The sequence below is a fragment of the Paraburkholderia sp. Ac-20342 genome (assembly GCF_017104985.1).
GTDB lineage: Bacteria > Pseudomonadota > Gammaproteobacteria > Burkholderiales > Burkholderiaceae > Paraburkholderia.
In genome coordinates this window covers 1-54769 of the sequence record NZ_JAAGPQ010000035.1, presented here as the reverse complement: position 1 = coordinate 54769, position 54769 = coordinate 1, and the positions used below count along the sequence as shown (strand labels likewise).

Here is a 54769-nt window from a genome sequence, read left to right as displayed (position 1 = left end):
GCGGTGTCGTCGCGCGCGGCTGCGGCGGATTGTTTCGGCGACGGGACGGCGCTGCCGGTGCTTGCCGTGCCGTCGGCGGAGTCGCTCAGGGATGCGTTTGGCGCATCGGCCGAGGGCGCGGCCGTTCCGGTAGCGTCCGCATCTTGCGCGGTGTTTTGCGCCGCGCTTTGTGCCGCGTTTTGTGCCGAACCGTCGCGAAACGGATTCGGCACCTCGCCGCCGCCACCGCTTGACAACGGCGCCGTTCCGTATCCCGAATCCGCTGACGAATCCGTATCTTCGAGCGACATATAGGCCGGCAGCGGCGGCAACAATGGCGGTATCGAAGCCTGCGCGAGGTCTGCACCCACCGTGGCGTTGATGCAGAGGCCGAGGCAAAGACCGGCACTGCCGCTCCAGCCGCGCCCGATGCGCGACACGACCATGCCCCATCGCTTCACCCGATTCGTCATGACGCCTCCGTCAACGTGAGCGTGCGTGTCGCCGCGCCGTTCGCGAGCGTGATGCCGAGCGCGTCGAGCCGCGCGACACGCTCGGTGCCAAGCTGCTGCCCGGCCGTGACCGTGGTGGCGCCGTCCGGCGTATCGAGCAGTGCGAGCCCGTGCCCGCGATCGCTGAGCAGGCCGACCAGACGCAACGGTTCGGCATCGTCCGGCGCGCCGCTCGTGTACGTCGGCGGCCGCGCAAACGGATCGAAGAACACAAGCTCCTCGTCGTCTTCATCGGTCTCGTCCGGATCGAGGCTGGCATCGACGCTCACGCCATCGCGCAGCCGAGCCGCGTCGGCCGCCACGGCCGGCCGCAGCGCCTCGAACACGCGCAACGTCGCGCTCACCGCGAGCGCCGTGCTGTCCTGCTTGACGGTCACGTCGACGGGAACGATCAGCACCGGCAATTGCGCGAGCCCATGAAAGAACGCCATCAGATGAACGAAGTCGCTGCGCGCCGTGAGTTGCAAAGGGCGCATGCGTTCGGCGCCGTCGCCGCTCGCGGCACCGGGTTTCACGGAGAGCAACGCCACGCCGTTCTGCGCGGCCAGTTCGGAAACGACGCGCACGTCGTCCGCCGAACCCCATGAGGCAGCAACCGGAGAGACAACCGGCAGCGCGGCCGCCTGGCGACGCAACGACGGCAATTGCGCGAGCGCGCGCCGCGCATCGGCGAGACGCTGCGTGCTGAGCGCGAGCGTCGCTCGGCTCGCGACCAGACCACCAAGATCGGCGGCAATCCAGCCATACGCGCCGAGGCCAAACACGAGCAGCGCAAGCAGCGACGCGACCAGCCAGCGGCGACGCCGGCTCCACGCATCGAGCGGCACCCGCACACGCCTTATCCAGCGCGAAAGATCGAACGAGGCGTACGGCACGCCGCCCGCTTCGAAAAAGGTCGTGCTCATTTTTCACCTCCCGATTTTGCGGACTTCGCCCCGTGCGCCGCCGACGCCCCAGCCAGCAGCGTGTTTTTCGGCGGCGGCTCCCCCCAGCGCAAACGCGCGTCGAACTCGACTGGACCGCTTGCCGTCTTATCCGTCGCCGTATCCGCCGTCTTATTTGCCGCCTTATTTACCGTCTTATCCGTCGCCGCGCCGCCGCGCGTGGCCGGCCGATGCAGGTCGCGCATCTCCGCGCCCTGCACGCCGTGAACCGCCCCGACGCGTTTGAGCCATTCAGCCGACGCAACATGGCTGCGCGACGTCGCGAGCAACTCCGTCTCATACTCGCGCTGGCGCAACTGCCGCAGCACGACGCCGTCGCCGGGTTCGAAACTCAGCACTTCGAGCAGATCGAGCAGGTGCGCGAGCGGCACCGACAGGCTCGTTGCTCGCGCAGCGTCGTTGCGCTGCTCGTCCTGCGCTCGCCGCAGCTTCGCGTGCTCGGCGAGCGGCGCCGCGAGTTGCGCGAGCGCCTGTTCGGCCAACGCACGCCGTGCCTCGAGCCGCGTCTTTTCGACTGCCTGCCAGCCGGCAAATGCAAGTACGCCGGCCGCGCCGACGCTCGCCGCCACCGCCCAGTCGCGCAGACAGCGCCGCCGCGCCAGCCGTGCATTGCGTTGCCGGTAAGGCAGCAGATTGAAACCGCCGAGCCACGGCTTCGCGAAGCGCGTCTCACGCGACGCGACCGGCGGCGTCGGCGGCAGCGATGGGCGCGCCGCCGGCCAGAACGGCAGAAACACAAACGAAAGGCCGCGCATCATTCGATCACCCCGCGCAGCGCGAGCCCGAACGCGACCGCGCCGGCCGGCTCGTACAGCAGTCCGTCGTCGAGCGGCCGCATGCGGCTGCCGAGCAGCGCGCATTCGAATGGCAGCACCGAGCAGCCGAGCACGTCGCCGATATCGGCCATCGAAAAGCCGACGCCATCGAGCAGATCGATCTCGCCGCCGACCAGCGCGCAATCGAACACCGGCCCGCGAACGAGGTCGCGCAGCGCATCCGCGAGATCGGTGTGCTCGGGCGCCGGGTAATGCATCTCGCCCTCGATCGCGCCGTCGACGACACGCCACCCGTACACGCCGTCCGTGCCGATCCACAGCGCCGCATACGGCTCGTGCGCATCGAGTTCCTGATCCGCTGCATAGCGCAGCGCGCGCAACGCCGCATGCGGCTCGCCGTCGATCGCGGTCAGCGAAATGCCCGCGGTCGCCGCGCATTCGATGCGCGCTTCGAGATGCTGGCGAGCGGTCGCCGCGATCGTCACCGAACGCACCGGCGCCGGCGTGTCGTCGACATACCAGTCGACCGCTAGCGCATGCCGCTCGATGCCGGCGATGCGCTCCGCCTCGCCCATTACCGCGGGCGCGAGGCCGGCAAGCGCGGGACCGCCGTCCTCTTCCACGCAATGACTCTGCGCCGCGAGCTGTGCGAGCGGCACCGTGGTCGTGAGCGTCGCCGACGCGGGCACCGCCATCGAACATTGCAGCGCATGCGTCGCGCACAGCCGCGGCAGCCCCGCAAACGCATCGCGCAAGGCGCGCGCGATGGCTTGGCGGTCGGCGATCTCGGTGCCCGCCATCGCGCCAGCCGCCAGCGGCACCGTCTTCACATATTCGAGATGCAGCGCGCCATAGGCGCGCGCACGCTGACTCAGCACGACGAGCCGCACGCTTTGCGAACCGACGTCGATCCCGGCGGCGAAGCGCTGCCGCCCCGACTGCATCGCTTCAAGCCACGAATTTTTATATGCCATCAGGCCCTCCCTCTGACTCACGCGACGAACCATTCGAACGCGAGCAACGAGGGACCATTGTGGAGAGACAGGGCTCCGAGCGACATTCAGCCAAATGGCCAACGTTGCGGCGAGGACGCCCCTCGCGGGATCAAAGCGGCTACAGTGAAGTCATCTCCAGGCACGGCGCGCCGCCGGTTTTCACACTGCTTTCCGGACTATTCGTAAGCATGCCGAAAGCTGAGGAAGCGAGGCGGCTATAATCGCGGGACCGTTTTTTCGATACCCCTATGCAACCCACGTCTCCTACGTCCCCGCCGCCCGCGCCGCCCGCGCCGACAAAGCGCAAACGCCCGTTGTGGCTGAAGCTCGTCTTCGGCTTTGTGGGGCTGATCGCGGCGGGCGTCGTGTGCGTGGCGCTGGTGCTCGGCTATGCGCTCGTGGTCGCCACGCCGAACCTGCCTTCGCTCGATGCGCTGACCGACTATCGTCCGAAAGTGCCGCTGCGCATCTACACGGCCGACCACGTGCTGATCGGCGAATTCGGCGCGGAACGGCGCGACATCGTGCATATCCAGGACGTGCCCGACAGCCTGAAGAACGCGATCCTCGCGATCGAGGACGCGCGCTTCTACGACCACGGCGGCGTCGATCTGACCGGCATCGCGCGCGCGGGCTTCGTCGCGCTGACCAACGGCCACGCGACGCAAGGCGCGAGCACGATCACGATGCAGGTCGCGCGCAACTTCTTCCTCTCCAGCGAGAAAACCTATACGCGCAAGATTTACGAGATGCTGCTCGCGTACAAGATCGAGTCGAAGCTGACGAAGGATCAGATTCTCGAGGTGTACATGAATCAGATCTATCTCGGCCAGCGCGCCTATGGTTTTGCGAGCGCCGCGCGGGTGTACTTCGGCAAGGATCTCAAGGATCTGACGCTCGCCGAATCGGCGATGCTCGCGGGCTTGCCGAAGGCGCCGTCCGCGTATAACCCGGTCGTCAATCCGAAACGCGCGAAGGTGCGGCAGGAGTACATCCTGCAACGCATGTACGAGTTGCGCTACATCACCCAGCAGCAGTACGACGACGCGCGCGGCCAGCCGCTCGTCGTCAAGGGCATGGGCAAGGAGTACAGCGTGCACGCGGAGTACGTCGCGGAAATGGTGCGGCAGATGATGTACGCGCAGTATCGCGAGGAAGCCTACACGCGCGGGCTGAACGTCGTGACCACGATCGACTCGGCCGATCAGGACGTCGCCTATCGCGCGCTGCGCAAGGGGCTGATGGACTACGAACGGCGGCACGGCTATCGCGGGCCGGAGGCGTTCATCGATCTGCCGTCCGATGCGCAGGAGCGCGAACAGGCGATCGACGACGCGCTCGTCGAGCATCCGGACAACGGCGAGATCATCGCGGCCGTCGTCACGGCGGCGAGTCCGAAGCAGGTGCAGGCGACGTTCATCGACGGCAACGTCGCGACGATCCAGGGCGACGGCCTGCGCTATGCGCAGTTCGCGCTCGGCCCGCGCGCGCAGCCGAATCAGCGCATCCGGCCCGGTGCGATCGTGCGGCTCGTGAAGAACGACGACGGCGACTGGTCGATCACGCAATTGCCGCAGGTGGAAGGCGCGTTTATTTCGGTGGTCCCGCAGGACGGCGCGATTCGTGCGCTGGTCGGCGGCTTCGACTTCAACAAGAACAAGTTCAATCACGTCACGCAGGCGTGGCGTCAGCCGGGGTCGAGCTTCAAGCCGTTCATCTATTCGGCGTCGCTCGAAAAGGGACTCGGGCCGGCCACGATCATCAACGACGCGCCGCTCTTTTTCAGCGCCGCCGAAACCGGCGGCCAGGCGTGGGAGCCGAAGAACTACGGCGGCGGCTTCGACGGTCCGATGACGATGCGCACCGCGCTGCAGAAGTCGAAGAACCTCGTGTCGATCCGCATCCTGAACCAGATCGGCACGAAGTACGCGCAGCAGTACATCACGCGCTTCGGCTTCGACGCCGAGCGTCACCCCGCCTATCTGCCGATGGCGCTCGGCGCGGGTCTCGTCACGCCGTTGCAGATGGCGGGCGCGTTCTCGGTGTTCGCCAACGGCGGCTACCGCATCAACCCGTATCTGATCGCCGAAGTCACCGATCAGCGCGGTGTCGTCGTCGCCCATGCGCAGCCGCTCGTGGCCGGACAAAGCGCGCCGTTCGCGATCCAGCCGCGCAACGCCTACGTGATGAACAGTCTGCTGCAAAGCGTCGCGCAGCGCGGCACCGGCGCGAAGAGCAACGCGCTCAAGCGCACCGATCTCGGCGGCAAGACCGGCACGACCAATGATTCGCGCGACGCGTGGTTCGCCGGTTATCAGCACACGCTCACGGCCATCGCATGGATCGGCTACGACAACCCGCGCAGTCTCGGCGACAAGGAAACCGGCGGCGGCCTCGCGCTGCCGGTGTGGATCGAGTACATGGGCCACGCACTGAAGGGCGTGCCCGAGTACAAGATGGCGCGCCCCGATGATGTCAGCGAAATCGGCTCGGAGCTTTATTTCGACGACTTCACGCCGGGGCACGGTTTCGTCGCGACGGTCGGCGTGAGCCAGGCCACGCTCGACGCCGGGGCGAGCGCCGCTTCCGCGGCCTCGGCGGCGCCCGAGCAGGTCGGCGAGCAGGAGAAGCAGGACATCATGAATCTGTTCCGCGGGCATTGAGCCGCGGACACCGAGGCTGCCTCGCGAAGTTGCGTAGAACTCCCGCCGGAAAGCAAAAACCGCCGCGTTCGATAGCTCGATACGCGGCGGTTCTGTTTTGAGAGCGCCTCGGGCTTACTGCGCGGCGATCTGCACCGGCTCGCCGGCCTGCTCGGTCGCGTACTGCGAGAGCGCCGCGAAAAACTCCGCGCCGCTGCGCGTGTCGCGCCATTGCCCATCGACGAAACGGAAGTGAAAACCGCCCGCCTTCGCGGCGATCCAGATCTCGCTCATCGGCGGCTGAAGGTTGACGATGATCTTCGTGCGGTTCTCGAATTCGAGCGTCAGAACGTTGCCGCTGCGCTCGGCTTCGATGTCGGCGCCGATGTCGTCGAGCGCGCTCTCGATGGCGGCCAGCACGGCTTCCGCACGGGTCAGGTAATCACTATCGGACATGCTAAACTCCATCGATTATTCATTCAGGGACAGTCATGCGAGTCGTATCTCGGATGCGCGCGGCGGCACCCGGCCGCGCGATTGTAGCGGTTTTAGCCATTTTCGCAGGTTGCGTGCTCGCCGGTTGCGGTCAACGCGGCTCGCTCTATCTGCCAACCGTGCCGCCCATGCCTGCCCCGCCGGCTCATCGCACGCAAACGCCGGCGCCGGATCAAACGCAACCGGCTAGCGGCAGCGCGGCCGACATGGGCTCGATCCCGGACACCTCGGGCACGCCGCTCACGCTGGCCCCCGAAGATCAGCTTGCCACGCCGCCCGCTTCGGCGGCTTCCGCTCCCGCCGTGCCGCTGCCCGCCTCTGCCGCTCCTTCCGTTCAATAAGACTTTCGCATGACTCGATCCGCATTTGACTACGTCGACGGCATATTGCACGCCGAAGACGTGTCCGCCGTTTCCCTCGCCGAGCAGTTCGGCACGCCGCTCTACGTTTATTCACGCGCCGCGCTCACCGCCACATGGAACGCCTACGCAGGCGCCTGCGCCGGACGCCGCGCGAGCGTGCACGTGGCCGTCAAGGCCAACAGCAATCTCGCGGTGCTGAACGTGTTCGCGCGCCTCGGCGCGGGCTTCGACATCGTCTCGGGCGGCGAACTGGCGCGCGTGCTGGCGGCGGGCGGCAAAGCGGAAAACACCGTGTTTTCGGGCGTCGGCAAGCAGGCGGGCGAAATGCGCGACGCGCTCGCGGCCGGCGTCAAATGCTTCAACGTCGAATCGATTCCCGAGCTCGACCGCCTCAACACGGTGGCCGGCGAAATGGGCAAGAAAGCGCCGGTGTCGCTGCGCGTGAATCCCGACGTCGACGCGAAAACGCATCCGTATATTTCCACCGGACTCAAGAGCAACAAGTTCGGCGTCGCCTTCGAAGACGCGCGCGCCACGTACCGGGCGGCCGCGGCGATGGCGAACCTCGAGGTGGTCGGCATCGACTGCCATATCGGCTCGCAGATCACCGAAGTCGCGCCGTATCTCGACGCGATCGACAAACTGCTGGACCTCGTCGAGCAGATCGAGCAGGACGGCGTGACGATTCGCCATATCGACGTGGGCGGCGGTCTCGGCATCACCTACGACGACGAAACGCCGCCGGAAATCGGCATGTTCGTGCGCACGGTGCTCGATCGCATCGAAGCACGCGGCCACGGCCATCGCGAAGTGTATTTCGAGCCGGGCCGCTCGCTGGTCGGTAATGCGGGCGTGCTGCTCACGCGTCTCGAATTCCTGAAGCCGGGCGCGGACAAGAACTTCGCGATCGTCGACGCGGCGATGACCGATCTCGCGCGCCCCGCGATGTACGAGGCGTATCACGCGATCGACCCCGTCGTGAAGCGTGACGTGCCCGCGCAGGTGTACGACGTGGTCGGCCCGGTCTGCGAAAGCGGCGACTGGCTCGGCCGAGAACGGTTGCTCGCTGTCGAGCCGGGCGACCTGCTCGCGATCCGCTCGGCCGGCGCGTACGGCTTCGTGATGAGCTCGAACTACAACACGCGTGCACGCGCCGCCGAAGTGATGGTGGATGGTACACAGGCGCATGTGGTTCGCGCGCGTGAAGAGGTGCAGCAGCTGTTTGCGGGTGAGGCGATTTTGCCGGAGTAAACATCGATAAGCATCGGTCAGCATCGAGGAACGTCGAGCGCCGCACTGAAACCCGCGCGGGCCTCGACTCTTCGTGCAAGCAGCAAAAAGCAAAAAGGCGATGCCACTACGGTATCGCCTTTTTGCTATTGAACGCTATCGCCACCCAAGCAGCGTAAACCGAGCGCCCGCCGTCACCGTCGCCGCGTTTTCAGACTCCGCTCGCGCAGCCACACCACCAGACGCCAGCCGAGCAGCGCGATCATGATCGCGCCGTAAATCTTCGGCAGCAGCAGATCGTGCTTGCCGGCCTTCATCCACCAGAAGTGCAGGATCGCGAGCACGCCGATCGCGTAGATCGCGCGATGCAGCGTCTGCCAGCGACGCCCGAGCTTGCGCACCATCGCGCGCGGCGAGGTGGCCGCGAGCGCGATCAGCAGCACGAACGCCGCGAAGCCCACCGTGATGAACGGCCGCTTGCCGATGTCCTTCAGAATCGCCGCGAGATCGAACCACTTGTCGAACCAGAGGTAGGTGGTGAAATGCAGCGCCGCGTAGAAGAACGCATAAAGACCGAGCATGCGCCGCAAGCGCAGCAACGCGGCGACACCGGTGAGGCGGCGCAGCGGCGTCACCGCCAGCGTGATGCAGAGGAACACGAGCGTCCACAGGCCCGTCGAGCGTGTGATGAACTCGATCGGATTCGCGCCGAGCCGGTCGGTCATGCCGAACAGCACGATGCGCGCGAGCGGATACAGCGCCGCGATGAACACCGCGACCTTGGCCGGCACGATCCAGCGCGCGCCGCCCACGGGCCGCTGCGCCGCCGACGCTTTCGCTCGCGCGGCCGAGGTCGCCCCTTGCGTCGCGGGTTCGTTCCGGGTGACGGATTGCGTGTCGGAAGTCATCGTCATCGCCGTCGCCTCAGAAATTCTTCTTCAGGTCCATGCCCTGATAGAGCGATGCGACCTGATCGCCGTAGCCGTTGAACATCAGCGTCTTGCGCTTCGGCGTGAAAAAACCGTCCTCGCCGATGCGCCGTTCGGTCGCCTGGCTCCAGCGCGGATGATCGACGTTCGGATTCACGTTCGAATAAAAGCCGTATTCGTTCGACGCATACGTGTTCCAGCTGGTCGGCGGCTGCTTCTCGACGAAACGGATTTTCACGAGCGACTTCGCGCTCTTGAAGCCGTACTTCCATGGCACCACAACACGCACCGGCGCGCCGTTCTGGTTCGGCAGCACCTGGCCGTAGACGCCCATCGTCAGCAGCGTCAGCGGATGCATCGCTTCGTCCATGCGCAGGCCTTCGGAATAGGGCCAGTCGAGCACGGGTGTCGACAACCCCGGCATCTGCGACGGATCGGCGAGCGTGATGAACTGCACGTACTTCGCGTTGCCGGTCGGCTCGACGCGTTTGATCAGTTCCGACAGCGACACGCCGATCCACGGAATCACCATCGACCAGCCTTCGACGCAACGCAGCCGGTACACGCGTTCCTCGAGCGGCGCGAGCTTCAGCAATTCGTCGATGTCGTACACCTTCGGGTTCTTGATCGCCCCCTCGACGCTCACCTTCCACGGGTGCGGACGCAACGTGCCCGCGTTCTGCGCGGGATCGGATTTGTCGGTGCCGAACTCGTAGAAGTTGTTGTAGGTCGTGATGTCCTTGTACGGCGTGATCTTGTCCAGCGCGACGAACTTCGTGTTCGTTTTCGCCGCGAGTTTCTGCGCCTTCGGGTCCGGTGACGAGTACGTCGCAAGTGCCTCTCCGCTCACGCCGATCAGGCTGCCGAGCGCCATCGCGCCCGCCGCCTGCAGGATGCGCCGCCGGTTCTCGAAGACATGCCGCGGCGTGATTTCGCTGCGCGCGATGTCATCGCCGGTCAGTTGAATGCTGTCGCTTCGCTTGATCCACATGGTGCTGCTCCTTGCTGCCCCGCCGCGTCGCGCGCGTCGCAGGGCCGTATTGATGATCGCCCGTTCGGGGGCATCTGTCATCCGCGGTATTGACGCCAATCCCCGCGCCGGTACTGGCGCAGGCACTCGAACGGCAAACGTCTGGATGCAGCGGATATTCCGTCCGCCATGAAAAAACCGCCGGTGACCAGGCACTCGGCGGTTTTTAGTCGGTGCAGCGCGGCCGATCTTACAGCTTGCCGTAACTATGCAAGCCCGACAGGAACATGTTCACGCCGAGGAACGCGAACGTCGTGACCAGCAGGCCGGTCAGCGCCCACCATGCGGCCACCGCGCCGCGCAGGCCTTTCATCAGACGCATATGCAGCCACGCCGCGTAGTTCAGCCAGACGATCAGCGCCCACGTTTCCTTCGGGTCCCAGCTCCAGTAGCCGCCCCACGCTTCGGCGGCCCATAGCGCGCCGAGAATCGTCGCGATCGTGAAGAACGCGAAACCGACCGCGATCGACTTGTACATCACGTCGTCGAGCACCTCGAGCTCGGGCAGACGATCCGCGAGTATGCCGCGTTCCTTCGCCAGATACGCGACGCCGACCATCGCCGACAGCGCGAAGCTGCCGTAGCCGATGAAGTTCGCCGGCACGTGAATCTTCATCCACCAGCTTTGCAGCGCCGGCACGAGCGGCTGGATCTGCTGCGCATCGCGTGCGACCGAATACCACATCAGGAAGCCGACCGCCGCGCTGATTACGAGCAGCACGAATGCGCCGAGCGCACGCGTGTTGTAGTGCTGCTCGTAGTACAGATAGAACAGCGCCGTAATCAGGCTGAACAGCACGAACACTTCATAGAGGTTCGAGATCGGAATATGGCCGACATCCGCGCCGATCAGGTACGACTCGTACCAGCGCACCATCATGCCGACGAAGCCCATCAGCACAGCCGCCCACGTCATTTTCGAGCCGATCGCGGCGCCGGTCGGCGAGCGCGACAGCAGCGCGATCCAGTAGAACACGGTCGCAAATACGAACAGCGCGCTCATCCACAGGATCGCGGACTGGCTCGACAGGAAGTATTTGAGGAAGAACGCGTCGTCGGCGCGGCTCAGATCGCCGTGATAGATCTGGATTGCGAACAGCGACAGCGCGGCGATCCCCACCATCAGCGGACGCACCGGCTTCCAGCGCCAGCCGAGCACGACGAAAACCGGCACCGAGCACACCAGCACCAGTTTGTCGTAGTAGTTCATGAACGGGTGATAGCGCGACAGCGCGAACCCGGCGCCGCCGACGAGCACCAGCGCGAACAGCCAGTCGACGATACCGAGCCGTTTCAGGAACGGCCGTTCGTCGTAGTACGGAAGCTGTTCGGGCGTGCCGCCCGCGAACGCCTTGTCGGCACGCGCGGCGGAAGCGGGAGAAGAAGCGGATGAGGAAACGTGAGTCAAGTCCATGATCTTACCGGGTCGAATCCTGTGAGCTTGGCGCGCCGGCCTGAGCGGACGGGCCGGCGTCGGCTGCTGCGCTGAGTTTCGCGCCCAGTGCGGCGCCAACGGCGTCGCGCGTCTGGACGAACTCCTTTTCGAAGTCGAGCGTCTTGCGCGCACTCGACATCGCCATCACGACGTTCGTGCCGTGCTCGGTATCCTTGAGCCAGAACCACAGACGCCGTTCGCGGACATAGAACATCGAAAAGATGCCCAACACGAGAAGCAGGCTGCCAAGATACACGACTTTTTTGCCAGGCGCGCGCGTCAACTGAAATACCGAAGCTTGCACCTGCTTGAATGAGTCAAGCTGCAAATAGACGGGCGATCCATACAGAAAGCTGTCGGATATCGCGTTGAGCGAACTCTGGATGAAGCGGCTCGAGTCCGCGTTGGCCGGCGCGGCGGGCTCGCCGAGTTGCTGGCGCGACAGTTGCCACAAGTCCCACGTCACGCCTTCGAGCATGCGCAGCAGCAGGCCCGCAGCCTTTTCCTGCTCGCCCTTCGGCACCGAATGGTCGATAAAACCGGCGATCGCCTGGAAACCGCCGGGCGTTTCGCCATTCGGCATCTTCAGGCTGCTGTCGGCGCCCGCAAAAAGGGTCAGCACGCGCAGCGCGCTTTCCTCGAGATGTTGCTGCAGTTCGGCATTCGAGCCCGGCACCGAGCGCTGCGCGAACTGGTGCGCGGCCGTGGCGCGTTTCGCGGGGTCTTCGAGCGTCGCGCGCAGGCCCATCCACTCCTTGAGCGTGCCGCCGCTGTCGGCCGGAATGCGCAGGTAGCGGAACGGGTCGTCGGGGTTCAGGCGCATGCCGGCGAGGAACATCTTTTCGCCGTTCACGTCGACCGGCAGCATGTAATTGTTGTACTCGCGCGCCTGGCCATCCTTGCCGCGAATCTTGTACTGCACCGACGGGCCGACGTTGTGCAGATCGAGCGGCTTCGAGGTCTTCGCGCCGGAGCCGAGGCGCTCGTCGAACGCTTCCTTCAGCGAGTGATGCGCGGCGACGCCGCGCGCGTCGTTCTGGCCGCTGCCGTTCGAGATGTTTTCGACGTTGATCGCGCGGAAGTCGGTGAACTCGACGGTCTGCCCATCCGCGAGCGGCGTGGCCGTGCTCAGCGGCGCGCTGCCGCCGATCGTGCCGCCGAACGGCGCGGTCTTCGCGCTCGGACCCGACATCGGGTAGGCGGTCATCTGCATCTGCGAGCCGCCGTCCTGGAAGCTCGACTGGTAAATCGACACGCCGTCGTATTCGAACGGCTTGTTGACCTCGACGCGCGCCGGCACGCGCGCGCCGGTCTTGTGATCGATCACGACGATGTCGCTTGCGAACAGCTTCGGCATGCCGGTCGAGTAGTAATCGACGATGAACTTGTTCAGCTCGATCGAAAACGGCAGGTCCTGGATCAGCGAGCCGTTGGGCTGGTTCAGGATCGCCGTCGACACGTGCTGCCCTTCGGGGACCCACGCGTAGCCGCGGAACGTCGGGTTCGATTGCGACAGCCGATGCTCGGGCGGAATCTCGTTGATGACCGTGTTCGAGTTGATCGGCGACTTGTCGAACAGCCACATCTGCAGCTTGATCGGCAGGTTGCTGTCGAGCAGGCCGCCGAGGCAGATCACGACGATCGCGAGGTGCGCGGAAATGTAGCCGAACTTCGTCAGCGCGCCGCGCTTCGCGGCGATCAGCGTCGCGCCTTCCGACTCGCGCGTGACGAACTTGTAGCCGAGTTTCGCCGAGAGCCTGGCGAGCACCGCCGAGGTCTGCGCGCGCGTGCCGTGCACCGCGAACTCGCCCTTGTGATGAAACGCACGCAGGCTGCCTTCGCGGACCTTGTCCTTCCAGCTCTTCGCGTCGGCGAGCATCTTCGGCGCATTGCGGATCACGCACAGCGACACCGACACCATCAGGAAGCCGAGAATCAGCATGAACCACCACGAGCTGTACACCGTGTAAAGGCTCAGCGCGCGGAAGATGTCCGCCCAGAACGGGCCGAACTGGTTGACGTAGTTGGGATACGGATCGTCCTGCGTGAGGACAGTGCCGATGATGCTGGCGATCGACAGAATCACGAGCAGTGCAATGGCGAAACGCATCGAGCTCAGAAGCTCGACGGTACTGCGCAAGACGCGATTGCTCGACTTCGACTGCAGACCCGACGTGGTGACGCTCATTCAAACTCCGACTGAACAGCAAAAAAGGGTGCAGGGCTATCGTAGAGACGACACCCTCACCCTTTTCTTGTTTTTACCGGCCTCGCCGAGCCGGTTGCATTCCGCGTGCGGATTCCTAATGCAAGCCCGCGATGTAATCGGCGACGGCCTTGATCTCGTTGTCCGACAAACGCGATGCTATCGCATGCATCGCGTCGTTGTTATTACGCGCGCCCGGCCCTTGGGCAAACGCGGTCAACTGCGCCACCGAGTACTCGGCCCACTGTCCCGACAAATGCGGGAACTGCGACGGGATGCCTTGACCGGTGGGACCATGGCAGCTTGCGCAGGCCGGCACGCCCCGGTCGGCGATGCCGCCGCGATAAATCTGCTGACCGAGTGCGACAGTGTTCTTGTTATGCGCATAGCCGGGCTTCGGCGTCTGCGTCGAGAAGTAGGCCGCGACGTTGACCATGTCCTGATCGGACAGCGCCGCAGCCATGCCCGCCATGATCGCATTGTTGCGCGCGGGCTGCCTGGCGCCCGGCTGCGTCTTGAAATCTCTGAGCTGCTTGACGAGATACTCAGGATGCTGGCCCGCCAGCTTCGGATAGGCACCACCGGCGCTGTTGCCGTCTGCCCCGTGGCATGACGCGCAGACCTGCATGGCGATTGCCTGCCCCCGATTGACGTCCGGTTTCGCCGGATCTGCTGCTCGTGCCTGAATTGCCAAACCTGAAAGACCTGCCGCTACGTGAAGCACCATCAGAGTCTTGCACAGTCGATTCATTCGCACACCCTGTCTCGTCTTGTGGGATTTTAGAGGTTCTGCAAAGTACGACGACGGCGACCGAGTGACCGCCAGGAGCCCCCAAGGCACGTGGGGCGGCCCCGTCAGGTTTTCAGTAAACCATCGTATTGTACAATAACTCGCTAATCGCTTAGACGCCAGTCGGGCTTGACCCCGTTCCCGCTGCGAGTTCCGCGGCGTCTTCCATCTGGCCTCCACCATGCCCTTCCTGCTCCACGAATCCCGTTTCTTCACTACCGTCAATCATCTGCGCGATCTGCCCGCAACCGCGCAGCCCGAAATCGCTTTTGCCGGACGCTCGAACGCGGGCAAATCGACCGCGATCAATGTGCTCTGCAATCAGAAGCGGCTCGCGTTCGCGAGTAAGACGCCCGGCCGCACGCAGCACATCAACTATTTTTCGGTAGGCAAGGTGGACGAACTGACGGGCTATCTCGTCGACCTGCCCGGCTACGGCTATGCGGAAGTGCCGGGGGCGGCGAAGGCGCACTGGGAAGCGCTGCTGTCCACCTATCTGCAATCGCGCTCGCAGTTGCGCGGCATGATCCTGATGATGGACTCGCGCCGGCCGCTGACGGAGCTGGACCGGCGCATGATCGAGTGGTTCGCGCCGACCGGCAAGCCGATCCACACGCTGCTGACCAAATGCGACAAATTGACGCGCCAGGAAAGCACGAACGCGTTGCGCACCGCCCAGAAGGGATTGGCCGAATACCGCGCCGCCGGCTATCGCGGTGAACTGAGCGCGCAACTGTTCTCGGCGCTCAAGCGCACCGGGCTCGATGAGGCGCATGCGCTGATCGAAAGCTGGCTGATTCCCGAGGCGGCGGCCGATACGCAGACCGCCGAATGAATGCCAACCGGCACCGGAAACCATGAAATGGCGGCTAAGACCGCACTTTCCGGCCGCCCATAAAAAAACCCGCCGCTTGAACGGCGGGTTAAACAGCCTAATCGAAAAAACGACAGGCACCCGCTCAGGGAGGAGAAGCGGGGAGGTCAGCGCAAGGCGCCTTGCTCGATCGGTATGATATACCATTGTCTCGAAAAGTTTCCGGGAGCGGAGGCAGGCGCTACGTGTCCACTCCACCCATCCACGATCCTCGATTCGATATGAGCTTCTATCCTCACCACCGTCCGCGCCGCATGCGCCATGACGACTTCTCGCGTCGCATGATGCGCGAAAACATCCTCACCACCAACGATCTGATCTACCCCGTCTTCATCGTCGAAGGCACGAATGTGCGTCAGGCCGTGCCGTCGATGCCGGGCGTCGAGCGTGTATCGGTCGACCTGCTGATGGGCGTCGCCGAGCAATGCGTCGAGCTGGGCGTGCCGGTCCTGTCGCTGTTTCCCGCGATCGAGCCGTCGCTGAAGACGCCCGATGGCCGCGAGGCGGCCAACCCTGCCGGCCTGATTCCGCGCGCCGTCCGCGAGCTGAAAAAGAATTTCCCCGATCTCGGCGTGCTCACCGACGTCGCACTCGATCCGTACACGAGTCACGGCCAGGACGGCGTGCTCGACGAAGCCGGCTATGTGATCAACGACGATACCGTCGAGATCCTCGTCGAACAGGCGCGCGCGCAGGCTGAGGCCGGCGTCGACATCGTCGCGCCGTCGGACATGATGGACGGCCGCATCGGCGCGATCCGCGAGATGCTCGAGAGCGAGAACCACATCCACACGCGCATCATGGCTTACGCGGCGAAGTACGCTTCGGCGTTCTACGGCCCGTTCCGCGACGCCGTCGGTTCGGCGACGAACCTCGGCAAGAGCAACAAGATGACGTACCAGATGGACCCGGCCAATTCGAACGAGGCGCTGCGCGAAGTGCAGGCGGACATCAACGAAGGCGCGGATATGGTGATGGTCAAGCCGGGCATGCCGTATCTCGACATCGTGCGCCGCGTGAAGGACGAGTTCCAGTTCCCGACCTACGTGTATCAGGTAAGCGGCGAATACGCGATGCTGAAGGCCGCCGCGCAGAACGGCTGGCTCGATCACGACAAGGTGATGATGGAATCGCTGCTCGCGTTCAAGCGGGCTGGTGCGGACGGCGTGCTGACGTATTTCGCGCTCGATGCCGCGCGAATTTTGCGTTCGCAGAAGTAGGCCGCAGCGCGCAGTAGCTTGAGCGCGATTTAGCGCTCGCCTGTTGGTTGATGCAACGAAGAACGGCGGCAGACCGCGTGGTCGAGCCGCCGTTTTTTATGCAGGTCTTCTTCAGGCGATGCGGCGCAGGAGCGCCACCTGCGGCACACCCCACTACACGCCGGCCGGCTTCACCCGATCCAGCGTGCGAAGAAATTTATCCGCCGACTCGTAGCCGACAACCCGCAGTACTTCCTTGCCGCCCGGGTCGAAGAAAATGATGCCCGGCGGCCCGAACAGATCGAAGCGCTTGAGCAGCGCCTGATCGTCGGTATTGTTCGCGGTGACATCGGCGCGCAGCAGCTTCATCTGCTTCAGTTTTGCCTGGACGCGCGGGTCGCTGAAGGTGAACTTCTCCATTTCCTTGCAGCTCACACACCAGTCCGCGTAGAAATCGAGCATGGCGGGCTGTGCGGCGGTTTTGACGGCCTGGTCGAGTTGATCCGACGAACGTACCGGCGCGAACGTCAAATCGCTCTGTGGCGCCGCACCAGTGGAATCGGGCCCATTGGCGGCAGTCGCCTCGACGCCGCCGCGCGCCGCGAGGACCGCGAGCGGCCGCAGTGGGTCCGACGATCCCGCCGCCAGACCGACCAGCAATGTCGCCGCCCATACGGCCATCACCACCCCGACCGCGCGGCCGAGCCGGCGCCATACCGATCCGCCGGCGATCGGCGCTGAAAAAAGCCCGAGCGCGGCCGCCGCGATCAGCAGCCAGAGTGCGCTCAACAGCATGGTCGCGGCCGCGCCCAGCACCGGCCAAACGATCCACAGCGCGGCAGCGAGCAGCACGACGCCGAAGAACACCTTCACGCCGTCCATCCACGCACCCGCGCGCGGCAGGAACGTGCCTGCGCCGAGACCGAGGATCAGCAGCGGCACGCCGAGCCCGATACCCATCGAGAACAGCGCGGCACCGCCGAGCACGGCGTTGCCGGTATGCGCGATAAACGCGAGCACGGCAAAGAGCGGAGCAGTCATGCACGCGCCGACCACCAGCGCGGAAAGCGCACCCATCACAGCGACAGCGGTAAATTTGCCGCCCGAGCGTCCCGCCGACGCGCTCGACATGCGATCCCGCCAGCGCGCCGGCAGTTCGATGTCGACACCGGAGATCAACAGCAGCGCGAAAATCGTCAGCAACACGCCGAACGCGCCGAGCACCCACGGGTTCTGCAACCACGCGCCGAGACTCTGCCCAACGAGTGCCGCCGCGACGCCGAGCGCGGTGTACACGAGCGCCATGCCGACCACATAGGCGAGCGACAGCGCGAAACCGCGTCCACGCGTGACTCGTGCGCCTTCACCGATGATGATCGCCGACAGGATAGGGATCATCGGATACGAACACGGCAACAGGCTCAGAATCGCGCCGGCCACGAAATACAGCCCGACGATCGCGAAGAAGCCGCCGCGCTGCAGCAGCGACTGGGCATAGTCGGCGCTGGTGGCGCGCTCATACCAGGGCTCGTCATCCGCCGTGGATTGCTGGGTGGCCACGGCGGGCGCCCCGCTGCCAGCAGGCTGCAAAGCCGCGCCGCTCACGTGATACACGCGCTCCATCGGCGGATAACAAATGCCGGCGTCGGCACAACCTTGCGACGTCACCGCCAGATCGAATGGGCCCGTGGCCTGTTTGACCGGAATGCGGATCGTCAACTCGTTACGATAGGTTTCGACGTTCTTGTTGAACGTCTGATCGAACTTGACGTGACCCGCCGGCAATTGCGGCTCACCGAGCGTGACCGTGCCGTTTCGGGTCGCGAATGCAAAGCGCTCGCGGTACATGTAGTAGCCGTCCGCGATCTTGTATGTCACGTCGACTTCGCCGGGCTGCTCGGTCGCGCTGAATTTGAATGCGACGGCGGGGTCGAGAAAGTCGTCTGCGGCACAGGCAGGCGTGGCGAATTGCGCGAGCATCGCGCAGCCGAGCAGGAAGAATACGACGCGCAGGACATCTCGCGCACGTCGGTCGAGACCGTTAAACATGGAGAGTACGTTGGGTTTCAGCAGTGATCCACTGGCCGTACGCGGCCGATGCCGTCGCTTGCCAGCAAAGGATCTCCGGCGTGTCGTAGGGATGGTGAGCCTGGATGTACTGCTCGAGTTCGGGCGCGCGTGCCAGGCTGGTCTTGAACAGCAACTGGATTTCCTCGGCAGTCTCGACTGCACCCTGCCAGTGATAACTCGACTGCACGCTGCCGAGTTGCGTCACGCACGCACAAAGACGGGCGGCGAGCGCCTCCGCAGCGAGCTTCTGAGCGACGGCCGCATCCGGCACAGTCGTCAGCATCAAGGTCACATTCACACTCACAAAAAACTCCGGCGAAGCGCGATTCAGACCCATATCGTATCACCGGGTCCTTCCGCCCCGCAGATCGCTGCCCGCTGCATTTGGCCGCTGCCGAGGCGCTGTTTGCGTGTGGCGATCAGGAGTCAGGCGTGGAAAACAAAAAAGCCAGGCTAGGTGCCTGGCTTTTTCTCAAAGCTAAAAAAGCTTATTCAGCTTCTTGCACTTCAACTTCTTCAACTTCCGGACGGTCGAGCAGTTCGACCAGTGCCATCGGTGCGTTATCGCCAACGCGGAAGCCGAACTTCAGGACGCGCAGGTAGCCGCCCGGACGATTTGCGTAGCGCGGACCGAGCACGTCGAACAGCTTCGTGACCGAGTCACGATCGCGCAGGCGGTTGAACGCGAGACGACGGTTTGCCAGCGACGGCTTCTTGCCGAGCGTGATCAGCGGCTCGACGACTTTACGGAGTTCTTTTGCTTTCGGCAGCGTGGTCTTGATGACTTCGTGCTCGATCAGCGAGTTGGACATGTTACGGAGCATTGCCAGACGGTGGCTGCTCGTGCGGTTCAGTTTCCGCAGACCATGACGGTGACGCATGTTAATTCCTTCAGTTCAAAGTTTTGGTCCAGCTCTTCTATCGCGCTCGTTTCGCTGCATCGACATGCAGGCGGTGAGAGTGCACGGGCCGGTAGTGAAAAAAGACAAGACGCGGATTTTAAAGGAAAATCCGCGTCTTTGCCAGTACAGTACAGCGGAACGACTCGCGGGCTACACCCGAAATTACTTGTCGAGACCAGCCGGCGGCCAGTTTTCGAGCTTCATACCGAGCGTCAGACCACGCGACGCCAGAACTTCCTTGATTTCGTTCAGCGACTTGCGGCCAAGGTTCGGCGTCTTGAGCAGCTCGTTTTCCGTGCGCTGGATCAGGTCGCCGATATAGTAGATGTTCTCGGCCTTCAGGCAGTTCGCGGAACGAACTGTCAGTTCGAGGTCATCGACCGGACGCAGCAGGATCGGATCGATCTGCGGTGCGCGCGACGGCGCTTCAGCCGCAGCTTCCGTACCTTCCAGAGCCGCGAACACCGACAGTTGATCGACCAGAATGCGAGCCGATTGACGGATCGCTTCTTCCGGCGAAATCACACCGTTGGTTTCGATGTTCATCACGAGCTTGTCGAGGTCGGTACGCTGCTCGACGCGAGCGCTTTCGACCGCGTAGCTCACGCGGCGAACCGGCGAGAACGACGCGTCCAGCACGATACGGCCGATGATCTTGGCCGACTCTTCGCCGTAACGACGCACGTTGCCCGGCACATAGCCGCGGCCCTTTTCGACCTTGATCTGCACGTCGAGCTTGCCGCCCTTCGACAGGTGCGCAATCACGTGATCCGGGTTGATGACTTCGCAATCGTGTGCGAGTTCGATATCACCGGCAGTGACCACGCCTTCGCCTTCCTTGCGCAGCGTAACCGTCACTTCGTCACGGTTATGCAGCTTGAAGACGACACCCTTCAGGTTCAACAACAGGTTGACCACATCCTCTTGCACACCGTCGAGCGTCGAATACTCATGCACGACGCCTGCGATCGTCACTTCGGTCGGCGCGTAGCCCACCATCGACGACAGCAGTACGCGCCGAAGCGCGTTACCCAAGGTGTGGCCATAACCGCGTTCAAACGGTTCCATGACCACTTTCGCGTGGCTCTCGCCAAGCGATTCAACTGCGATGATCTTGGGCTTCAACAAACTGGTTTGCATAGGTTTTCCTTTTCAATACCCTCGGCTCGTTACACCGATAAGGCTGACCGGTAACAACCTGAAAATAAACAGCCGAGACGGCCCCTTGCACAACGCAATCGGGCCGCCCCGGCAGTCAATCCGATTACCGCGAATACAATTCGACGATCAGGCTTTCGTTGATGTCGCCAGCGATGTCGCTGCGTTCCGGCTTCTGCTTGAAGGTACCTTCGAACTTCTTCGCGTCGACCGCGACCCAGCTCGGCATACCGCCTTGCTCAGCGAGCGACAGGGCTTCGATGATACGAGCCTGCTTGCGCTTCTGTTCGCGCACGGCGACGATGTCGCCAGCCTTCACTTGCATCGACGGGATGTTCGTCACGACGCCGTTCACTGTGATCGCCTTGTGGCCCACGAGCTGACGTGCTTCAGCGCGCGTCGAGCCGAAACCCATGCGATACACGACGTTGTCCAGACGCGACTCGAGCAGTTGCAGCAGGTTTTCACCCGTGTTGCCCTTCAGGCGATCTGCTTCAGCGAAGTAGCGGCGGAACTGGCGCTCGAGCACACCGTAAATGCGCTTCACTTTTTGCTTTTCGCGAAGCTGCGTACCGTAGTCGGACGTACGTGCGCCCGAGGTGCGGCCGTGCTGACCAGGCTTGCTGTCAAGCTTGCACTTGTCGGCGAGCGAGCGGCGGGCGCTCTTCAGGAAGAGGTCGGTGCCTTCACGGCGAGACAGCTTGGCCTTAGGGCCGATATAACGTGCCACGTTGATTCCTTCTGTGAATAATCACGCGAATGTATCCACTCACGCTAGTCCGAACCCTTTGGGTCGAACGGTGGGCTTAGTCAATTCAGTAACGCGCGCAGCCCGCCGCCGCGCAAAGCGGCAACAGGCGCTCGCAAAAACCAGCGTCTTAGATACGACGACGCTTCGGCGGACGGCAGCCGTTGTGCGGGACCGGCGTCACGTCGGAGATCGCGGTGATCTTGATACCAAGACCATGCAGCGCGCGCACCGCCGATTCACGGCCAGGACCAGGGCCCTTGATCCGCACTTCGAGGTTCTTCACGCCGTATTCCATCGCCACGCGGCCAGCCGATTCAGCTGCAACCTGAGCTGCAAACGGGGTCGACTTACGCGAACCCTTGAAGCCCTGACCACCCGACGTTGCCCAAGCAAGCGCGTTGCCTTGACGGTCGGTGATCGTGATGATGGTGTTGTTGAACGACGCGTGAACGTGAACCACGCCCTCGGCGACGTTCTTCTTGACCTTCTTGCGAACGCGTTGCGCCGCGGAGTTGTTCGAAGCCTTAGCCATTACGTTTTCCTGTAACTGTCAGTTCCGCTTACTTCTTCAGCGACTGCGCTGCACGACGCGGCCCCTTGCGCGTACGGGCATTCGTACGCGTACGCTGGCCGCGCAAGGGAAGACCCTTACGATGCCGCACGCCACGATAGCAGCCGAGATCCATCAAGCGCTTGATGTTCATCGTCGTTTCACGACGCAGATCACCTTCGACGATGAACTTGCCGACTTCTTCACGCAGCTTTTCGAGGTCTGCGTCGTTCAGGTCTTTGACCTTCTTCGAAAATGCCACACCAGCAGCGACGCAAATGTCGCGCGAGCGCGTGCGGCCGATACCGTAAATAGCCGTCAGGCCGATTTCGGTATGCTGGTGATTCGGGATGTTAACCCCTGCGATACGAGCCATTGTTTTTCCTCAAACAAAAAGCGCAAGCAAAAGCGCGGCGTTCAGCCTTGACGCTGTTTGTGGCGCGGATCAGAGCTGCAAATCACGCGCACAACGCCTTTGCGCTTGATGATCTTGCAATTGCGGCAAATGCGCTTAACCGATGCCATCACTTTCATGATATTACCCTTTTTTCAAATCACTTCGCCCGGAATACGATCCGCGCACGCGACAGATCGTAAGGCGTCAATTCAACCGTCACCTTGTCGCCCGGCAGAATTCGGATGTAATGCATCCGCATCTTGCCGGATATGTGTCCCAATACGACATGGCCGTTTTCCAGCTTCACCCTGAAGGTAGCGTTAGGCAGGTTCTCGATTACTTCGCCCTGCATCTGGATAACATCGTCTTTGGCCATAAGTCCTTTCAACGCATCGGGACGCCGCCGCCTTTGAAATTAGCTTTCTTCAGCAGCGATTCATACTGTTGCGACATAACGTACGACTGCACCTGCGCCATGAAATCCATTGTGACGACGACAATGATCAGCAGCGACGTTCCACCAAAATAAAACGGCACGTTCCAGCGCAGCACCAGAAATTCGGGCAGCAGGCAAACGAACACGATGTAGATCGCACCGGCCAGCGTCAGACGCGTGAGGATGCGGTCGATATATCGCGCTGTCTGATCGCCCGGGCGGATGCCTGGGACGAAAGCGCCACTCTTTTTCAGGTTGTCGGCCGTTTCTCTGCTGTTGAACACCAGTGCGGTGTAGAAGAAACAGAAGAAGACGATCGCCAACGCGTACAGCAACACGTACACGGGTTGACCAGGCTTCAAGGCCTCGGCCACGTTGTGCAACGTGTCTGCGAACCAGCTGGTGCGCGAACCCGAACTGAACCAGTTCAGGATGGTTGCCGGGAAGAGAATGATCGACGATGCGAAGATCGGCGGAATCACACCCGACATGTTCAGCTTCAGCGGCAAATGCGAAGACTGGCCACCGTAAATCTTGTTGCCCACCTGGCGTTTCGCGTAATTCACAAGAATCTTGCGCTGGCCGCGTTCGATGAACACCACCAGATACGTCACAGCGGCAATCAGCGCGACGACGATAATCGCCGAGATGATGCTCATCGAGCCGGTTCGCACCAGTTCAAAGAGACCACCGATTGCGTTCGGGAAACCAGCCGCAATACCACCGAAAATGATGATCGAGATACCGTTGCCAAGCCCGCGCTCCGTGATCTGCTCACCCAGCCACATCAGGAACATCGTGCCGGTCACCAGCGTTACGACCGTCGTCAACCGGAACACCATCCCCGGATCGATCACGAGGCCCGGCTGATTTTCCAGCGCGACGGCAATGCCGAACGCCTGAAAGGTCGCCAGCACAACCGTGAAGACCCGCGTGTACTGCGTAATCTTCCGTTGGCCTGCCTGCCCTTCCTTTTTCAACGCCTCGAGCTGCGGCGAGACAATCGCCAGCAACTGCATGATGATCGACGCCGAAATGTACGGCATGATCCCCAGCGCGAAAATCGTGAACCGCGAAAGTGCGCCACCCGAGAACATGTTGAACATGCCAAGGATGCCGCCCGACTGGCTTTGGAACAGCTTCGCCAGTTGGTCCGGGTCGATACCCGGCACCGGAATGTGCGCGCCGATACGATAGACGACCAGCGCCAGCAGCAGGAACACTGCTCGCCGACGTAGATCGCCAAACTTCGCCGCGCTGCGACCGGGTTTTGCGAGACTCGGGCTGTTAGCCAAGTACCTTCTCCGATGCAAATGCTAGTGACGGCAAATAACTTGCGCGTTACTCGGCAAACGAGCCACCGGCTGCTTCGATAGCAGCGCGTGCGCTCTTCGTCGCACCCAGACCCTTCACAACGACCTTGCGCTTGAGCTCGCCCGTTGCAATGATCTTGGCGCTACGGATCAGCTCGCCGACCAAGCCGGCTTGCTTGAGAGCCAGCAGATCGATTTCGTCGACCGGCAGCTTCTCGATATCCGAGAGACGCACTTCACCGACGAATTCCTTCGTCAGCGAGGTGAAGCCACGCTTCGGCAGGCGACGTTGCAGCGGCATTTGACCGCCTTCGAAGCCAACCTTGTGAAAGCCGCCCGAACGCGACTTCTGACCCTTGTGACCACGGCCAGCGGTCTTGCCGAGGCCGGAGCCGATGCCGCGGCCAACGCGACGCTTTGCATGCTTCGCGCCTTCAGCCGGCTTCAGGTTATTCAATTCCATTATCAACTCCTTGAGTCCTGGTCAGCCGCTTAGCTGATGACCTTAACGAGGTACGAAACCTTGTTGATCATGCCGCGCACAGCCGGCGTATCCTGCAACTCGCTAACCGAGTTGAGTCGGCGCAGGCCCAGACCACGCACCGTTGCACGGTGCGATTCGCGGGTGCCGATCAGGCTCTTGACGAGCTGGACCTTGACAGTTTTATCAGACATGGTGTCCACCTTTAGCCCAGAATTTCTTCGACGGACTTGCCACGCTTCGCAGCGATGTCGGCCGGCGTGGACTGCTTGCGCAGGCCGTCGAGCGTCGCACGAACGAGGTTGTACGGATTCGTCGAACCGTGGCTCTTGGCCACGACGTTCTGCACGCCCATCACGTCGAACACTGCACGCATCGGACCGCCAGCGATCACACCGGTACCGTCCTTCGCCGGAGCGAGGAGGACCATCGATGCGCCGTGCTTACCGTGCACTTCGTGTTGCAGGGTACCGTTCTTCAGCGGCACCTTGAACATGTTGCGGCGGGCCTGCTCCATCGCCTTCTGGACAGCAACCGGCACTTCCTTCGCCTTGCCCTTGCCCATACCGACGCGACCATCACCGTCGCCAACCACGGTCAGTGCAGCGAAGCCGAGAATACGGCCCCCCTTCACGACCTTGGTCACGCGGTTGACCGAGATCATCTTTTCACGAAGGCCGTCGTCGCGTTCGTCAGCCTGAACTTTAGCTTGCATCTTTGCCATGACGAATTCTTCCCTTAGAACTTGAGTCCGGCTTCGCGCGCCGCATCAGCCAGCGCTTTCACGCGGCCGTGGTAACGGAAACCCGAACGGTCGAAGGCGACGGATTCGATGCCGGCAGCCTTAGCCTTTTCTGCAATGCGCTTGCCGATCAGGGTCGCAGCAGCAACGTTGCCGCCCTTGCCCGATTGATCGGCCAGTTGCGCACGCACTTCGGCTTCGAGCGTCGACGCGCTGGCGAGCACCTTGGTGCCGCACGGCGAGAACACTTGTGCGTAGATGTGCGTGTTCGTGCGATGCACGGCGAGACGCGCGACCTGCAGCTCAGCGATCTTGATACGCGTCTGACGAGCGCGGCGCAGGCGAGATTGAGTCTTATCCATGATTGCGCACCCTTACTTCTTCTTCGTTTCTTTGAGGATCACAACCTCGTCGGCGTAACGCACGCCCTTGCCCTTGTAGGGCTCCGGCGGACGGTAGCCGCGCACTTCTGCCGCGACTTGACCGACTTGTTGCTTGTTGATCCCCTTGATCACGATTTCGGTTTGCGACGGGGTTTCTGCCTTGACGCCAGCCGGCATCTGGTGCACCACCGGGTGCGAGAAACCCAGCGACAGATTCAGCTTGTCGCCTTGCGCCTGCGCGCGGTAACCAACGCCAACCAGCGTCAGCTTGCGCTCGAAACCCTTCGTCACGCCGTGCACCATGTTCGCCACCAGTGCGCGCATCGTGCCCGACATCGCATTCGCTTCGCGGCTTTCGTCGACCGGCTCGAACTTCAGCGTGCCGTTGTCGTTCACCACCTTCACGAGGCTGTTTGCAGCCTGCGAAATCGTACCCAGCGGACCCTTGACAGTGATGCTGTCGGCGCTCAGGGCCGCTTCCGCGCCTTGCAGCGCGATCGGGCTCTTACCTACTCGAGACATGTTTCTCTCCTTTCGGCCTTAAGCGACGTAGCAGATGACTTCGCCGCCAACGCCCGTTGCACGTGCCTTGCGGTCCGTCATCACGCCCTTCGGCGTCGACACGATTGCGACACCGAGACCATTCATGACCACGGGGATGTCGTTGCGGCCGCGGTACACACGCAGACCCGGCTTCGAAACGCGTTCAATGCGCTCGATGACCGGACGGCCAGCGTAATACTTCAACACGATGTTCAATTCCGACTTCGCACCTTCGGACTTCACTGCGAAATCGTCGATATAACCTTCGTCCTTCAGGACCTGCGCAATCGCAACCTTGACTTTCGACGAGGGCATAGTCACCGAAACCTTCTCGACCATCTGCGCATTGCGGATGCGAGTCAGCATATCGGCGATAGGATCACTCATGCTCATTTATGTTTCTCCTATTACCAGCTCGCCTTGGTCAGGCCAGGGATCTCGCCGCGGAACGCGATTTCACGAATCTTGTTACGCGCCAGCCCGAATTTACGGAACGTGCCGCGCGGACGACCGGTAATTGCGCAACGGTTGCGCTTACGAGTCGGATTGGAGTTACGCGGCAGTTGCTGCAGTTCCAGACGTGCTGCGTAATGCTCTTCGTCCGACTTGCTCATATCGCTAATGATCGCCTTCAACTCTGCACGCTTGGGAGCGTACTTAGCAGCGAGACGAGCACGCTTCTTTTCACGTTCGATCAGTGCCAGTTTAGCCACGGTAACCTCAGTTTCTGAACGGGAACTTGAAGCTGGCGAGCAGAGCCTTTGCTTCATCGTCAGTCTTCGCAGTCGTCGTGATGCTGATGTTCAGCCCACGCAGTGCGTCGATCTTGTCGTAGTCGATTTCGGGGAAAATAATCTGCTCTTTCACACCGATGTTGTAGTTGCCGCGACCATCGAACGCCTTGCCCGACACACCGCGGAAGTCGCGCACACGGGGGAGCGCAACCGTCACGAAACGGTCGAGGAATTCGTACATTGCTTGGCCACGCAGCGTGACCATTGCACCGATCGGATAGCCCTGACGGATCTTGAAGCCAGCGATTGCCTTACGCGCCTTCGTGATCACAGGCTTCTGACCAGCGATCTTCGTCAGATCGCCAACGGCGTTTTCGATGATCTTCTTGTCAGCGATCGCTTCGCCAAGGCCCATGTTCAGGGTGATCTTGGTGATGCGCGGCACTTCCATCACGGACTTGTAACCGAACTTCTCGATGAGGCCGGGTACAACCTTCTCTTTGTAAAACTCTTGCAAACGAGCCATTTTTTACTCCGCAGCGTCAGGCGCTCAGCACGGCACCGGTCGTCTTCAGGAAACGGACTTTCTTGTCTCCTTCGACCTTGATGCCTACACGCGATGGCTTGCCATTCGCGTCGACCAATGCGACGTTCGAAATTTGCAGCGGCATCGTCTTGGCTTCCACGCCGCCCGTCGTACCCTTCATCGGGTTCGGCTTGACGTGCTTCTTGACGAGGTTGATGCCCTCGACAGTCACGGTTTCGCCGTGAACGGCCAGCACAACGCCACGCTTGCCTTTATCTTTGCCGGTAATGACGATAACTTCGTCACCCTTGCGAATCTTGTTCATCGCGACTCCTTACAGCACTTCAGGCGCCAGCGAAACGATCTTCATGAATCGTTCGCTGCGCAACTCGCGCGTGACAGGCCCAAAAATACGGGTGCCAATAGGTTCGAGCTTGGTATTCAGCAGCACTGCGGCATTGCCGTCGAACTTGATCAGCGAGCCGTCCTGACGGCGCACGCCCTTGGCGGTGCGAACCACCACGGCGTTGTAAATTTCGCCTTTCTTCACGCGCCCGCGCGGCGTTGCCTCTTTGACAGTCACCTTGATGATGTCGCCAATACTGGCATAACGACGCTTCGAGCCGCCGAGCACCTTGATGCACATGACTTCACGTGCACCCGTGTTGTCGGCTACTTCAAGCCGAGTTTCGGTCTGGATCATGGTTTATCTTTCCCAACTTAATCCGGTTACACCACCATGGTGCTTCCCGGTCAGTCTTGGTCCCGTCAGCCAATCGGCTGCTTGGGTTAGAACAGCAGCGACGGCAAACGAAACCCGCCATCGCAATCCGGTGAATCCTTCGATACAGGCTGGCGCCCGAACCGCTTCCCCCACCAACTTCGCCCGCGACGGGGCTCCCACAAAGAGGGAAGACCGAGATTATATCAAATAATCCCGGTCTTGCAAGCGAAACTTACTGCGATTTCAACTACTTCTACAGCTTTGCGACATTAGATGACGCGAGCAGCCTCGACCAAGCGAGCCACAACCCAAGCCTTCGTCTTCGAAATCGGACGAGTTTCCTGGATTTCAACGAGGTCGCCCTCGTTGTACGTGTTCGCATCGTCATGCGCGTGGTACTTCTTCGAACGCACGACGTACTTGCCGTAGATCGGGTGCTTCACGCGGTGTTCGACCAGCACGGTAACCGTCTTGTCCATCTTGTTGCTGACGACCTTGCCGACCAGCGTCCGCTTGAGCGAGGTTTTTACGCTATCGTTCATTTCTGGTTCGCCTTCTCAGTCAGGACGGTCCGCACACGTGCGATGTCGCGACGGACCTTCTTCAGCTGGCTCGTGTTCGTGAGCTGCTGGGTCGCGAGTTGCATGCGCAGGCCGAATTGCGCCTTCAGCAGGTCCGACAGCTCCTTGTTGAGCGCGGCCTGATCTTTCTGGTGAAGTTCGGAAGCCTTCATCATTTGCTCCTTAGGCGCCGAGCTGACGCACGATAAACGTCGTCTTCAGCGGCAGCTTCGCTGCAGCCAGACGGAACGCTTCGCGCGCCAGTTCTTCGGTTACGCCGTCCATTTCGTACAGCATCTTGCCCGGTTGAATCTCAGCGACGTAGTACTCCGGGTTACCCTTACCGTTACCCATACGCACTTCAGCCGGCTTGGTCGAGATCGGCTTGTCCGGGAAAATGCGGATCCAGATGCGGCCACCGCGCTTGATGTGACGCGTCATTGCACGACGCGCCGCTTCGATCTGGCGCGCGGTCAGACGGCCACGACCGACAGCCTTCAGGCCGAATTCACCGAACGACACCGCGTTGCCGCGGGTAGCAACGCCGGTGTTACGACCTTTCTGCTCTTTGCGATACTTTCTGCGTTTCGGTTGCAGCATCGTTATTCTCCAGTCTTCCCGTCGCCGGCACCGCCAGCACGACGGGGAGCGCCACGGCGTGCACCTGCCGGGCCACCACCTTCACCATCACGACGCGGACGGCGATCGCCACCCGGACGTGCGTTGCGGCGCGGACGCTTTTCTTCGGCGACTTCTTCGACCACCGGTGCGTCGTTGCGGCCGAGCGTGTCGCCCTTGTAGACCCACACCTTCACGCCGATGATGCCGTACGTCGTCTTTGCTTCCGACGTTGCGTAGTCGATATCAGCACGCAGCGTATGAAGCGGCACGCGACCTTCGCGATACCATTCCGTACGGGCGATTTCGATACCGTTCAGACGGCCAGCGCTCATGATCTTGATGCCTTGAGCACCCAGACGCATCGCGTTCTGCATCGCACGCTTCATCGCGCGGCGGAACATGATCCGGCGCTCGAGCTGCTGCGTGATCGAATCAGCAATCAGTTGCGCGTCGGTTTCCGGCTTGCGGATTTCTTCGATGTTGACGTGAACCGGAACGCCCATGCGCTTTTGCAGCTCGGACTTCAGCAGTTCGATATCCTCGCCCTTCTTGCCGATCACGACACCCGGACGCGAGCTGAAAATCGTGATACGTGCGTTCTTTGCAGGACGCTCGATCACCACGCGGCCGACGGACGCGTTCTTCAGCTTCTTCTTCAGGTATTCACGAACACCGATGTCTTCCTGCAACATCGCCGCGAAATTGTTGTTGTTCGCGTACCAACGCGAAGCCCAATTGCGGCTGACGGCCAAACGGAAGCCAGTCGGATGAATTTTCTGTCCCATCGTATGACCCCTTAATTCCCGACCGTCACAGTGATGTGACAGGATTGCTTCTCGATGCGGTTACCGCGGCCCTTGGCGCGTGCGGTGAAACGCTTCAGCGATGCGGCCTTGTCGACGTAGATGCTCGTGATCTTGAGCTCGTCGATATCGGCACCTTCGTTGTGCTCCGCATTCGCGATCGCCGACAGCACGACCTTTTTCACGATTCCCGCAGCCTTCTTCGGCGAGAACGTCAGAACGTTCAGCGCCTTGTCGACCGGCAAACCGCGGATCTGGTCAGCCACAAGGCGCGTTTTCTGCGCCGAGATGCGGGCACCGCGATGAATTGCTTTCACTTCCATCTTGATTGCCCCTTATTTCTTGGCCTTCTTGTCGGCCGCGTGACCCTTGAACGTACGGGTCAGTGCGAACTCGCCAAGCTTGTGGCCGACCATGTTTTCCGTGACATACACCGGAACGTGTTGACGGCCGTTGTGCACGGCGATCGTCAGACCGATGAAGTCCGGCAGGATCGTCGAGCGACGCGACCAGGTCTTGATCGGTTTCTTGTCACGCGATGCTGCAGCCGCCTCAACCTTCTTCAGCAAATGGGCGTCGCAGAACGGACCTTTCTTAATAGAACGTGCCATTGCCTACTCCTTAACGCTTGTGACGGCGCTGGACGATCATGCTCGTCGTGCGCTTGTTGCTGCGGGTGCGATAGCCCTTCGCCGGCGTACCCCACGGGCTCACCGGATCCCGACCAGCCGCAGTCTTGCCTTCGCCACCACCATGCGGGTGGTCGACCGGGTTCATTGCAACGCCGCGCACCGTCGGACGGATACCGCGCCAGCGGTTTGCGCCAGCCTTACCGATTTGACGGAGGCTATGCTCTTCGTTGCCCACTTCACCGATCGTCGCGCGGCATTCAACGTGCACGCGGCGGATTTCGCCCGAACGCAGACGAACCTGCGCGTAGACGCCTTCGCGAGCCAGCAGCATTGCCGACGTACCAGCCGAACGCGCCATCTGCGCGCCCTTGCCCGGCAGCATTTCGATGCAGTGAATCGTCGTACCGACCGGAATGTTGCGGATCGGCAGTGTGTTACCTGCGCGGATCGGCGCTTCCGAACCCGACATCAGTTGCTGACCAACGGTGACACCCTTCGGAGCGATGATGTAGCGGCGCTCGCCGTCTGCGTACAGAACCAGCGCGATGTTCGCGCTACGGTTCGGGTCGTACTCGAGACGCTCGACCTTGGCCGGAATGCCATCCTTCGTGCGACGGAAGTCGATGACGCGATAGTGATGCTTGTGACCACCACCCTTGTGCCGCGTGGTGATGTGGCCGTTGTTGTTACGGCCAGCGGTCGAGGATTGCGTGTCGAGCAGCGCAGCGAACGGCTTGCCCTTGTGCAGTTCCTTGTTGACCACCTTGACCATCGCGCGGCGACCCGGCGAAGTCGGCTTAACTTTCACGATTGCCATGATTACTTGGCCTCCGCTTCAAAGTTGATTTCCTGGCCGGGCTTCAGGCAGACATACGCCTTCTTCACGTCCTTGCGCTTGCCCATGAAGCGACCAAAGCGCTTGGCTTTGCCCTTCGCGACCAGCACGTTGACGGAATCGACTTCCACCTTGAACAGCAGCTCGACTGCGGCCTTCACTTCCTGCTTCGTGGCATCCGGCGCGACTTCGAACACAACCTGCTCGTTCTTGTCGGCAACCAGCGTCGCCTTTTCGGAGACCACCGGCGCGAGCAGGACCTGCATCAAACGATGATCGTTCTTGCGAATCTCGCTCATGACAGCAACTCCTCGATCTGGGCGACCGCAGCCTTCGTGATCAGGACTTTCTTGAAGTAGATCAGCGACAGCGGGTCGGCGTAACGCGGCTCGACAACCGCCACGTGGGCGAGGTTGCGCGATGCGAGGTACAGGTTTTCGTCAACCGTGTCGGTGATCACCAGCACGGAGTCGAGACCCATCGCCTTGAATTTTTCGGCCAGCAGCTTCGTCTTCGGCGCTTCGAGCGTCAGCTCGTCGACCACCGAGATGCGGCCTTCGCGAGCCAGCTGCGAGAAGATCGAGCAGAGACCTGCGCGATGCATCTTCTTGTTGACCTTGTGCGAAAAGTTTTCTTCCGGCGAATTCGGGAAGATACGGCCACCGCCGCGCCACAGCGGGCTCGACGACATACCGGCACGGGCACGGCCCGTACCCTTCTGGCGCCACGGCTTCTTGGTCGTGTGCTTGACCTGCTCACGATCCTTCTGCGCGCGGTTGCCGCTACGGGCATTCGCCTGGTACGCAACCACAACCTGGTGAATCAGGGCTTCGTTGTAATCACGGCCGAACACGACGTCCGACGCGCTAACGCCTGCACCTTCCTGACCATTGGCATTCAGGAGCTTAAGTTCCATTATTTCGCTCCTTTCACGGCACGCGTCTTCACGGCCGGCGTAACGAATACCTTGCCACCCTTCGCACCCGGAACGGCGCCCTTGACCAGCAGCAACTTGCGGTCAGCGTCGATACGAGCGATTTCGAGGTTTTGCACCGTTACATTCTCGTCACCCATGTGACCGGTCATGCGCTTACCCGGGAAAACACGACCCGGATCCTGCGCCATACCGATCGAGCCCGGCACGTTGTGCGAGCGCGAGTTACCGTGCGATGCACGGCCGGACGAGAAGTTGTAACGCTTGATGGTACCGGCGTAGCCCTTACCGATCGACACGCCTTGCACGTCAACCTTCTGGCCCACTTCGAACAGTTCGGGACCAACCACGGTGCCGTTCGACAACTCGGCAGCCTTGGCGGCATCGATCTTGAATTCTTTGAGGATTTCACCGGCTTGAACACCGGCTTTGGCGAGATGACCTGCCAACGGCTTCGTCACGCGCGATGCACGGCGCGTACCGAATGCAACCTGCACGGCCGTGTAGCCGTCGGTTTCAACAGTCTTGATCTGCGTCACGCGGTTGTCGGACACGTCCAGCACGGTGACGGGAATCGAATCCCCTTCAGCCGTGAAGATACGGGTCATGCCAACCTTGCGACCTACGAGTCCAAGGCTCATCGTTTTCTCCATTCCCGACTGCGATTGGTCGGGGCTAATTTACAAAATGCCGGCGCCGTTTCGGGCATGAAACCATGCTGCAGCACGCCGACTTTTTTACGCAAATGCGCGAAAAGCCTAGCATTATAGCGAGGCCTTTCGTTTTTCGCAAGCAATCAATGACTTAGCGTTCTCCGATCAACCTGAGAACCGCTGGAAGCCTTACTGCAGCTTGATTTCAACGTCCACGCCGGCCGGCAGATCCAGCTTCATCAGCGCGTCGACGGTCTTGTCCGTCGGATCGACGATGTCCATCAGACGCAGGTGCGTGCGGATTTCGAGCTGATCACGCGACGTCTTGTTGACGTGCGGCGAACGCAGGATGTCGAAACGTTGAATACGGGTCGGCAGGGGCACCGGGCCACGAACGATTGCGCCAGTCCGCTTTGCCGTGTCGACGATCTCAGCTGCCGATTGATCGATCAGGCGATAGTCGAAAGCCTTCAGGCGAATGCGGATTTTCTGGTTTTGCATGACGAATTCCTTGAAAAGAGCGAGGCGATATTGCACCGCCAATTAGAAAAAGAACGTAGGCCCGGGCGCTCGCAGGAAGCGAGTGCCCGGACCCGGGCACAGCAAATACAGCAATCTTCGATTTTACTCGATGATCTTGGCGACGACACCAGCGCCGACCGTACGACCGCCTTCGCGAATTGCGAAACGCAGACCTTCTTCCATCGCGATCGGGTTGATCAGCTTCACCGTGATCGACACGTTGTCGCCCGGCATCACCATTTCCTTGTCCTTCGGCAGCTCGATCGAACCCGTCACGTCCGTCGTACGGAAGTAGAACTGCGGACGGTAGTTGTTGAAGAACGGCGTGTGGCGGCCGCCTTCATCCTTGCTCAGCACGTACACCTCTGCCGTGAAGTGCGTGTGCGGGTTGATCGAACCCGGCTTCGCCAGAACCTGACCACGCTCCACGTCTTCACGCTTCGTGCCGCGCAGCAGGATACCCACGTTGTCGCCTGCCTGCCCCTGGTCGAGCAGCTTGCGGAACATTTCCACGCCCGTGCAGGTCGTCTTGGCCGTTGCGCGGATACCGACGATCTCGATTTCCTCGCCGACCTTGATGATGCCGCGCTCGACGCGACCCGTCACCACCGTGCCGCGACCCGAGATCGAGAACACGTCTTCCACCGGCATCAGGAACGAACCGTCAACCGCGCGCTCCGGCGTCGGGATGTACGTGTCCAGCGCGTCGGCCAGGCTCATGATCGCCACTTCGCCCAGTTCGCCCTTGTCGCCTTCCAGCGCCAGCTTGGCCGAACCCTTGATGATCGGCGTGTCGTCGCCCGGGAAGTCGTACTTCGACAGAAGTTCGCGCACTTCCATCTCGACGAGCTCCAGCAGCTCAGCGTCGTCCACCATGTCGCACTTGTTCAGGAACACGATGATGTACGGAACGCCAACCTGACGCGCCAGCAGGATGTGCTCACGCGTTTGCGGCATCGGGCCGTCTGCGGCCGAGCACACCAGGATTGCGCCGTCCATCTGCGCTGCGCCCGTGATCATGTTCTTCACGTAGTCGGCGTGGCCCGGGCAGTCGACGTGTGCGTAGTGGCGGTTTGCCGTTTCGTACTCGACGTGCGCGGTGTTGATCGTAATACCACGTGCCTTTTCTTCCGGCGCTGCATCGATCTGGTCGTATGCCTTCGCTTCGCCGCCGAACTTCTGCGTCAGAACCGTCGTGATCGCCGCCGTCAGCGTGGTCTTGCCGTGGTCAACGTGACCGATCGTGCCCACGTTCACGTGCGGCTTGGTCCGTTCGAATTTACCTTTAGCCATGTTTCTCTTCTTTCAAAAAGTTAATCGTTGAATGACTTTACCGCGCGCTTACTTCGACTTCGCGTTGATGATCGCTTCGGACACGTTACGCGGAGCTTCAGCATAGTGCTTGAATTCCATCGTGTACGTTGCACGCCCCTGGGTCAGCGAACGCAGCGACGTCGAATAGCCGAACATTTCCGACAGCGGCACTTCGGCGCGAACGATCTTGCCGCCGCCAACCATGTCGTCCATGCCCTGGACGATACCGCGACGGCCCGACAGATCGCCCATCACGTTGCCCATGTAGTCTTCCGGCGTTTCGACTTCGACTGCCATCATCGGTTCGAGGATGACCGGCTGAGCCTTGCGCATCGCTTCCTTGAACGCCATCGAACCAGCCATGCGGAACGCATTTTCGTTCGAGTCGACGTCGTGGTACGAACCGAACGTCAGGTGAACCTTCACGTCAACGACCGGGAAGCCAGCCAGCACGCCGGCCTTCAGCGTTTCCTGGATACCCTTGTCGACTGCCGGGATGTATTCACGCGGAATCACGCCGCCCTTGATCTCGTCCAGGAACTCGTAGCCCTTGCCTTGCTCGTTCGGCTCGAGCGTGATGACCGCGTGACCGTACTGGCCGCGACCACCCGACTGCTTGACGAACTTGCCGTCAACGTCTTCCGCCTTGCCGCGAATAGTTTCGCGGTAAGCCACTTGCGGCTTGCCAACCGTTGCTTCGACGCCGAACTCACGCTTCATCCGGTCGACCAGAATTTCCAGGTGGAGCTCACCCATACCCGAAATAATGGTTTGACCCGATTCCTCGTCCGTTTGAACGCGGAACGACGGATCTTCCTGCGCCAGACGATTCAGCGCCAGCCCCATCTTTTCCTGGTCCGGCTTCGTCTTCGGCTCAACAGCCTGCGAAATCACCGGTTCCGGGAAAATCATGCGCTCGAGCACGATCGGGCTCGTCGGATCGCACAGTGTGTCGCCGGTGGTCGCATCCTTCAGGCCAACCGCAGCAGCGATGTCGCCTGCGCGCACTTCCTTGATTTCTTCGCGCTGATTCGCGTGCATCTGCAAAATACGGCCCAGACGTTCCTTCTTGTCCTTGGTCGCGTTCAGCAGCGTGTCGCCAGAATTCACCACGCCAGAGTACACACGGAAGAAGATCAGTTGGCCGACGAACGGGTCGGTCATGATCTTGAATGCCAGTGCCGAGAACTTTTCGTCGTCGGCTGCGCGGCGCTCGCCCCTTTCACCGTTTTCCAGCTCGCCGGTAACCGGCGGGATGTCGATCGGCGACGGCAGGAAGTCGAGCACGGCGTCCAGCATGCGCTGCACGCCCTTGTTCTTGAACGCGGTGCCGCACAGCATCGGCTGGATTTCGCAAGCGATCGTACGGTCGCGCAGACCCTTGATGATTTCTTCCTCGGTCAGCTCGCCCGACTCGAGGTACTTGTTCATCATGTCTTCGCTGGCTTCAGCCGCGGCTTCGACCATCTTTTCACGCCATTCGTTGCACGTGTCGACGAGTTCTGCCGGGATGTCTTCGTACGAGAACTTGGTACCCTGGGATGCGTCGTCCCAAATGATCGCCTTCATCTTCATCAGGTCGACGACACCCGTGAAGTTTTCTTCCGCGCCGATAGGCACGACGACCGGAACCGGATTCGCCTTCAAACGCAGCTTGAGCTGGTCGTAGACCTTGAAGAAGTTCGCGCCGGTACGGTCCATCTTGTTGATGAACGCGAGACGGGGCACCTTGTACTTGTTAGCCTGACGCCACACGGTTTCCGACTGGGGCTGCACGCCACCCACGGCGCAGTACACCATGCAGGCACCGTCGAGCACGCGCATCGAGCGCTCGACTTCAATCGTGAAGTCGACGTGGCCCGGGGTGTCGATAATGTTGATGCGGTGCTCGGCGCGGTCGCCCGCCATGCCCTTCCAGAATGCCGTGGTAGCAGCGGAAGTAATCGTGATGCCGCGTTCCTGCTCCTGCTCCATCCAGTCCATGGTGGCAGCGCCGTCGTGAACTTCACCAATCTTGTGGTTCACGCCGGTGTAGAACAGAATGCGCTCGGTCGTCGTCGTTTTGCCGGCGTCGATGTGAGCGCTGATACCGATGTTACGGTAGCGCTCGATAGGTGTCTTGCGAGCCACTTTGATCCTCTATTGGGATGACGCGATGCGAGAAATACCCATCGCGCTGTAACACAAACGGGCGAGGCGCTCTGGAAGCGCACCCGCCCGGAATTTCTTTCCGTTTTTCGCTAAACCCGGAACCGGGAAGCTTAGAAACGGAAGTGCGAGAACGCCTTGTTGGCTTCTGCCATCCGGTGAACTTCGTCGCGCTTCTTCATCGCGCCGCCGCGGCCTTCAGCCGCTTCGGAGAGTTCACCTGCCAGCCGCAGGGCCATCGACTTCTCGCTGCGCTTCTTCGCGGCTTCACGCAGCCAACGCATCGCCAATGCCATACGACGCGACGGACGCACTTCGACCGGAACCTGATAGTTCGCACCACCAACGCGGCGGCTCTTCACTTCGACCACCGGCTTGACGTTGTTGAGCGCCACCGTGAACACTTCCAGCGGGTCCTTGCCACCCTTGGTCTGGATCTGTTCGAAAGCGCCGTACACGATACGCTCGGCAACCGACTTCTTGCCGGAGAGCATCAGCACGTTCATGAATTTTGCTACATCTACGTTACCGAATTTCGGATCCGGCAACACTTCCCGCTTGGGGACTTCGCGACGACGCGGCATGTTTCTTCCTTTACCTTTTCAGTTGGAGCTATTTCAGCTCCGCGGCCACCAACTAACCCGATTCATCCCTAAGACTTACCAGCCTGGTCGGGTGACCACTTACTCGATAGCGCCGGCAATTCCGGCACCATCGCTATTACCGCCATGACAGGCGACCTGAAACTACGAGTGACCGGCTAATTACTTGCCAGCCTTGGCACGCTTCGCGCCGTACTTCGAGCGAGCCTGCTTACGATCCTTGACACCCTGGGTATCCAGCGAGCCGCGAACCATGTGGTAACGCACACCCGGCAAGTCCTTCACACGGCCGCCGCGAATCAGCACGACCGAGTGTTCCTGCAGGTTGTGGCCTTCACCACCGATGTACGAAATGACTTCGAAGCCGTTCGTCAGACGAACCTTGGCGACCTTACGGAGTGCCGAGTTCGGCTTCTTCGGCGTCGTCGTGTACACACGGGTGCACACGCCGCGACGCTGGGGGCAGTCCTGCAAGGCCGGGCTCTTGCTTTTCGTCGTTTCCGACGTGCGGCCTTTGCGAACCAGTTGATTGATGGTTGGCATTGTTTATTCCTGAAATTGAACAAAATCGACGCATCTGTTTCCGGGCAAAGCGGAAACGCCTGCGCATCGAACTTCCGGATGGCCTGACTGCGCACAAATTGAAGCCGAGCGCAGACACCCCAAGAACCGGAACCTAGCATAATATTCCGAAAATACTAAGGAAGTCAACAGCTTGCGATGTTTCGCACCCCTGTTGATCAATCCAAACGATCGCGTACCGGTCAGTCGGCGGCCACGACGTGCAGCAATTCGTGGCCGAAACGGTCGAGTTTGCGGGCACCCATGCCCGGAATACCGCGCAGGTCGTCGATGGAATCGGGGCCGATACGCGCAATTTCCGCGAGCGTCGCATCGTGGAAAATCAGATACGCCGGCACCCCATCGCTCTTCGCGGTGTCGGTACGCCATGCGCGCAGGCGTTCCCAGCGGGAACGCTCGAGCGGCCCCATGCCGATCGTCGGATCGGCCCGCTCGCTCGTGCGGCCGGACGATTGGCGCGTGCGGGTCGGCTTCACATAGCGGCGCATCGTCACCTTCTGCTCACCCTTGAGCACCGGCTTGCTCGCTTCGGTCAGCACGAGCGAGCCAAAGCCTTCGTGGTCGACCGTCAGATAGCCGAACGCCACGAGCTGGCGGAACACCGCGCGCCATTCCGGCTCACCGAGCGCCGAGCCGATACCGAAAGTGGTCAGTTTCTCGTGACCGCGTTGCAAGATTTTCTCGCTGCGATTGCCGCGCAGAATGTCGATCAGATGACCGGCACCAAAGTGGAAGCCACTCGCCCGCTGCGCCCGGAACACGCACGACAGCGCCATCTGCGCCTCGCGCGTCGCATCCCACGTGGGCGGCGGTTCGAGACAGTTGTCGCAGTTGCCGCAGGGCTGGCTCGTTTCGCCAAAGTACGCGAGCAGCCGTACCCGCCGGCAGGTTGCGGTTTCGCACAGGCCGAGCAGCGCGTCGAGCTTGCCAGTCTGGACGCGCTTGTGCGCCTCGTCGGCGTCGGACTCGTCGATCATCTTGCGCTGCTGCACGACGTCGCCAAGACCGTAGGCCATCCACGCGTTCGAGGGCATCCCGTCGCGCCCCGCGCGGCCGGTCTCCTGATAGTAGCCCTCGACGCTTTTCGGCAAATCGAGGTGCGCGACGAACCGCACGTCGGGCTTGTCGATGCCCATGCCGAAGGCGATCGTCGCGCACATCACGATGCCCTCTTCGCGCTGGAACATCTCCTGGTGCTTCTGACGCACCTCGAACTCCATGCCGGCGTGGTAAGGCAGCGCGCGCATGCCCTTTTCCTTGAGCCACTCCGCCGTTTCCTCGACCTTGCGGCGCGACAGGCAATAGACGACGCCCGCGTCGGTCGTGCCGTCCGGCTTCGTATGCTCGGCGCGGATGAAGTCGAGCAGCTGCGCACGCGCATTGTCCTTTTCGGCGATGCGATAGCGGATGTTCGGCCGGTCGAAGCTCGACACGAACACGCGCGCATCCTCAAGCGCGAGACGGTGAATGATTTCATCGCGCGTGATCGCATCCGCCGTGGCCGTGAGCGCAATGCGCGGCACATCCGGAAAGCGCTCATGCAGCACCGACAGCTGGATATATTCGGGCCGGAAATCGTGCCCCCATTGCGACACGCAGTGGGCCTCGTCGATCGCGAAGAGGCCGATGCGCGTGCGCTCCAGCAGCTCCTGGAAGCGCGGGGTCATGAGCCGTTCCGGCGCGACGTACAGCAGATCGATGTCGCCATCTCGCAGCGCACGCTCCGTGGCCATCGCCTCGGCGCTCGACAGCGTCGAGTTCAGATACGCGGCGCGCACGCCGACTTCCGTCAGCGCCGCCACCTGATCCTGCATCAGTGCGATCAACGGCGACACCACGATGCCCGTGCCGAAGCCGCGCTCGCGCCGCACGAGCGAAGGAATCTGATAGCAGAGCGATTTACCGCCACCCGTCGGCATCAGCACGAGGCAATCGCCGCCGTCGGCGACGTGCTCGACAATTTCGCCCTGCTGTCCTCTGAATGCGGGATAACCAAAGACTTCGTTGAGGATTTCGAGCGGACGGGACATGAATTTGAGAGAGGCGGCCAAAGGCAGATGACACGAATTTTACCAACGCATGCGTGCTGCGCCCGCGCTTTACGACAACCTTAGCCATCCGGCCTAGGCTCGCGCCGGCGCATGACGCCAATGGCATCCGCAAAAAACATAAAAAAAGCCACCCAGTCGAAACTGGGCGGCTTGCGTGGCTTGTCAAGCGTGGCGGCTTACGCCGCCCGCACTTACTCGCCCGTGTGCTGCTGTTCGGCAGCCGGCGCTTCCGGCGTACCGAATTCGAACGACTCTTCCGCTGCGATCTGATCGAAACGCTCGCGGTCGGCCAGTTCCTTGCTCTTGCGCGCCTTGTGGAACGCGAGACCCGTACCGGCCGGAATCAGACGGCCGACGATCACGTTTTCCTTCAGGCCACGCAGATCGTCGCGCTTGCCCATGATCGCCGCTTCGGTCAGCACGCGGGTCGTTTCCTGGAACGACGCCGCAGAGATGAACGAATCGGTCGACAGCGACGCCTTCGTGATACCGAGCAGCACGTTTTCGTACGTCGCCGGACGCTTGTCTTCCGCGATCATACGGTCGTTCTCGTCGAGCATGTCCGACCGCTCGACCTGTTCGCCCGGGATGAAACGCGTATCGCCGTTGTCGACGATCTGCACGCGGCGCAGCATCTGACGCACGATCACTTCGATGTGCTTGTCGTTAATCTTCACGCCCTGCAGACGGTACACGTCCTGCACTTCGTCCACGATGTAGCGCGACAGCGCCTCGACGCCCTGCAGACGCAGGATGTCGTGCGGATCAGCCGGTCCGTCGACGATCATTTCGCCCTTGTTGACGACCTGACCATCGTGCACCAGAACCTGCTTTTCCTTCGCGATCAGGAACTCGTGCTGGTTGCCCTCGAGGTCCGTGATAACGAGACGCTGCTTGCCCTTCGTGTCCTTACCGAACGACGTCGTACCCGTGACTTCCGCCAGGATACCCGCGTCCTTCGGCGAACGTGCTTCGAACAGTTCCGCCACACGCGGCAGACCGCCGGTAATGTCACGCGTCTTCTGCGATTCGGTCGGGATACGTGCGAGCACTTCACCGACCTGCACCTGCTGACCGTCCTTCACGGTAATCAGCGCGCCGACCTGGAAGCCGATCTGCACCGAGTGCTCGGTGTTCGGGATCTTCACTTCCTCGCCGTTCGCGTCGAGCAGCTTGACCTGCGGACGCACCGTCTTCGAGGCCTGCGAACCGCGACGCTTCACGTCGATCACGACGAGCGTGGACAGACCCGTCACGTCGTCGATCTGCTTCGCGACGGTCACGCCTTCCTCGACGTTCTCGAACTTCACCGTACCACCGTACTCGGTGATGATCGGACGCGTCATCGGATCCCACGTCGCCAGTTGCGTGCCGGCCTTGATCTGCGCGCCGTCGAGCTGCAGCAGCGTGGCGCCGTACGGCACCTTGTGACGCTCGCGCTCGCGGCCGTGATCGTCGGTGATCATCGCCTCGCCCGAACGCGAGATGACGATCTGCTCGCCCTTCGCATTCGTGACGTAACGCATCGTCGCCGTGAAACGCACCGTACCGTTCGACTTCGCTTCGACCGACGAAGCCACCGCCGCACGCGACGCCGCACCACCGATGTGGAACGTACGCATCGTGAGCTGCGTGCCCGGTTCACCGATCGACTGCGCCGCGATCACGCCGACCGCTTCGCCAACGTTGACCGACGAGCCGCGGCCGAGGTCGCGGCCGTAGCAGGCCGCGCACAGACCGTAGCGCGTTTCGCAGGTGAGCGGGGTGCGCACACGCACTTCGTCGATGCCGAGGCGTTCGATTTCCTCGACCGCGTCTTCGTCGAGCAGCGTGCCCGTTTCGAACAGCGTTTCCTGCGATTCCGGATTGACGACGTCAGCCACCGCGACGCGACCCAGAATACGGTCACGCAGCGCTTCGACCACTTCACCGCCTTCCACGAGCGCCTTCATCGCCACGCCGTTGGACGTGCCGCAATCGCTCTCGACCACGACCAGATCCTGCGTCACGTCGACCAGACGGCGCGTCAGGTAACCCGAGTTCGCGGTCTTCAGTGCCGTATCAGCCAGACCCTTACGAGCACCGTGGGTCGAGATGAAGTACTGCAACACGTTCAGACCTTCGCGGAAGTTCGCCGTAATCGGCGTCTCGATGATCGAGCCGTCCGGCTTCGCCATCAGGCCGCGCATACCGGCCAGCTGACGGATCTGAACCGCGGAACCGCGCGCGCCCGAGTCGGCCATCATGTAGATGGAGTTGAACGACTCCTGACGCGTTGCGTTGCCGTCGCGGTCCGTGACCGGTTCCGTCGACAGTTGCTCCATCATCGCCTTGCCGACCGCTTCCGACGTTGCCGACCAGATGTCGACCACGTTGTTGTAGCGTTCCTGCGCGGTGACGAGACCCGACATGTACTGACGGTCGTATTCCTTCACCTTCTTCGCAGCGTCGCCGACGATGGTTTCCTTCTGCGGCGGCACGAGCATGTCGTCGACGCAGATCGAAATACCGGCACGCGTGGCGAGGCGGAAGCCCGACTGCATCAGCTGGTCGGCGAAAATCACCGTCTCGCGCAGACCGCACTTGCGGAACGCGGTGTTGATGAGACGCGAGATTTCCTTCTTCTTCAGCGGCTTGTTCAGCACCGAAAACGGCAGACCCGGCGGCAGGATTTCCGACAGGATCGAGCGGCCGACCGTGGTCGCGTACAGCGTGACCTTCGGCACGAACGCCGGCGCGCCTTCCGACTTGTCTTCGTTGTGGACCATTTCCGTGATCCGCACGTTGACGCGCGAGGCCAGCTCGACTTCCTTGTTCTCGTAGGCGCGCAGCACTTCCGACACGCCCGTGAACGTCAGGCCTTCGCCCTTGCCGTTCACTGCTTCACGCGTCGCGTAGTACAAGCCGAGCACGATATCCTGCGACGGCACGATCGACGGATCGCCGTTGGCCGGGAACAGCACGTTGTTCGACGCCAGCATCAGCGTGCGCGCTTCCATCTGCGCTTCGAGCGACAGCGGCACGTGAACGGCCATCTGGTCACCGTCGAAGTCGGCGTTGAACGCCGCGCAAACGAGCGGGTGCAGCTGGATTGCCTTACCCTCGATCAGTACCGGCTCGAAAGCCTGGATGCCGAGACGGTGCAGCGTCGGCGCACGGTTCAGCATGACCGGATGCTCGCGGATCACCTCTTCGAGGATGTCCCACACGACCGGCGTCTGGTTCTCGACTTCCTTCTTCGCAGCCTTGATGGTGGTCGCGACACCCATCACTTCGAGCTTGTTGAAGATGAACGGCTTGAACAGTTCGAGCGCCATCAGCTTCGGCAGGCCGCACTGGTGCAGCTTCAGCGTCGGGCCGACCACGATCACCGAACGGCCCGAGTAGTCGACGCGCTTACCGAGCAGGTTCTGACGGAAACGACCGCCCTTACCCTTGATCATGTCGGCGAGCGACTTCAGCGGACGCTTGTTCGCGCCGGTCATCGCCTTGCCGCGACGGCCGTTGTCGAGCAGCGAGTCGACAGCTTCCTGCAGCATCCGCTTTTCGTTGCGGACGATGATTTCAGGCGCCTTCAGCTCAAGCAGACGCTTCAACCGGTTGTTACGGTTGATGACGCGGCGATACAGGTCGTTCAGGTCCGACGTCGCGAAACGGCCGCCGTCGAGCGGCACGAGCGGACGCAGTTCCGGCGGCAGCACCGGCAGCACTTCGAGAACCATCCAGTCCGGCTTGATGCCCGAACGCTGGAACGCCTCGAGCACCTTCAGGCGCTTCGCGTACTTCTTGATCTTCGCTTCGGAACCGGTGTTGCGCAGTTCCGTGCGCAGCAGCTCGACCTGCTCGTCGATGTTGATCGCGCGCAGCAGTTCGCGAATACCTTCCGCGCCCATTTCGGCACGGAATTCGTCGCCGTATTCCTCGACCTTGTTGTAGTAATCCTCTTCGGTCATGATCTGGCGCGCTTTGAGCGGCGTCATGCCTGGATCGATCACCACATATGCTTCGAAGTACAGCACGCGCTCGATGTCGCGCAGCGTCATGTCGAGCACCATGCCCAGACGCGACGGCAGCGACTTCAGGAACCAGATGTGCGCGACCGGCGAGGCCAGCTCAATGTGGCCCATCCGCTCGCGACGCACCTTCGCGAGCGTCACTTCGACGCCGCACTTCTCGCAGATCACGCCGCGGTGCTTCAGGCGCTTGTACTTGCCGCAAAGGCATTCGTAGTCCTTGATCGGACCGAAAATCTTCGCGCAGAACAGACCATCGCGCTCCGGCTTGAACGTGCGGTAGTTGATGGTTTCCGGCTTCTTGACTTCACCGAACGACCACGAACGGATCTTGTCCGGCGAGGCCAGACCGATCTTGATCGCGTCGAAAACTTCAGGTTGTTGGACTTGCTTGAATAGATCGAGCAAAGCTTTCATCGCTTCTCTCCAGTAGTCCGATTAGTTCCGGTCCAGGTCGATGTCGATACCCAGCGACCGGATTTCCTTCACCAACACGTTGAACGACTCAGGCATGCCGGCATCGATCACGTGATCGCCCTTGACCAGGTTTTCGTACACCTTGGTCCGGCCCGTCACGTCGTCCGACTTCACCGTCAGCATTTCCTGCAGCACGTAGGATGCGCCGTACGCTTCGAGCGCCCACACTTCCATTTCACCGAAACGCTGGCCACCGAATTGCGCCTTACCACCCAGCGGCTGCTGCGTGACGAGCGAGTACGGGCCCGTGGAACGCGCGTGCATCTTGTCGTCGACCAGGTGGTGCAGCTTCAGGTAGTGCATGTAGCCGACCGTCACCGTACGTTCGAACATCTCGCCCGTGCGGCCGTCGTACAGACGCACCTGGTTCTTCGACGGCGTCATGCCGAGGTTCTGTGCGATGTCGTCCGGGAATGCCAGATCCAGCGCGCGCGACATTTCTTCTTCCGTCGCACCGTCGAACACCGGCGTGGCGAACGGCACGCCTTCGCGCAGGTTCTTCGCCAGCTCGAGGATTTCGTCGTCGCTGAAGCTGTCCAGCTCTTCGGCGCGGCCCGACTCGTTGTAGATCTTGATCAGGAATTCGCGCAGTTCGGCAATCTTCGCCTGACGCTGCAGCATTTCGCCGATACGCCAGCCGAGACCCTTCGCGGCCCAACCCAGATGTACTTCGAGAACCTGACCCACGTTCATCCGCGACGGCACGCCGAGGGGATTCAGCACGACGTCGGCCGGACGGCCGTCGGCCATGTACGGCATGTCTTCGATCGGCACGATCTTCGACACGACACCCTTGTTACCGTGACGGCCTGCCATCTTGTCGCCAGGCTGCAGGCGGCGCTTCACCGCCAGATACACCTTGACCATCTTCAGCACGCCCGGCGGCAGTTCGTCGCCTTGCGTGAGCTTCTTGCGCTTCTCTTCGAACGCGAGGTCGAACTGGTGACGCTTCTCTTCGATCGAGTTCTTGATCGCTTCGAGCTGGGCCGCTGCTTCTTCGTCCGCGAGGCGGATGTCGAACCAGTGGTAGTGGTCCAGATCTTCGAGGTATGCGCGCTCGATCTTCGTGCCCTTCGCGAGCTTCTTCGGACCGCCGTTCGCCACCTTGCCTTCGAGCATGCGCGCGAGACGCTGGAACGCATCGCCTTCCACGATACGCAGCTGGTCGTTCAGGTCGAGGCGATAGCGCTTCAGTTCATCGTCGATGATCTGTTGCGCGCGCTTGTCGCGCTGGATGCCTTCGCGCGTGAACACCTGCACGTCGATCACGGTGCCGCTCATGCCCGACGGCACGCGCAGCGACGTGTCCTTCACGTCCGAGGCCTTCTCGCCGAAAATCGCGCGCAGCAGCTTTTCTTCCGGCGTCAGCTGGGTTTCGCCCTTCGGCGTGACCTTGCCGACCAGCACGTCGCCCGCTTCGACTTCCGCGCCGATGTACACGATGCCCGACTCGTCGAGACGGCCAAGCTGCACTTCCGCGAGGTTCGAGATGTCGCGCGTGATTTCTTCCGGTCCGAGCTTCGTGTCGCGTGCCACGACGTTCAGTTCTTCGATGTGGATCGACGTGTAACGGTCGTCGGCCACGACCTTTTCCGAGATCAGGATCGAGTCTTCGAAGTTGTAGCCGTTCCACGGCATGAACGCGATCAGCATGTTCTGGCCGAGCGCGAGCTCGCCCAGATCGGTCGATGCGCCGTCAGCCAGCACGTCGCCGCGCGCAACCTTGTCGCCCATCTTCACGATCGGACGCTGGTTGATGTTCGTGTTCTGGTTCGAACGCGTGTACTTGATCAGGTTGTAGATGTCGACACCGACTTCACCCGCAACCGCTTCGTCGTCGTTCACGCGAATCACGATACGGCCCGCGTCGACGTAATCGACCACACCGCCGCGCAGTGCCTGAACCGTCGTGCCCGAGTCGACCGCCACGGTGCGCTCGATGCCCGTACCGACGACCGGCTTCTCCGGACGCAGACACGGCACGGCTTGACGCTGCATGTTCGAGCCCATCAACGCGCGGTTCGCGTCGTCGTGCTCGAGGAACGGAATCAGCGAAGCTGCAACCGACACGATCTGCGACGGCGCCACGTCCATGTACTGGATGCGGTCCGGCGTGACCATCAGCGTTTCGCCCGCTTCACGCGACGACACGAGTTCGTCGGTCAGCGTACCGTCGTCGGCCACCGCCGCGTTCGCCTGAGCGATCACGTAACGGCCTTCTTCGATCGCCGACAGATAGTCGATCTGGTCGGTCACCTTGCCGTCCGTCACCTTGCGATACGGCGTTTCGAGGAAGCCGTATTCGTTCAGGTGCGCGTACAGAGCGAGCGAGTTGATCAGACCGATGTTCGGACCTTCCGGCGTTTCAATCGGGCACACGCGGCCGTAGTGGGTCGGATGCACGTCGCGGACTTCAAAGCCTGCGCGCTCGCGCGTCAGACCGCCCGGGCCCAGTGCGGAAACACGACGCTTGTGCGTGATTTCCGACAGCGGGTTGGTCTGATCCATAAACTGCGACAGCTGCGACGAACCGAAGAACTCGCGGATCGCCGACGAAATCGGCTTCGAGTTGATCAGATCGTGCGGCATCAGGTTTTCGCTTTCGGCCTGGCCGAGGCGTTCCTTCACGGCACGTTCGACACGCACGAGACCCGCGCGGAACTGGTTTTCCGCGAGTTCGCCGACGCAACGCACGCGACGGTTGCCGAGGTGGTCGATGTCGTCCACTTCGCCCTTGCCGTTGCGCAGCTCGACGAGGATCTTGATCGTCGCGAGGATGTCGTCGTCCTGCAGCGTCATCGGGCCGACGATTTCGTCACGGCCGACGCGGCGGTTGAACTTCATACGACCCACCTTCGACAGGTCGTACGCTTCTTCGCTGTAGAACAGACGGTTGAACAATGCCTCGACCGCTTCTTCGGTCGGCGGCTCGCCCGGGCGCATCATGCGGTAGATCGCGATGCGGGCGGCCATCTTGTCCGCCGTTTCGTCGATGCGCAGCGTCGACGAGATGTACGGACCCTGGTCCAGATCGTTCGTGTAGAGCGCCTGGATGTCCTTGATCTTCGCTTCGCGCAGCTTCTCGAGGACGGTTTCGGTGACTTCGTCGTTCGCATTCGCGATGACTTCGCCGGTGTCGCCGTCGACGACGTTCTTCGCCAGCACGCGGCCGAGCAGATAGTCTTCCGGCACCGAGATGAACTTGGTCTTCGCGTTGTCGAGATCGCGGATGTGCTTGGCGTTGATCCGCTTGTCCTTCTGGACGATCACGTTGCCATCGCGGTCCGTGATGTCGAAACGCGCAACTTCACCACGCAGACGCTCCGGTACGAACTCCATCTGCGCGCCTTCCGGCATCAGCGTGAAATTGTCGAACACGAAGAAGTTGGCGAGGATCTGTTCCGGCGTGAGGCCGATGGCCTTCAGCAGGATCGTGACCGGCATCTTGCGGCGACGGTCGACACGGAAGTACAGCACGTCCTTCGGGTCGAACTCGAAATCGAGCCACGAACCGCGGTAAGGAATGATACGTGCCGAAAACAGCAGCTTGCCCGAGCTGTGCGTCTTGCCCTTGTCGTGCTCGAAGAACACGCCCGGCGAACGATGCAGCTGCGAAACGATCACACGTTCCGTGCCGTTGATGACGAACGAACCGGTCGGCGTCATGAGCGGAATTTCGCCCATGTACACTTCCTGTTCCTTGACTTCCTTGACGACCGGCTTGCTCGGCGACTCCTTGTCGAGCAGCACCAGACGCACCTTGGCGCGCAGCGCCGAGCAGTACGTCAGACCGCGCTGCTGACATTCCTTGATGTTGAATGCCGGCGGCGACAGCATGTAGCTGACGAATTCGAGACGAGCGAAGCCGTTATGCGAAACGATCGGGAAAACGGACGTGAACGCAGCTTGCAGGCCTTCCGGCTTACGCTGCGTCGAAGACGTGTCTGCTTGCAGAAACGTGCTGAATGATTCAAGCTGGGTAGCCAGCAGGAAAGGTACTTGGTGAACGATGGGGCGTTTCGCGAAACTCTTGCGAATACGCTTCTTCTCGGTGAAGGAATATTGCATACGATCTCCGAATCACGGCGGGCATAGTTGTCGAGGCAGGATACCTTGATGAGACAACCCGAGTGTTCACCGACTGAGACCCGATGGCCGTCCAATGGCTTGAACGAGCCTAGAAGCTTGGTGGTTGGCCGCTACCAACCGCTGGCTGACGGCAGCGGATGCCTGTGTTGCCCGCTACCCGACCAAACTTGCCTTCTGCAGTCGCTTCAGAAGACAAAGAGAAACGCCGGTCAATGTTGCCGATTGGCGATTTTCTTTGGCTTCTGGGAATCACGTTCTTGCCGGAACAAACCCACAAAAACGCAAGCCCCACAAAGCACAAAAAGGCCGGCGGTGAAAAACCGCCAGCCTTCGCACAGCGCGTTGAAACTTACTTGATTTCAACCTTCGCGCCAGCTTCTTCCAGCTTCTTCTTGGCTTCTTCAGCAGCAGCCTTGGGCACCGCTTCCTTGACGGGCTTCGGTGCGCCATCGACCAGATCCTTCGCTTCCTTCAGGCCGAGACCCGTCAGTTCGCGAACAGCCTTAATGACCGAAACCTTGTTTGCGCCGGTTTCAGCCAGGATGACCGTGAATTCGGTCTGCTCTTCAGCAGCAGCAGCGCCGCCGCCTGCGCCTGCCGGGCCTGCCACTGCAACAGCAGCTGCCGACACGCCAAACTTTTCTTCGAACGCCTTAACCAGCTCGTTCAGTTCCAGAACCGACATCGAGCCTACGGCTTCGAGGATGTCTTCTTTTGCGATTGCCATTTGAAATACTCCTAAATTGAATTCGGATACAGCCAGCGATCAATTACGCTCGACTGATGTACGTTACGCAGCGGTTTCTTCGCCTTGTTTCTTCTCTGCCAGCGCGGCCAGAGCACGCGCGAAGCCAGAAACAGGAGCCTGCATGACGAACAGCAGCTTGGAGAGCAGTTCTTCGCGGCTCGGGATGTTTGCCAGCGCTTGCACGCCAGCCTTGTCCATCACCTTGCCTTCGTAGGAACCAGCCTTGATGATCAACTTGTCATTGCTCTTGCTGAAGTCATTGACGACCTTGGCAGCAGCAATTGCATCTTCGGAGATGCCGTAGATCAAGGGGCCAGTCATCTGCTCTGCCAGCGGAGCAAACGGCGTACCTTCGACAGCGCGACGCGCCAGCGTGTTCTTCAACACGCGAAGATAAACCTGTTGCTCACGCGCTTTCGCGCGCAGCTTGGTCAGATCGCCAACCGCGATTCCACGATACTCAGCCAGAACCACGGTCTGAGCTTTCGCGACTTGCGCGGCAACCTCAGCGACGACGGCCTGCTTGCTTTCTTTGTTGAGTGGCACGGTTAACCTCCAGATTCGATACACGCGGCGTGCGCCTTGTGTACCGCGTTCAATAACGGCGTCCGACCAGTCAGGAGTATTTCGACCGCCCGACACCCGCATTGCTGCGGACATCCAACGGTTTCATCACCACAAACTTTTTCGGGTTCGCCATCTGCGTTGGCTTTACATTAAGGACTCGCCTACCTGCTGCGGGCCCGCCAACGGTCTTTGACAACCGGTTGCGCGATGCAGACTGCCACCTTGCAACCGCCCAAAGCCCTTATAGACCACCCCGACTTACGTCAGGGCGATGAAATTCATTACTGCGCTGCGATCGACGCTTGATCGACGCGAACGCCCACACCCATCGTGCTCGACAGAGCGACCTTGCGCAGGTACACACCCTTGCTCGTTGCCGGCTTCGCCTTTTGCAGCGCGTCGATCAGAGCATTCAGGTTGGTACGCAGAGCAGTTGCTTCGAACGAAGCACGGCCGATCGTGGCGTGGATGATACCGGCCTTGTCGACACGGAATTGCACCTGACCAGCCTTGGCGTTTTTGACTGCGGTCGCGACATCCGGCGTGACCGTGCCGACCTTCGGGTTCGGCATCAGACCGCGCGGGCCGAGGATCTGACCGAGCGTACCGACGATACGCATCGTGTCCGGCGAGGCAATCACGATGTCGAAGTTCAGGTTGCCGGCCTTAACCTGTTCAGCCAAGTCTTCCATACCGACGACGTCCGCACCGGCTGCACGAGCCTGCTCAGCCTTTTCACCTTGCGCGAACACCGCGACGCGAACCGACTTACCCGTACCAGCGGGCAGCACGACCGAGCCACGAACCACTTGATCCGACTTCTTCGCGTCGATGCCGAGTTGCACCGCGACGTCGATCGATTCGTCGAACTTCGCGCTTGCGCACTCCTTCACGAGCGACAGAGCGTCTTCGAGCGGGTAGAGCTTCTGACGATCAACCTTTGCTGCAAATGCTTGCAGACGTTTCGAAAGCTTGGCCATTTACACGCCCTCCACGGTGATGCCCATCGAGCGGGCGCTACCAGCGATCGTGCGAACCGCTGCGTCCAGATCAGCAGCCGTCAGATCGGGCATCTTGGTCTTGGCGATATCTTCAGCTTGAGCACGGGTGATCTTGCCGACCTTGTCGGTATGCGGCTTGCTCGAACCCTTGTCGATCTTCGCTGCCTTCTTGATCAGAACCGTGGCCGGCGGCGTCTTCAGCACGAACGTGAAGCTCTTGTCCGCGAATGCCGTGATCACGACCGGAATCGGCAGGCCCGGTTCCATTGCTTGAGTCTGCGCGTTGAACGCCTTGCAGAACTCCATGATATTCAGGCCGCGCTGGCCCAGTGCCGGACCGACCGGCGGCGACGGGTTGGCTTTACCTGCAGGAATCTGCAGCTTGATAAAGCCGATGATTTTCTTTGCCATCTTGAGAACCTCTTTGGAACGCCGACGTGTATGTGGACGTTCAGTGAGTAGTAGCGCGTGTTCGCTGAAAAACTAGCTAGTTACGCTCCTCAACGACCATTACGCGGGCCGTAAGCGCGAAATACGGAACGCACCGAGCGGCGCGTTCCGTAAAATTCTGGATTACAACTTTTCGACCTGGCCGAATTCCAACTCAACCGGCGTTGCGCGGCCGAAGATCGTAACGGAAACACGGACTCGCGACTTTTCGTAGTTCACTTCTTCGACGCTGCCGTTGAAATCAGTGAATGGGCCTTCCTTCACCCGCACCATCTCGCCTACTTCAAACAGGGTCTTCGGACGCGGCTTCTCCACGCCTTCCTGCATCTGCGACATGATTTTTTCAACTTCCCGAGGAGAAATCGGGCTCGGGCGATTGCGCGCCCCACCGACAAAACCGGTCACCTTTGCCGTATTTTTTACGAGATGCCACGTTTCGTCTGTCATTTCCATTTCCACCAGCACATAGCCGGGGAAGAAACGACGCTCCGTCACTGATTTGTGACCACCTTTCACCTCGACGACTTCTTCAGTCGGAACAAGGATCTGGCCAAACTGGTCCTGCATACCGGCACGCTCGATGCGCTCCTGAAGCGCTCGTTGCACGCTCTTCTCCATGCCGGAGTAGGCGTGCACCACGTACCAACGTTTGCCGCTCGGGGATGCCGGTGTATCGCTCATATCATTTCCAACCCAGAATCACCGAGAAAATCGCCCACTCAATGGATTTATCGCAAACCCAGAGAAAAATCGCCATCACGACCACAAAGCCGAACACTACAAGCGTTGTCTGAGTAGCCTCTTTACGGGTAGGCCAAACAACCTTACGAACTTCTTTGTACGAGTCTTTGGCGAAAGCGATAAAACCCTTGCCAGGCACTGAGAGAAGACCGACTGCGACACCCGCGATCGCACCAACAGCCAAGGCGGCTCCGCGGATGTACCATTCCTGGCCACTCAGCCAGAAGAACCCCACGAACCCGGCCAAGACCAGCAATACACCCGCGATCAACATCAACTTGTCGCCAGATGTATTTACAGTTTCGACGGAAGGATTCGCCATAACACCTTAACGAAGCGCCACTACGGCGCAATAGTTGGCAGGGGCAGAGGGAATCGAACCCCCAACCTTCGGTTTTGGAGACCGACGCTCTGCCAGTTGAGCTATACCCCTAAACCATTTGGGGCTGACGACACCGCCAACCCCGATACAACCGATTATCGAGAACTATCTGGCGTTACTCGATGATCTTGGCGACGACACCAGCGCCGACCGTACGACCGCCTTCGCGAATTGCGAAACGCAGACCTTCTTCCATCGCGATCGGGTTGATCAGCTTCACCGTGATCGACACGTTGTCGCCCGGCATCACCATTTCCTTGTCCTTCGGCAGCTCGATCGAACCCGTCACGTCCGTCGTACGGAAGTAGAACTGCGGACGGTAGTTGTTGAAGAACGGCGTGTGGCGGCCGCCTTCATCCTTGCTCAGCACGTACACCTCTGCCGTGAAGTGCGTGTGCGGGTTGATCGAACCCGGCTTCGCCAGAACCTGACCACGCTCCACGTCTTCACGCTTCGTGCCGCGCAGCAGGATACCCACGTTGTCGCCTGCCTGCCCCTGGTCGAGCAGCTTGCGGAACATTTCCACGCCCGTGCAGGTCGTCTTGGCCGTTGCGCGGATACCGACGATCTCGATTTCCTCGCCGACCTTGATGATGCCGCGCTCGACGCGACCCGTCACCACCGTGCCGCGACCCGAGATCGAGAACACGTCTTCCACCGGCATCAGGAACGAACCGTCAACCGCGCGCTCCGGCGTCGGGATGTACGTGTCCAGCGCGTCGGCCAGGCTCATGATCGCCACTTCGCCCAGTTCGCCCTTGTCGCCTTCCAGCGCCAGCTTGGCCGAACCCTTGATGATCGGCGTGTCGTCGCCCGGGAAGTCGTACTTCGACAGAAGTTCGCGCACTTCCATCTCGACGAGCTCCAGCAGCTCAGCGTCGTCCACCATGTCGCACTTGTTCAGGAACACGATGATGTACGGAACGCCAACCTGACGCGCCAGCAGGATGTGCTCACGCGTTTGCGGCATCGGGCCGTCTGCGGCCGAGCACACCAGGATTGCGCCGTCCATCTGCGCTGCGCCCGTGATCATGTTCTTCACGTAGTCGGCGTGGCCCGGGCAGTCGACGTGTGCGTAGTGGCGGTTTGCCGTTTCGTACTCGACGTGCGCGGTGTTGATCGTAATACCACGTGCCTTTTCTTCCGGCGCTGCATCGATCTGGTCGTATGCCTTCGCTTCGCCGCCGAACTTCTGCGTCAGAACCGTCGTGATCGCCGCCGTCAGCGTGGTCTTGCCGTGGTCAACGTGACCGATCGTGCCCACGTTCACGTGCGGCTTGGTCCGCTCAAACTTACCCTTGGCCATTTTCGACTCCTAAGAGGATTTTCCGTACGTTGCGCTGGGCGCAAACAATCACTGAATACTTCTGGTGCCCATGGGCAGGATCGAACTGCCGACCTCTCCCTTACCAAGGGAGTGCTCTACCACTGAGCCACATGGGCGCTACTTCCGTGTCACTGGAGCGGGTGAAGGGAATCGAACCCTCGTCGTAAGCTTGGAAGGCTTCTGCTCTACCATTGAGCTACACCCGCAACGATCATGGATTCCCAACAACTGCTACAACTTGCATTCTGGTGGAGGAGGTTGGATTCGAACCAACGTAGGCGTAAGCCAACAGATTTACAGTCTGCCCCCTTTAGCCACTCGGGCACCCCTCCGCAGAGAACTGACGATTATGGGGGAACAACATCTTTTTGTCAAGGCTTGCTTGACCATTCCAAACCCACCGTTCTCACTTATATGCAGCGATTTCAGGTCTTTCGTAAACGGAAAAACCCCACCGCAATGGGTGGGGTTTTTGGCCAAGAAGGAGCCTGACGATTACCTACTTTCACACGGGCAATCCGCACTATCATCGGCGTGGAGTCGTTTCACGGTCCTGTTCGGGATGGGAAGGGGTGGGACCGACTCGCTATGGTCATCAGGCATGACGGG

61 protein-coding genes, 4 tRNA genes and 1 rRNA gene (1 of these 66 cut by a window edge) are annotated in these 54769 nt (G+C 61.2%); 6 read left to right on the top strand and 60 right to left on the bottom strand.

The features are described 5' to 3' along the window. The 4 genes in view from pilQ to pilM are tightly spaced (at most 23 nt apart) and all read right to left on the bottom strand, a layout consistent with a single transcriptional unit that may run on beyond the window. A protein-coding gene (pilQ, locus tag G3N58_RS16630) for a type IV pilus secretin PilQ (RefSeq protein ID WP_241017138.1) crosses the window boundary here: on the bottom strand, positions 1–425 show its 5' portion. It extends 1303 nt beyond the left edge of the window; 425 of the gene's 1728 nt are visible here — the first part of the coding sequence; the start codon lies at positions 423–425; the stop codon falls past the left edge of the window. Positions 426–448: 23 nt separating this feature from the next. Further along, the gene (locus tag G3N58_RS16625) at positions 449–1396 is read right to left on the bottom strand and encodes a hypothetical protein (protein WP_205999652.1); all 948 of its coding nucleotides are present in this window, start codon (positions 1394–1396) and stop codon (positions 449–451) included. Further along, positions 1393–2193: a fimbrial assembly protein gene (locus G3N58_RS16620; RefSeq protein ID WP_241017137.1), complete on the bottom strand. Its 801-nt coding sequence runs from the start codon at positions 2191–2193 to the stop codon at positions 1393–1395. The genes G3N58_RS16625 and G3N58_RS16620 overlap by 4 nt, the downstream gene beginning before the upstream one ends. Next, positions 2190–3185, bottom strand: coding sequence for a pilus assembly protein PilM (gene pilM, locus G3N58_RS16615; RefSeq protein ID WP_167045486.1), 996 nt, complete (start codon positions 3183–3185; stop codon positions 2190–2192). Before pilM ends, G3N58_RS16620 begins: the two co-directional genes overlap by 4 nt. Positions 3186–3454: 269 nt before the next feature. Between pilM and G3N58_RS16610 the strand changes: the two genes are divergently transcribed. Then, positions 3455–5869, top strand: coding sequence for a penicillin-binding protein 1A (locus tag G3N58_RS16610; protein ID WP_205999651.1), 2415 nt, complete (start codon positions 3455–3457; stop codon positions 5867–5869). Positions 5870–5983: 114 nt separating this feature from the next. Here G3N58_RS16610 and cyaY read toward each other — a convergent pair whose 3' ends face one another. Next, complete coding sequence (gene cyaY, locus G3N58_RS16605; protein WP_167045480.1) at positions 5984–6304, bottom strand: iron donor protein CyaY; 321 nt, start codon at positions 6302–6304, stop codon at positions 5984–5986. 35 nt (positions 6305–6339) lie between these two features. Between cyaY and G3N58_RS16600 the strand changes: the two genes are divergently transcribed. Both G3N58_RS16600 and lysA read left to right on the top strand, forming a co-directional pair. Then, positions 6340–6684, top strand: a complete 345-nt coding sequence (locus G3N58_RS16600) for a lipoprotein (RefSeq protein WP_167045477.1) — start codon at positions 6340–6342, stop codon at positions 6682–6684. A 9-nt stretch (positions 6685–6693) separates the two neighbouring features. Continuing rightward, complete coding sequence (lysA, locus tag G3N58_RS16595; protein WP_167284476.1) at positions 6694–7956, top strand: diaminopimelate decarboxylase; 1263 nt, start codon at positions 6694–6696, stop codon at positions 7954–7956. A gap of 173 nt (positions 7957–8129) precedes the next feature. On the opposite strand, the gene msrQ is transcribed toward lysA, so the two are convergent. The 5 genes from msrQ to G3N58_RS16570 form a co-directional block, all read right to left on the bottom strand. Next, positions 8130–8843 (bottom strand): protein-methionine-sulfoxide reductase heme-binding subunit MsrQ, encoded by a 714-nt coding sequence (gene msrQ, locus G3N58_RS16590; protein ID WP_205988804.1) that lies wholly within the window; start codon positions 8841–8843, stop codon positions 8130–8132. 16 nt (positions 8844–8859) lie between these two features. Next, positions 8860–9855, bottom strand: a complete 996-nt coding sequence (gene msrP, locus G3N58_RS16585) for a protein-methionine-sulfoxide reductase catalytic subunit MsrP (RefSeq protein ID WP_167045468.1) — start codon at positions 9853–9855, stop codon at positions 8860–8862. Positions 9856–10084: 229 nt separating this feature from the next. Beyond that, entirely contained in the window at positions 10085–11308 is a 1224-nt protein-coding gene (gene ccsB / locus G3N58_RS16580; protein ID WP_205999650.1) for a c-type cytochrome biogenesis protein CcsB, read from the bottom strand. Positions 11309–11312: 4 nt separating this feature from the next. After that, positions 11313–13517, bottom strand: coding sequence for a cytochrome c biogenesis protein ResB (locus tag G3N58_RS16575; RefSeq protein WP_167045462.1), 2205 nt, complete (start codon positions 13515–13517; stop codon positions 11313–11315). A gap of 115 nt (positions 13518–13632) precedes the next feature. Then, positions 13633–14286 (bottom strand): c-type cytochrome, encoded by a 654-nt coding sequence (locus tag G3N58_RS16570; RefSeq protein ID WP_167045459.1) that lies wholly within the window; start codon positions 14284–14286, stop codon positions 13633–13635. A 220-nt stretch (positions 14287–14506) separates the two neighbouring features. On the opposite strand from G3N58_RS16570, the gene yihA reads away from it, so the two are divergent. Together yihA and hemB are read left to right on the top strand one after the other, a co-directional pair. Beyond that, complete coding sequence (gene yihA / locus G3N58_RS16565) at positions 14507–15160, top strand: ribosome biogenesis GTP-binding protein YihA/YsxC (RefSeq protein ID WP_167045456.1); 654 nt, start codon at positions 14507–14509, stop codon at positions 15158–15160. Between the two features lie 260 nt (positions 15161–15420). Then, on the top strand, positions 15421–16419 hold the full coding sequence (gene hemB, locus G3N58_RS16560) for a porphobilinogen synthase (protein WP_167045453.1): 999 nt from the start codon (positions 15421–15423) through the stop codon (positions 16417–16419). Between the two features lie 153 nt (positions 16420–16572). On the opposite strand, the gene dsbD is transcribed toward hemB, so the two are convergent. The 38 genes from dsbD to rpoB all read right to left on the bottom strand — a co-directional run bounded on the left by dsbD (position 16573) and on the right by rpoB (position 48923). Next, the gene (gene dsbD / locus G3N58_RS16555; protein ID WP_205999649.1) at positions 16573–18447 is read right to left on the bottom strand and encodes a protein-disulfide reductase DsbD; all 1875 of its coding nucleotides are present in this window, start codon (positions 18445–18447) and stop codon (positions 16573–16575) included. Further along, complete coding sequence (gene cutA, locus G3N58_RS16550; RefSeq protein WP_205988803.1) at positions 18440–18766, bottom strand: divalent-cation tolerance protein CutA; 327 nt, start codon at positions 18764–18766, stop codon at positions 18440–18442. Before cutA ends, dsbD begins: the two co-directional genes overlap by 8 nt. A 190-nt stretch (positions 18767–18956) precedes the next feature. Beyond that, entirely contained in the window at positions 18957–19349 is a 393-nt protein-coding gene (gene rplQ, locus G3N58_RS16545; RefSeq protein ID WP_013589828.1) for a 50S ribosomal protein L17, read from the bottom strand. A 183-nt stretch (positions 19350–19532) separates the two neighbouring features. Next, entirely contained in the window at positions 19533–20510 is a 978-nt protein-coding gene (gene rpoA / locus G3N58_RS16540; protein ID WP_007730697.1) for a DNA-directed RNA polymerase subunit alpha, read from the bottom strand. 124 nt (positions 20511–20634) lie between these two features. Next, a complete protein-coding gene (rpsD, locus tag G3N58_RS16535; protein ID WP_167045447.1) occupies positions 20635–21258 on the bottom strand; it encodes a 30S ribosomal protein S4 in 624 nt (207 codons plus the stop codon). A 148-nt stretch (positions 21259–21406) separates the two neighbouring features. After that, positions 21407–21811 carry a 30S ribosomal protein S11 gene (gene rpsK / locus G3N58_RS16530; RefSeq protein ID WP_006052224.1) on the bottom strand — a complete coding sequence of 135 codons (405 nt, stop codon included), beginning with the start codon at positions 21809–21811 and terminating at the stop codon, positions 21407–21409. Positions 21812–21839: 28 nt separating this feature from the next. Further along, positions 21840–22205 (bottom strand): 30S ribosomal protein S13, encoded by a 366-nt coding sequence (gene rpsM / locus G3N58_RS16525; protein WP_006052223.1) that lies wholly within the window; start codon positions 22203–22205, stop codon positions 21840–21842. A gap of 41 nt (positions 22206–22246) precedes the next feature. Next, a complete protein-coding gene (gene rpmJ / locus G3N58_RS16520; protein ID WP_004199844.1) occupies positions 22247–22363 on the bottom strand; it encodes a 50S ribosomal protein L36 in 117 nt (38 codons plus the stop codon). Between the two features lie 20 nt (positions 22364–22383). Continuing rightward, the gene (gene infA, locus G3N58_RS16515; RefSeq protein WP_004521905.1) at positions 22384–22602 is read right to left on the bottom strand and encodes a translation initiation factor IF-1; all 219 of its coding nucleotides are present in this window, start codon (positions 22600–22602) and stop codon (positions 22384–22386) included. Between the two features lie 8 nt (positions 22603–22610). Further along, on the bottom strand, positions 22611–23957 hold the full coding sequence (secY, locus tag G3N58_RS16510; protein ID WP_008923333.1) for a preprotein translocase subunit SecY: 1347 nt from the start codon (positions 23955–23957) through the stop codon (positions 22611–22613). A 46-nt stretch (positions 23958–24003) separates the two neighbouring features. Further along, positions 24004–24438: a 50S ribosomal protein L15 gene (gene rplO / locus G3N58_RS16505; protein WP_008923334.1), complete on the bottom strand. Its 435-nt coding sequence runs from the start codon at positions 24436–24438 to the stop codon at positions 24004–24006. 29 nt (positions 24439–24467) lie between these two features. Next, positions 24468–24650, bottom strand: a complete 183-nt coding sequence (rpmD, locus tag G3N58_RS16500) for a 50S ribosomal protein L30 (protein WP_008923335.1) — start codon at positions 24648–24650, stop codon at positions 24468–24470. Between the two features lie 11 nt (positions 24651–24661). Continuing rightward, entirely contained in the window at positions 24662–25180 is a 519-nt protein-coding gene (gene rpsE / locus G3N58_RS16495; protein WP_167045433.1) for a 30S ribosomal protein S5, read from the bottom strand. Positions 25181–25194: 14 nt separating this feature from the next. Further along, a complete protein-coding gene (rplR, locus tag G3N58_RS16490) occupies positions 25195–25560 on the bottom strand; it encodes a 50S ribosomal protein L18 (protein WP_008923336.1) in 366 nt (121 codons plus the stop codon). A 12-nt stretch (positions 25561–25572) separates the two neighbouring features. Next, a complete protein-coding gene (gene rplF, locus G3N58_RS16485) occupies positions 25573–26103 on the bottom strand; it encodes a 50S ribosomal protein L6 (RefSeq protein WP_167045430.1) in 531 nt (176 codons plus the stop codon). Between the two features lie 18 nt (positions 26104–26121). After that, positions 26122–26517: a 30S ribosomal protein S8 gene (gene rpsH / locus G3N58_RS16480; protein WP_006052216.1), complete on the bottom strand. Its 396-nt coding sequence runs from the start codon at positions 26515–26517 to the stop codon at positions 26122–26124. 14 nt (positions 26518–26531) lie between these two features. Next, a complete protein-coding gene (gene rpsN, locus G3N58_RS16475; RefSeq protein ID WP_013340737.1) occupies positions 26532–26837 on the bottom strand; it encodes a 30S ribosomal protein S14 in 306 nt (101 codons plus the stop codon). Positions 26838–26844: 7 nt separating this feature from the next. Then, on the bottom strand, positions 26845–27384 hold the full coding sequence (gene rplE / locus G3N58_RS16470; protein WP_085489231.1) for a 50S ribosomal protein L5: 540 nt from the start codon (positions 27382–27384) through the stop codon (positions 26845–26847). 16 nt (positions 27385–27400) lie between these two features. Beyond that, positions 27401–27709, bottom strand: coding sequence for a 50S ribosomal protein L24 (gene rplX, locus G3N58_RS16465; RefSeq protein ID WP_008923340.1), 309 nt, complete (start codon positions 27707–27709; stop codon positions 27401–27403). A gap of 9 nt (positions 27710–27718) precedes the next feature. Then, positions 27719–28087, bottom strand: coding sequence for a 50S ribosomal protein L14 (gene rplN / locus G3N58_RS16460; protein ID WP_006998478.1), 369 nt, complete (start codon positions 28085–28087; stop codon positions 27719–27721). A 290-nt stretch (positions 28088–28377) separates the two neighbouring features. Further along, complete coding sequence (rpsQ, locus tag G3N58_RS16455) at positions 28378–28650, bottom strand: 30S ribosomal protein S17 (protein ID WP_007180129.1); 273 nt, start codon at positions 28648–28650, stop codon at positions 28378–28380. After that, on the bottom strand, positions 28647–28841 hold the full coding sequence (rpmC, locus tag G3N58_RS16450) for a 50S ribosomal protein L29 (RefSeq protein ID WP_007180130.1): 195 nt from the start codon (positions 28839–28841) through the stop codon (positions 28647–28649). The genes rpsQ and rpmC overlap by 4 nt, the downstream gene beginning before the upstream one ends. A gap of 10 nt (positions 28842–28851) precedes the next feature. Next, positions 28852–29268: a 50S ribosomal protein L16 gene (gene rplP / locus G3N58_RS16445; protein ID WP_008923342.1), complete on the bottom strand. Its 417-nt coding sequence runs from the start codon at positions 29266–29268 to the stop codon at positions 28852–28854. Positions 29269–29270: 2 nt separating this feature from the next. Beyond that, a complete protein-coding gene (gene rpsC, locus G3N58_RS16440) occupies positions 29271–30074 on the bottom strand; it encodes a 30S ribosomal protein S3 (RefSeq protein WP_167284480.1) in 804 nt (267 codons plus the stop codon). A gap of 11 nt (positions 30075–30085) precedes the next feature. After that, a complete protein-coding gene (rplV, locus tag G3N58_RS16435; RefSeq protein WP_007730533.1) occupies positions 30086–30415 on the bottom strand; it encodes a 50S ribosomal protein L22 in 330 nt (109 codons plus the stop codon). A 12-nt stretch (positions 30416–30427) separates the two neighbouring features. Beyond that, a complete protein-coding gene (gene rpsS, locus G3N58_RS16430; protein ID WP_006998484.1) occupies positions 30428–30703 on the bottom strand; it encodes a 30S ribosomal protein S19 in 276 nt (91 codons plus the stop codon). Positions 30704–30713: 10 nt separating this feature from the next. Then, positions 30714–31541: a 50S ribosomal protein L2 gene (gene rplB, locus G3N58_RS16425; protein WP_167045424.1), complete on the bottom strand. Its 828-nt coding sequence runs from the start codon at positions 31539–31541 to the stop codon at positions 30714–30716. 2 nt (positions 31542–31543) lie between these two features. Beyond that, positions 31544–31858 (bottom strand): 50S ribosomal protein L23, encoded by a 315-nt coding sequence (gene rplW / locus G3N58_RS16420; protein WP_008923345.1) that lies wholly within the window; start codon positions 31856–31858, stop codon positions 31544–31546. Continuing rightward, entirely contained in the window at positions 31855–32475 is a 621-nt protein-coding gene (gene rplD / locus G3N58_RS16415) for a 50S ribosomal protein L4 (RefSeq protein WP_008923346.1), read from the bottom strand. Before rplD ends, rplW begins: the two co-directional genes overlap by 4 nt. Beyond that, on the bottom strand, positions 32475–33134 hold the full coding sequence (rplC, locus tag G3N58_RS16410; RefSeq protein ID WP_167045421.1) for a 50S ribosomal protein L3: 660 nt from the start codon (positions 33132–33134) through the stop codon (positions 32475–32477). Before rplC ends, rplD begins: the two co-directional genes overlap by 1 nt. A gap of 201 nt (positions 33135–33335) precedes the next feature. Beyond that, on the bottom strand, positions 33336–33647 hold the full coding sequence (gene rpsJ / locus G3N58_RS16405) for a 30S ribosomal protein S10 (RefSeq protein WP_017777154.1): 312 nt from the start codon (positions 33645–33647) through the stop codon (positions 33336–33338). Between the two features lie 123 nt (positions 33648–33770). Beyond that, on the bottom strand, positions 33771–34961 hold the full coding sequence (gene tuf, locus G3N58_RS16400; protein WP_167045394.1) for an elongation factor Tu: 1191 nt from the start codon (positions 34959–34961) through the stop codon (positions 33771–33773). A gap of 48 nt (positions 34962–35009) precedes the next feature. Next, positions 35010–37112, bottom strand: a complete 2103-nt coding sequence (gene fusA, locus G3N58_RS16395) for an elongation factor G (RefSeq protein ID WP_167045418.1) — start codon at positions 37110–37112, stop codon at positions 35010–35012. Between the two features lie 131 nt (positions 37113–37243). Further along, positions 37244–37714 (bottom strand): 30S ribosomal protein S7, encoded by a 471-nt coding sequence (gene rpsG, locus G3N58_RS16390; RefSeq protein WP_006053291.1) that lies wholly within the window; start codon positions 37712–37714, stop codon positions 37244–37246. Between the two features lie 180 nt (positions 37715–37894). Then, on the bottom strand, positions 37895–38275 hold the full coding sequence (rpsL, locus tag G3N58_RS16385) for a 30S ribosomal protein S12 (RefSeq protein WP_006053290.1): 381 nt from the start codon (positions 38273–38275) through the stop codon (positions 37895–37897). 221 nt (positions 38276–38496) lie between these two features. Further along, a complete protein-coding gene (gene recQ, locus G3N58_RS16380; protein ID WP_167045414.1) occupies positions 38497–40344 on the bottom strand; it encodes a DNA helicase RecQ in 1848 nt (615 codons plus the stop codon). A gap of 212 nt (positions 40345–40556) precedes the next feature. Next, the gene (gene rpoC, locus G3N58_RS16375) at positions 40557–44795 is read right to left on the bottom strand and encodes a DNA-directed RNA polymerase subunit beta' (RefSeq protein ID WP_167045411.1); all 4239 of its coding nucleotides are present in this window, start codon (positions 44793–44795) and stop codon (positions 40557–40559) included. A 21-nt stretch (positions 44796–44816) separates the two neighbouring features. Continuing rightward, positions 44817–48923: a DNA-directed RNA polymerase subunit beta gene (gene rpoB, locus G3N58_RS16370; RefSeq protein ID WP_167045408.1), complete on the bottom strand. Its 4107-nt coding sequence runs from the start codon at positions 48921–48923 to the stop codon at positions 44817–44819. A 124-nt stretch (positions 48924–49047) separates the two neighbouring features. Between rpoB and G3N58_RS16365 the strand changes: the two genes are divergently transcribed. Next, positions 49048–49260 (top strand): hypothetical protein, encoded by a 213-nt coding sequence (locus G3N58_RS16365; protein ID WP_167045405.1) that lies wholly within the window; start codon positions 49048–49050, stop codon positions 49258–49260. 33 nt (positions 49261–49293) lie between these two features. On the opposite strand, the gene rplL is transcribed toward G3N58_RS16365, so the two are convergent. From rplL to rrf, 12 genes are all read right to left on the bottom strand, one after another. Beyond that, positions 49294–49671 carry a 50S ribosomal protein L7/L12 gene (rplL, locus tag G3N58_RS16360; RefSeq protein ID WP_167045402.1) on the bottom strand — a complete coding sequence of 126 codons (378 nt, stop codon included), beginning with the start codon at positions 49669–49671 and terminating at the stop codon, positions 49294–49296. Between the two features lie 63 nt (positions 49672–49734). Then, the gene (rplJ, locus tag G3N58_RS16355; protein ID WP_167045857.1) at positions 49735–50238 is read right to left on the bottom strand and encodes a 50S ribosomal protein L10; all 504 of its coding nucleotides are present in this window, start codon (positions 50236–50238) and stop codon (positions 49735–49737) included. A gap of 302 nt (positions 50239–50540) precedes the next feature. Continuing rightward, a complete protein-coding gene (gene rplA, locus G3N58_RS16350; protein ID WP_167045400.1) occupies positions 50541–51239 on the bottom strand; it encodes a 50S ribosomal protein L1 in 699 nt (232 codons plus the stop codon). Beyond that, positions 51240–51671, bottom strand: a complete 432-nt coding sequence (gene rplK, locus G3N58_RS16345) for a 50S ribosomal protein L11 (RefSeq protein ID WP_042329781.1) — start codon at positions 51669–51671, stop codon at positions 51240–51242. It lies immediately after the preceding gene. Between the two features lie 162 nt (positions 51672–51833). Beyond that, positions 51834–52391 carry a transcription termination/antitermination protein NusG gene (gene nusG / locus G3N58_RS16340; protein ID WP_075303275.1) on the bottom strand — a complete coding sequence of 186 codons (558 nt, stop codon included), beginning with the start codon at positions 52389–52391 and terminating at the stop codon, positions 51834–51836. Between the two features lies 1 nt (position 52392). Next, positions 52393–52773, bottom strand: a complete 381-nt coding sequence (secE, locus tag G3N58_RS16335; protein ID WP_167045397.1) for a preprotein translocase subunit SecE — start codon at positions 52771–52773, stop codon at positions 52393–52395. A 35-nt stretch (positions 52774–52808) separates the two neighbouring features. After that, positions 52809–52884, bottom strand: a tRNA-Trp gene (locus tag G3N58_RS16330). Between the two features lie 64 nt (positions 52885–52948). Then, positions 52949–54139 (bottom strand): elongation factor Tu, encoded by a 1191-nt coding sequence (gene tuf, locus G3N58_RS16325; protein WP_167045394.1) that lies wholly within the window; start codon positions 54137–54139, stop codon positions 52949–52951. A gap of 62 nt (positions 54140–54201) precedes the next feature. Beyond that, positions 54202–54276, bottom strand: a tRNA-Thr gene (locus G3N58_RS16320). Between the two features lie 16 nt (positions 54277–54292). Further along, positions 54293–54366 (bottom strand) — tRNA-Gly (locus tag G3N58_RS16315). A gap of 40 nt (positions 54367–54406) precedes the next feature. After that, positions 54407–54492: transfer RNA gene (locus G3N58_RS16310), tRNA-Tyr, on the bottom strand. Between the two features lie 154 nt (positions 54493–54646). Further along, positions 54647–54760 (bottom strand): 5S ribosomal RNA (gene rrf, locus G3N58_RS16305). Between the last annotated feature and the right edge of the window lie 9 nt (positions 54761–54769).

What these genes read in the sequence shown, in the direction of transcription:
- ccsB (WP_205999650.1), bottom strand. Translation starts at nt 11,308, where the DNA reads ATGGACTTGACTCACGTTTCCTCATCCGCTTCTTCTCCCGCTTCCGCC.
- rpsS (WP_006998484.1), bottom strand. Translation starts at nt 30,703, where the DNA reads ATGGCACGTTCTATTAAGAAAGGTCCGTTCTGCGACGCCCATTTGCTG.
- rplF (WP_167045430.1), bottom strand. Translation starts at nt 26,103, where the DNA reads ATGTCTCGAGTAGGTAAGAGCCCGATCGCGCTGCAAGGCGCGGAAGCG.
- rpoC (WP_167045411.1), bottom strand. Translation starts at nt 44,795, where the DNA reads ATGAAAGCTTTGCTCGATCTATTCAAGCAAGTCCAACAACCTGAAGTT.
- msrP (WP_167045468.1), bottom strand. Translation starts at nt 9,855, where the DNA reads ATGTGGATCAAGCGAAGCGACAGCATTCAACTGACCGGCGATGACATC.
- rplP (WP_008923342.1), bottom strand. Translation starts at nt 29,268, where the DNA reads ATGCTGCAACCGAAACGCAGAAAGTATCGCAAAGAGCAGAAAGGTCGT.
- G3N58_RS16570 (WP_167045459.1), bottom strand. Translation starts at nt 14,286, where the DNA reads ATGAATCGACTGTGCAAGACTCTGATGGTGCTTCACGTAGCGGCAGGT.
- G3N58_RS16625 (WP_205999652.1), bottom strand. Translation starts at nt 1,396, where the DNA reads ATGAGCACGACCTTTTTCGAAGCGGGCGGCGTGCCGTACGCCTCGTTC.
- G3N58_RS16600 (WP_167045477.1), top strand. Translation starts at nt 6,340, where the DNA reads ATGCGAGTCGTATCTCGGATGCGCGCGGCGGCACCCGGCCGCGCGATT.
- rpsQ (WP_007180129.1), bottom strand. Translation starts at nt 28,650, where the DNA reads ATGAACGATAGCGTAAAAACCTCGCTCAAGCGGACGCTGGTCGGCAAG.
- G3N58_RS16610 (WP_205999651.1), top strand. Translation starts at nt 3,455, where the DNA reads ATGCAACCCACGTCTCCTACGTCCCCGCCGCCCGCGCCGCCCGCGCCG.
- yihA (WP_167045456.1), top strand. Translation starts at nt 14,507, where the DNA reads ATGCCCTTCCTGCTCCACGAATCCCGTTTCTTCACTACCGTCAATCAT.
- rplX (WP_008923340.1), bottom strand. Translation starts at nt 27,709, where the DNA reads ATGAACAAGATTCGCAAGGGTGACGAAGTTATCGTCATTACCGGCAAA.
- rpmD (WP_008923335.1), bottom strand. Translation starts at nt 24,650, where the DNA reads ATGTCTGATAAAACTGTCAAGGTCCAGCTCGTCAAGAGCCTGATCGGC.
- infA (WP_004521905.1), bottom strand. Translation starts at nt 22,602, where the DNA reads ATGGCCAAAGACGATGTTATCCAGATGCAGGGCGAAGTAATCGAGAAC.
- rpmC (WP_007180130.1), bottom strand. Translation starts at nt 28,841, where the DNA reads ATGAAGGCTTCCGAACTTCACCAGAAAGATCAGGCCGCGCTCAACAAG.
- rplE (WP_085489231.1), bottom strand. Translation starts at nt 27,384, where the DNA reads ATGGCTCGTTTGCAAGAGTTTTACAAAGAGAAGGTTGTACCCGGCCTC.
- G3N58_RS16620 (WP_241017137.1), bottom strand. Translation starts at nt 2,193, where the DNA reads ATGATGCGCGGCCTTTCGTTTGTGTTTCTGCCGTTCTGGCCGGCGGCG.
- rpsL (WP_006053290.1), bottom strand. Translation starts at nt 38,275, where the DNA reads ATGCCAACCATCAATCAACTGGTTCGCAAAGGCCGCACGTCGGAAACG.
- rpmJ (WP_004199844.1), bottom strand. Translation starts at nt 22,363, where the DNA reads ATGAAAGTGATGGCATCGGTTAAGCGCATTTGCCGCAATTGCAAGATC.
- rplC (WP_167045421.1), bottom strand. Translation starts at nt 33,134, where the DNA reads ATGAGCCTTGGACTCGTAGGTCGCAAGGTTGGCATGACCCGTATCTTC.
- G3N58_RS16575 (WP_167045462.1), bottom strand. Translation starts at nt 13,517, where the DNA reads ATGAGCGTCACCACGTCGGGTCTGCAGTCGAAGTCGAGCAATCGCGTC.
- rplD (WP_008923346.1), bottom strand. Translation starts at nt 32,475, where the DNA reads ATGGAACTTAAGCTCCTGAATGCCAATGGTCAGGAAGGTGCAGGCGTT.
- rplR (WP_008923336.1), bottom strand. Translation starts at nt 25,560, where the DNA reads ATGGATAAGACTCAATCTCGCCTGCGCCGCGCTCGTCAGACGCGTATC.
- rplQ (WP_013589828.1), bottom strand. Translation starts at nt 19,349, where the DNA reads ATGCGTCACCGTCATGGTCTGCGGAAACTGAACCGCACGAGCAGCCAC.
- rpoA (WP_007730697.1), bottom strand. Translation starts at nt 20,510, where the DNA reads ATGCAAACCAGTTTGTTGAAGCCCAAGATCATCGCAGTTGAATCGCTT.
- rplA (WP_167045400.1), bottom strand. Translation starts at nt 51,239, where the DNA reads ATGGCCAAGCTTTCGAAACGTCTGCAAGCATTTGCAGCAAAGGTTGAT.
- cyaY (WP_167045480.1), bottom strand. Translation starts at nt 6,304, where the DNA reads ATGTCCGATAGTGATTACCTGACCCGTGCGGAAGCCGTGCTGGCCGCC.
- rpsH (WP_006052216.1), bottom strand. Translation starts at nt 26,517, where the DNA reads ATGAGCATGAGTGATCCTATCGCCGATATGCTGACTCGCATCCGCAAT.
- rplV (WP_007730533.1), bottom strand. Translation starts at nt 30,415, where the DNA reads ATGGAAGTGAAAGCAATTCATCGCGGTGCCCGCATCTCGGCGCAGAAA.
- hemB (WP_167045453.1), top strand. Translation starts at nt 15,421, where the DNA reads ATGAGCTTCTATCCTCACCACCGTCCGCGCCGCATGCGCCATGACGAC.
- rpsM (WP_006052223.1), bottom strand. Translation starts at nt 22,205, where the DNA reads ATGGCTCGTATCGCAGGGGTTAACATCCCGAATCACCAGCATACCGAA.
- rplK (WP_042329781.1), bottom strand. Translation starts at nt 51,671, where the DNA reads ATGGCAAAGAAAATCATCGGCTTTATCAAGCTGCAGATTCCTGCAGGT.
- pilM (WP_167045486.1), bottom strand. Translation starts at nt 3,185, where the DNA reads ATGGCATATAAAAATTCGTGGCTTGAAGCGATGCAGTCGGGGCGGCAG.
- nusG (WP_075303275.1), bottom strand. Translation starts at nt 52,391, where the DNA reads ATGAGCGATACACCGGCATCCCCGAGCGGCAAACGTTGGTACGTGGTG.
- secE (WP_167045397.1), bottom strand. Translation starts at nt 52,773, where the DNA reads ATGGCGAATCCTTCCGTCGAAACTGTAAATACATCTGGCGACAAGTTG.
- lysA (WP_167284476.1), top strand. Translation starts at nt 6,694, where the DNA reads ATGACTCGATCCGCATTTGACTACGTCGACGGCATATTGCACGCCGAA.
- tuf (WP_167045394.1), bottom strand. Translation starts at nt 34,961, where the DNA reads ATGGCTAAAGGTAAATTCGAACGGACCAAGCCGCACGTGAACGTGGGC.
- rpsK (WP_006052224.1), bottom strand. Translation starts at nt 21,811, where the DNA reads ATGGCTAAGGCTTCGAACAACTCCGCGGCGCAACGCGTTCGCAAGAAG.
- rpsE (WP_167045433.1), bottom strand. Translation starts at nt 25,180, where the DNA reads ATGGCAAAGATGCAAGCTAAAGTTCAGGCTGACGAACGCGACGACGGC.
- rplB (WP_167045424.1), bottom strand. Translation starts at nt 31,541, where the DNA reads ATGGCAATCGTGAAAGTTAAGCCGACTTCGCCGGGTCGCCGCGCGATG.
- rplL (WP_167045402.1), bottom strand. Translation starts at nt 49,671, where the DNA reads ATGGCAATCGCAAAAGAAGACATCCTCGAAGCCGTAGGCTCGATGTCG.
- rpsJ (WP_017777154.1), bottom strand. Translation starts at nt 33,647, where the DNA reads ATGCAAAACCAGAAAATCCGCATTCGCCTGAAGGCTTTCGACTATCGC.
- rplW (WP_008923345.1), bottom strand. Translation starts at nt 31,858, where the DNA reads ATGAGCGAGATTCGCAAGAACGATCATCGTTTGATGCAGGTCCTGCTC.
- tuf (WP_167045394.1), bottom strand. Translation starts at nt 54,139, where the DNA reads ATGGCCAAGGGTAAGTTTGAGCGGACCAAGCCGCACGTGAACGTGGGC.
- msrQ (WP_205988804.1), bottom strand. Translation starts at nt 8,843, where the DNA reads ATGACTTCCGACACGCAATCCGTCACCCGGAACGAACCCGCGACGCAA.
- rplO (WP_008923334.1), bottom strand. Translation starts at nt 24,438, where the DNA reads ATGGAATTGAATAACCTGAAGCCGGCTGAAGGCGCGAAGCATGCAAAG.
- recQ (WP_167045414.1), bottom strand. Translation starts at nt 40,344, where the DNA reads ATGTCCCGTCCGCTCGAAATCCTCAACGAAGTCTTTGGTTATCCCGCA.
- rplN (WP_006998478.1), bottom strand. Translation starts at nt 28,087, where the DNA reads ATGATCCAGACCGAAACTCGGCTTGAAGTAGCCGACAACACGGGTGCA.
- rpoB (WP_167045408.1), bottom strand. Translation starts at nt 48,923, where the DNA reads ATGCAATATTCCTTCACCGAGAAGAAGCGTATTCGCAAGAGTTTCGCG.
- dsbD (WP_205999649.1), bottom strand. Translation starts at nt 18,447, where the DNA reads ATGTTTAACGGTCTCGACCGACGTGCGCGAGATGTCCTGCGCGTCGTA.
- rpsG (WP_006053291.1), bottom strand. Translation starts at nt 37,714, where the DNA reads ATGCCGCGTCGTCGCGAAGTCCCCAAGCGGGAAGTGTTGCCGGATCCG.
- rpsC (WP_167284480.1), bottom strand. Translation starts at nt 30,074, where the DNA reads ATGGGACAGAAAATTCATCCGACTGGCTTCCGTTTGGCCGTCAGCCGC.